The sequence below is a fragment of the Serratia sp. G204Y genome (assembly GCF_051172435.1).
GTDB classification, from domain to species: Bacteria; Pseudomonadota; Gammaproteobacteria; order Enterobacterales; family Enterobacteriaceae; genus Serratia; species Serratia sarumanii.
This window is the reverse complement of record NZ_JBPIZA010000005.1, coordinates 110650-165778: the sequence shown is the minus strand read 5'-3', so window position 1 is coordinate 165778 and position 55129 is coordinate 110650. Positions and strand designations below refer to the sequence as shown.

The following is a 55129-nucleotide window of genomic DNA, read 5'->3' as shown; positions in this document are numbered from 1 at the left end:
GATACCGCTACCGTGGCGAATGGTCAGCGCCATCTGCTCAACGGTCATGGTTTCCGCGGCGAAGATCATGTCACCTTCGTTTTCACGGTTTTCATCATCGAGCACCATTACGCCGCGCCCGTTGCGCAGTGCGTCGATCGCGCGTTCAACGCGTTCTGTCGGCGTGCCGAAGTCTGAAAGTAGCGTCTGATTCATGGTAAAAAACCTCATTAAAAATTATGGATTACCAGAACCAGGGCGATCTTGAGGAGTAGCTAGCAATAGCTAAAAAAATAACGCAAGCGGGCGCAAGCCCGGCAGATACCGTTACTCTCTCCCATCCGGACTATAACCGTCGGCCCCGGAATTGCACCGGATCTGCTGACCTCTAACCGGCCCTGACAGGCTGGCTGAGCGCTCGCGGGCTTTCACCGTAGAAGGTGATTTACCGCCGGTGGGGACTTTCACCCCGCCCTGAGAATAAGCAGGATGACTATAACGCTAATGGGTAGACAGGGCAATTGGCAAAAGCACAATTCGGCCACGCGCGGCGAATGCGCTTAATGGTGTTTATCCGGCGGGCAACTCGCATTACACTAAGCGGCAGCAATTAAACTCTGAAAGGGATACGCCATGATTGACCCGAAAAAAATCGAACAAATCGCACGCCAGGTTCATGAGTCCATGCCTAAAGGCGTTCGTGAATTCGGGGAAGACGTTGAGAAAAAAATCCGTCAGGTCCTGCAGTCGCAGCTGACCCGCCTGGATTTGGTTAACCGCGAAGAGTTCGACGTGCAGACTCAGGTGCTGTTGCGCACCCGCGAGAAGCTGGCGCTGTTGGAACAGCGCCTGGCCGAGCTGGAAAGCAAGCTGAGCGCGGCGCCGGCAGCCAAGCAGGAAGACGAATAAATTCCCGCCAAGGGCGCGCACCTGAACCGCGCGCCCCTGTTCTTTCGGTCGCCCGGCGTTAGCCGCGCCCGTCTTTGATCGCTTTGATGATGTTGGTGGTCGACAGCCCGTCTTCAAAGTTCAACACTTTGACATCGCCGCCGTTGGCCCACACTTCCGCACTGCCGGCAATCTCTTCCGGTTTGTAATCGCCGCCTTTCACCAGCAGATCCGGCAGAATGTCGGCGATCAAGCGCTGCGGCGTGTCCTCTTCGAACGGCACCACCCAATCCACCGCTTCCAGCGCGCCCAGCACGATCATGCGATTCTCCAGCGCGTTGACCGGGCGTTTTTCCCCTTTCAGGCGTTTGGTCGAGGCGTCGCTGTTCACCGCCACGATCAGGCGGTCGCCCAGCTTGCGGGCGTTGGCCAGATAGGAGACGTGGCCGGCGTGCAAAATGTCGAAAATGCCGTTGGTCATCACCACTTTCTCGCCGCGCTGACGCGCCTGAGCAACAGCGGTTTTCAACTGCGCTTCGGTCATCACGCCAAAGCCGGTTTCGGCCCGGCCGCGCACCGCGTTTTCCAGCTCGATTGGCGACACGGTAGAGGTACCGAGCTTGCCCACCACCACGCCGGCGGCGGCGTTGGCCAGGAAGCAGGACTCTTCCAGCGAATTGCCGGCGGCCAGCGAAGCGGCCAATACGCCGATCACGGTGTCGCCCGCGCCGGTCACATCGAACACTTCCTGCGCCTGGGTCGGCAGGTGCAGCGGCTCAACGCCTGGCTGCAGCAGCGTCATGCCGTGTTCGGAACGGGTGACCAACAGCGCCGACAGCTCAAAATCCGCCACCAGCTTCATGCCGCGTTCCACCAGTTCCGCCTCATCCTTGCAGTGGCCCACCACCGCTTCGAACTCGGACAGGTTCGGCGTCAGCAGCGTCGCGCCGCGATAGCGTTCGAAGTCAGAGCCTTTTGGGTCGATCAGCACCGGCACCTTGGCGGCGCGCGCCAGTTGGATCATGCCCTGCACCTGGCTGAGCGCGCCCTTGGCGTAATCGGACAGCACCAGCGCGCCGATCTGCGGCAGCGCCTGCTGAATGCGCTCCAGCATCGGCTGCGGATCGACGTTGGAGAAGCCTTCTTCGAAGTCGAGACGGATCAGTTGCTGGTTGCGCGACAGCACGCGCAGCTTGGTGATGGTCGGATGGGTCGGCACCGAGACGAAGTCGCAGCGCACGTTGACTTCATTCAGCTTGGCGCTCAGCGCCCGCGCCGCATCGTCGATGCCGGTCAGGCCCACCAGGCGGGAATTGGCGCCCAGCGAAGCGATGTTCATCGCCACGTTAGCCGCGCCGCCGGGACGCTCTTCGATGGTGTCGACCTTGACCACCGGCACCGGGGCTTCCGGTGAAATGCGGCTGGTCGGCCCATACCAATAGCGATCCAACATGACGTCACCGACCACCAGCACACCGGCGCGGCGAAAATCAGGCAGCGTAACTTTCATCCGATAACTCCAAAAAAGAACAAAATTTTAGTGGCGCAGATATTACCACAGACCGCCGGAATACCCGCAAAAAGGTATTAATCCAGCCATTTGGCCCAGCTGGCGCGCACCTGCTCGCGCTCGGCGGTGAACAGCTCGCTGCCGACCTTGCCGGAATGCTCCTGCAGCGCCAGATGGTGGATCTCGTCGCGCATGGTGACATAGGCCTGGATCAGCGCGCGCGCCTCCTCTTCCGGCATGATGTCGTAATTGGCCATCAGCTCGAAGATGCGCACGTTGTCTGACCAACGCGTCAGCCGCGGTTCATCCGGCGCATAGCGTAAGACCAGATATTGGGCGATAAATTCGATGTCGGTAATGCCGCCCTCATCGGTTTTGATATCAAACAGATCGCGCTGCTTGTTGCCGAGATGGTTGCGCATCTTTTCGCGCATCTCGCGCACTTCGCGCTTCAGGGTCTCCGCATCACGCGTTTTGCACAGGATTTCGCGCCGAATCGCGTCGAACTGCTGGTGCAGCGCCGGGTCGCCGTGCACGATGCGCGCGCGCACCAGAGCCTGATGCTCCCAGGTCCAGGCTTCGTTTTGCTGGTAATCGGCGAACGCCTCGACGGTGCTGACCAGCATCCCCGCGGCGCCGGAAGGCCGCAGACGCGCGTCCACCTCATACAGAATGCCGGAGGAAGTGCGGGTGCTGAACAGATGCATCACCCGCTGCGCCAGCCGCAGGTAGAACTGGCGGCCGTCGATGCAGCGATCGCCGTCGGTCATCACCTCCGGCGGGCAATCCAGCAGGAACACCAGATCGAGATCGGAACTGTAACCCAGCTCCCAGCCGCCCAGCTTGCCGTAGCCGATCACCGCAAAGCCGCGCCCTTCGCGCTCCTGCAGATGGGTCGGCTGGCCGTAGCGCGCCACCATGTCGCTCCAGGCCTGTTGCACCACCGCGTCGATGATCGCCTCCGCCAGATAAGTCAGGTGGTCGCTCACTTTCATCACCGGCAGCGCGCCAGCGATATCCGCTGCGGCGATGCGCAGCTGCTGCGCCTGTTTGAACTGGCGCAGCGCCTCCAGCTTTTGCTCTTCGTCGTCTTCCGGCACCCGCAGCAGGTACTGGCGCAGCTCGCTGCGGTAGGCGTCCAGCGCCACCGGCTGATACAGCGTGGCCGGATCCAGCAGTTCGTCCAGCAACAGCGGGTAGCGCGACAGCTGGTTGGCAACCATCGGCGAAGCGGCGCACAGACGGATCAGATGGCTGAGCGCCGCGTGGTACTCCACCAGCAGCTCGAGGTAAGTGGTGCGGGTGACGATGCTGAGCAGCAGCTGCGCCAGCCGCACCAGCGCGGTCGGCGCGTCCTGGCGCGGGCACACCTCCGCCAGCAGGCGCGGCATCAGCTGATCGAGCACGTCGCGGCCGCGCGGGCCGATGGTGCGCTTGTCGACATCATGGCGGAAATCGGCGATGGTGCGCAGCATCTGTCGGCGCCCCTCTTCGTCCAGGTGCGGCGTCAGCGGCGCCAGCTCGTTTTCCTCCAGCGCGTCCTGCCACAGGCTGTGATAGTGCTGGTAGTCGGGATCTTCGCCGATATCCGGGCTATCGTCGCCGATCAGATCGTCGAACACCGCCCGCACCGCCTGCATGTGCACCTCCAGCGTCGCCATCAGCGCCGGCCAATCCGCCAGCCCCATGCCGTAGGCCAGCCGCGCCTGGTCGAGCGCATCCTGCGGCAGCGTCTGGGTTTGCTGATCGCCGATCGCCTGCAGCAGATTCTCCAGCCGCCGCAGGAACAGGTAGGCGGCGCTCAGCGCCCGCACCTGCTCGGCCTCCAGCAGCCCCAGCTCACCCACCGCCTGCAGCGTCGGCAGCAGCGAACGCCCCTGCAGCGCCGGCTCACGGCCGCCGCGGATCAGCTGAAATACCTGGGTGATGAATTCGATTTCGCGAATGCCGCCGGCGCCCAGCTTGATGTTGTCCTTCAGGCCGCGCCGCCGCACTTCACGGGCGATCATGCCCTTCATGTTGCGCAAAGACTGGATGACGCTGAAATCGATATAGCGGCGGAACACGAACGGCCGCAGCGTTTTGCGCAGCTCCTGGCTGTAGGCGTCTTCCGCGCCGCCCATCAGGCGCGCCTTCACCATCGCATAGCGCTCCCAGTCGCGCCCCTGCTCCTGATAGTAGTCTTCCAGCGCCGCGAAGCTCATCACCAATGGGCCGCTGTCGCCGAACGGCCGCAGCCGCATGTCGACGCGATAGACGAAGCCGTCGATGGTCTGCTGATCCAGCGCCTTGATCAGCCGCTGGCCCAGGCGGGTGAAGAACTGGGCATTGTCCAGCTCGCGCCGCCCGCCCTGGGTCTGGCCGTTTTCCGGGTAGGCGAAGATCAGATCGATATCCGACGAGAAATTCAGCTCGCCGCCGCCCAGCTTGCCCATGCCGAGGATCAGCAGCGGCTGCGGTTCACCGGCGGCGTTGCACGGCGTGCCCCACTCGCGGCAACAGGTTTGGTACAGCCAGTCGCGCGCGCTGACGATCAGCGTCTCCGCCAGCCCGCTCAGCTGCAGTAGCGTTTCTTCGGTCGAACACAGCCCCTGCGCCTGCGCCCAGGCAATGCGCACCAGCGTTTCACGGCGAAACAGACGCAGCGTGCGCATCAGTTGCGCCTCATCGCGCACCTCTTCCAGCTCGTCCTGCAGCCAGGCGGCATAGTGTTGCCACTCACCGGGCGCCGGCGGCTGTTCGCGCAGCGTCGCCAGCCAGGCCGGCTGGGCGAGCAGTGCGTCGCTGACGAAGTCGCTCGACGCCAGCACCCACTGCTCCTGCTCGCTAAAGGCGCTGTCCGCGCCGTGAACTTCCTGAAAACGCTGCACAACCTGCTGTGCCTGAGCCTGTAACGCGGCTGAAAGTGGCGACATAGTGTATGACCCGTTCTGCGGCCCACGGCTGGCGGGCCGGCTTGATTAACGAAGCGCGCCGTTTAACCAGAATGGCGCATGCGATAAGGCCTGTTTGCGGCTGGCTTCATACCAGCCCTGACGGCGCTCGCTCAGCGCCGCCTGCAGTTCGCGCCAGGCCTCGATATAAGGGCCGGTCTGCTCGTCGGGGTAGGCGCCCGACAGCAGGACCAGCGCCGAAATCTGACGCGTCAGGCGCGGCAATTGTTCCTGATATTCATCTTCGTTCAGCGTACGGCTGAAGGCCTCTTTCAGCTCCGCGCCGCTGCGCCCCAGCATGATGTCGCTGAAGCGTTTGAAAGAACCGTCCAGCTTGGCCTGCCCTTTGGCGTCAATAAACGGCCGCCAGGCGCCGCTCACCAGCCATGATGTGAGCGCCAACTTACATTGCAGGTAGGCCGCGCTGTAGCACAGGCTCTCTGGTTGCGCGGCTTTGTCCGCCAACAGCGGCTCGAGCTCGGTCAGGCGGGCGCGCAGATCGGCGCTGGCCTTGCGCGGCACCAGGCCGCCGAAGATCACCAGCGCCTGGCGGATCGTGCCGACCGCCTCAATCACCGAAGCGCGCGCCTGCGCGTCGCCGCGCAGCCACAGCTCTTCATGGTACTGCCAGTGGCTCAGCGCCAGCTCGAAGGCGGCGATCATCCCCTGTTCGACGGTCGCCTTCGCCGCCGGCTTCAGCACCCGCAGCGGGCGCACCTCACGCGGCGGATTGCCCTGCGCCAGGTGGTAACCGCGCGCCGCCTTGCTCAGGCTGCCCTGACGCAGCCCGTCGTGCGCCGCCAGCTCACCGGCCAACGCCAGCAGATCGGCGGTATTGCCTTTCAGCAGCTCCAGCTCGATCTCGCTCAAGGCTTCGCTGAGATCACCGGCGCGCACCTCGCCCTGATCCAGGCCAATCTCTATCTCGCTTTGGCCGTAAGTAACCACCCACTTCTCACGCACGAAATCGGTACGGAACAGCGGTTGCAACGCCTGCTGCAACGCTGCGATATCGCAATCCTGCGGCCAAATGTCGGCAGGAAACTGCGCCAACGCCAGCTGCGGCTCGGCGATAGCGACATTGTATTCCGGGCGCTGGTGCAGGCCGCCCACCACTTTACCGGCGGTTTTGATGGTCATCTCATAGCGATCGTCGAAACCGCGAATGCGCAGCCCCATGTCGTGACGGCGCAGGAAGTTGTCGGCCGTTTCGAAGTAGATGTTGGTCAGTTTTTGCGGCGCGGAATGCTGATGCGGCCAGGCGGCGAGCCAGTGTGGCAGAGCGGCCACCGCTTGCGGCGCGGCGATGAATTTCAGTTCAATTTCAACGGTCATAATTCTTTAACACCAATAAGTTATGCATTCACGTCGGTTTCAGCGCGGCGCATTCGGCCCGCCGTATGCTGCCCACTGACGCACAGTTGCCGTTATCTTACCGCGATTCCCGGCGCCTTAACCCTGCTAACTGTAGAAAAAACCTGTTACGTTATAAAACACTGCGCAACTCACAGAATCAGCCACAGTAAGATAGTTCTCATTCCGGTTTTGGCGTTGCGTCGTCAGACTGAACCCTCTACTATCGTTCCATAAATTCACCCAGAAACGATGAACTAATGCAGAAATTACGCCTGATTTGCCTTGCCGCGCTGAGCTTCAGCATCACTTGGGCCGCACATGCCGAAGATAAACGCTATATCTCCGATGAGTTAAGCACTTACGTCCATAGCGGCCCAGGTAATCAGTACCGTATTGTCGGCACTCTCAACGCCGGTGAAGAAGTGACCCTGCTGAGCGTCAACGACAGCACCAACTACGGCCAGATCCGCGATCCGAAAGGCCGTACCACCTGGATCCCGCTCGACCAGCTCAGCCAGACGCCAAGCCTGCGCACCCGCGTGCCCGAGCTGGAACAGCAGGTGAAAACCCTGACCGACAAGCTGGCCAACATCGACAACACCTGGAACCAGCGTACCTCGGAAATGCAGGAAAAAGTCGCGGGCAGCGACAGCACCATCAGCAGCCTGCAGAAGGAAAACCAGGATCTGAAAAACCAGCTGGTGGTCGCGCAGAAGAAGGTCAACGCCGTTAACCTGCAGCTCGACGACAAGCAGCGCACCATTATCCTGCAGTGGTTCATGTACGGCGGCGGCGTCGCCGGCGTCGGTTTGCTGCTGGGCCTGCTGTTGCCGCACCTGATCCCGCGCCGCAAGAACAACAACCGCTGGATGAACTGATCTCAGTATCGTTCAGTTTGAGTATGGGCGCCTGCGGGCGCCCTTGTCATTGGCGCCGACATCCCGCGGCCAATTCATGTAATCTGATAGACAGAGCCTTACACGATATTCAGGAGTCAACAGTGCAGATTTATCTGGTCGGCGGCGCCGTTCGCGACAGCCTGCTCAATATTCCGGTGGTCGATCATGATTGGGTGGTGGTGGGCGCCACGCCGGCAGAGCTGCTGGCGTTGGGCTACCAGCAGGTCGGTAAAGATTTTCCGGTGTTCCTCAACCCCGACTCCCACGAGGAGTACGCGCTGGCGCGCACCGAGCGCAAATCCGGCCAGGGGTACACCGGTTTTACCTGCTATGCCGCGCCGGACGTGACGCTGGAAGAAGATCTGCTGCGGCGCGATCTGACCATCAACGCCATCGCCCGCTCCGCCGAAGGAGAGCTGATTGATCCTTACGGCGGCGTGGCCGATCTGCAGGCGCGCGTGCTGCGCCACGTTTCCGACGCGTTCGGCGAAGATCCGCTGCGCGTACTGCGCGTGGCGCGATTCAATGCTCGCTTCGCCCATCTGGGTTTTCGCATCGCCGACGAAACGCTCGCCCTGATGCGCCAGATGGCGCACAGCGGTGAACTGGCCGCGCTGACCGCCGAACGCGTCTGGAAGGAAACCGAAAAGGCGCTGCAAAGCCAGAGCCCGCAGGTCTATTTTCAGGTGCTGCGCGATTGCGGTGCGCTGGCGGTGCTGTTCCCGGAAATTGACGCGCTGTTCGGCGTGCCGGCTCCCGCCAAGTGGCACCCGGAGATCGACACCGGCGTACACACGCTGATGGCGTTGGCGATTGCCGCCCGCCTCACGCCGGAGGTGGACGTGCGCTTCGCCACCCTGTGCCACGATCTCGGCAAAGGGTTGACGCCGAAAGAGTTCTGGCCGCATCACCACGGCCACGGCCCGGCGGGCGTGCGGCTAGTCGAAGCGCTGTGCCAGCGGCTGCGGGTGCCCAACCCGGTACGGGATTTGAGCAAGCTGGTGGCCGAGTACCATGATTTGATCCACACCGTGAACAAGCTGCGTCCGGAGACCCTGTTGAAGCTGTTCGACGCCATCGACGTCTGGCGCAAACCGCAACGGCTGGAGCAGATGATCCTGACCAGCGAAGCGGATGCGCGCGGCCGCACCGGCTTTGAGGAGAATCCTTATCCGCAGGGCGACTATCTGCGCCAGGCGTATCAGGTGGCGAACGCGGTATCTATTAAAGAAGTGGTAGCCAGCGGGCTGCAGGGCACCGCGATCCGCGACGAGCTCAAACGCCGTCGCCAGCAGGCGCTGGCCGACTGGAAGCTCAATCAAACCATCCTCAACGATCAGGCATAAAAAAACCCCGCGGAGCGGGGTTTTTTCCTGGCATCGGACTTACAGGAACACCATGTAAACCACGGCCGCCACGATAAAGCGGTAGATGGCGAACGGCACGAACGAGATGCGTTTAATCAGCGACAGGAAGGTCTTGATCGCAATCAGCGCCACCACGAAGGCAGTAACGAAACCGACGGCGAACATCGGCAGGTCGCCCCAGGTCAGGAAGTGCAGGCTCTTGTATAGATCCAGGCCGCTGGCGCCTATCATCATCGGCACCGCCAGGATGAATGAAAATTCGGACGCCGCATAGCGGTTTACGCCCACCAGCATGCCACCGGCGATGGTCGCTCCCGAACGGGAGAAGCCCGGCCACAGCGCCAGGCACTGGAAGCAACCGATCAAAAACGCCTGCCGGTAGGTGATGTCATCCAGCCCTTCCGCACGCGGCTTCTTCGGCTTCAGCCATTCCGCCGTCAACAGCAGCAGGCCGCCGACCACCAACGCGTACATCACGTTTTTCGGCGCGAACAGCGATTTAATGACATCGTGGAATATCAACCCCAGCACCACCGCCGGGATCATCCCCAACAGGATGTGCCCCAGCTTCAGCCGGCCGTGGGTTTTGCCCTCGTGCTCCACCGGCTTGCCGCCGAAATGGATGCCGATCAGGCCGAACAACCGGCGCCAGAACATCACTACCACCGCCAGGATCGACCCCAGTTGGATGATGACTTCAAAGGTCTTGGCTTTGTCGCCGGTAAAGCCCAGCCACTCGCCAACAATGATCATATGCCCGGTGGAAGACACCGGCAGAAATTCGGTTAATCCCTCGACAACCCCAAGAACAAACGCAATAAACAGTGAATGCATGTCCGTCATGTGCTTCGCTCACCCCATAAATTTGCGACTAACATAAACATAAAAAAGCGGCAGTGCTTAAAAACAATGCCGCTAAAACAATTCTCAGGATTAAGACCAGCTTAACGGTCTTTCGTTGCAAGCAGATGACATAAAATCATGCGGGACGAGTGCCGCGCTCAATGATCACGCCGACCCGATTGGCATGTGCTACAGCGCCCGGTTTGCTGACCTTAATACGGACCCACGGGGAATTGAAGCGCTGAAGCAAAATTTCGGATATTTCCTCCGCCACGCGTTCCACCAGCGCGAACCGGTTCGATTCAACGTGCCGGATCACGGCGTCGCTGACGTCGGCATAGCTCAGACAGTCAGTTACGTCGTCGCTGGCGGCGGCCGGCCGGTTATCCCAGCCCATTTCGATATCGAACACCAGCTTCTGACGAATGCCCTGTTCCCACTCATAAACGCCAATGGTGGTAATTACGGTAAGCTCTTCAATAAATACGATATCCATCACGTCATTCTCTGTTTTTGGCCTTGCCGGATACCACTTCCAGCGGAATGTGCGTATTATCCATGGATGTTGCGAGTAAAACGACCATTATTAAACGGAACCGCGTTATGAGTGCTACCGCGCTTGGCATGATTATCTTCGCGTATCTGTGCGGCTCGATTTCCAGTGCGATCCTGGTTTGCCGGATCGCCAGGCTGCCGGATCCGCGTGAACATGGCTCAGGAAACCCCGGGGCGACCAACGTCCTGCGCATCGGCGGCCGGCTGGCGGCGGCGGCGGTGCTGGTGTTCGATATTCTGAAAGGGATGCTGCCGGTCTGGCTGGCCTACAAACTCGATGTGCCGCCGCTGTACCTCGGCCTGACGGCGATCGCCGCCTGTCTGGGGCACATCTATCCGGTGTTCTTCCACTTCCGCGGCGGTAAAGGCGTGGCGACGGCATTTGGCGCCATCGCGCCTATCGGCTGGGATCTGACCGGCCTGATGACCGGTACCTGGCTGTTGACGGTGCTGCTCAGCGGTTACTCTTCGCTCGGCGCCATCGTCAGCGCGCTGATCGCCCCGTTCTACGTCTGGTGGTTCAAACCGCAGTTCACCTTCCCGGTAGCGATGCTCTCCTGCCTGATCCTGATGCGGCATCACGACAATATTCAGCGCCTGTGGCGCGGCCAGGAAGGCAAGATCTGGGGCAAGCTGCGCAAGAAGAAAAACGACGCGGATAACGGCGACCAGCCGAAAGACGAATAGCAGAAGGGCCGGATAATCCGGCCCTTTGTTTTATACCGCAGGCAATTCCGCCAGCGGCCAGCGCGGCCGCACCGAAACGCTCAGCTCCGGGTTGGCGCCGCTCTTCAGGCGCACCATGCCGGCATAGGCGATCATCGCACCGTTGTCGGTGCAAAATTCCGGGCGGGCATAGAACACTTCCCCACCGCGTTTATGCATCATCTCCGCCAGTTTGGTGCGCAGCGTGCGGTTGGCGCTTACGCCGCCGGCCATCACCAGGCGCTTGAAGCCGGTCTGCTCCAGCGCGCGTTTGCATTTGATCGCCAGCGTATCCACCACCGCATCCTCGAAGGCGCGGGCGATGTCGGCACGCGTCTGATCATCGTTGCCGTTGGAGCGGATGGTGTTGGCGGCGAAGGTTTTCAGCCCGGAGAAACTGAAGTCCAGCCCCGGACGATCGGTCATCGGCCGCGGGAAGGTGAAGCGCCCCGCCGTGCCCTGCTGCGCCATCTTCGACAGCATCGGCCCGCCGGGATAATCCAGGCCGAGCAGCTTGGCGGTCTTGTCGAACGCTTCGCCGGCCGCGTCGTCGATCGACTCGCCCAGCAGCTCATACTCACCGATGCCGGTGACGCTGATCAGCTGGGTGTGGCCGCCGGAGACCAGCAGCGCGACGAACGGGAATGCCGGCGGATTGTCTTCCAGCATCGGTGCCAGCAGGTGGCCTTCCATATGGTGCACCGGCACCGCCGGCACGTTCCAGGCGAACGCCAGCGCGCGCCCGACGGTCGCGCCGACCAGCAGCGCCCCCACCAGACCCGGCCCGGCGGTGTAGGCCACGCCGTCGATGTCGGCCGGGGTCAGGTTGGCCTCTTTCAGCGCCGCCTGAATCAGCGGCACGGTTTTGCGCACGTGATCGCGGGAGGCCAGTTCCGGCACCACGCCGCCGTAGTCGGCGTGCAGCTTCACCTGGCTGTATAATTGGTTGGCCAACAAACCGGTTTGATCGTCATACACTGCAATTCCGGTTTCATCGCAGGACGTTTCTATACCCAGTACTCGCATTACATTTCCCATCATTCACGTGCGGCCGCCAGTCTACCACATTCCGCCGTATTTACCGCCAGCGCGGCGCATCTTGTCACCGGCTCGCACCTATGTCGATGATTCATCCAGAAAATGCCCAGGCGATTAAACACGAGCATTTTTTTCTGATTAGTCTATAATCAGCGCCCGGTGCAAAATTGCGCACGTTGCGGCAGAGCGACGCGGGTTTCAATTTGCTGTGGTGCTTTACAAAGCAGCATCCATTGGAGTAAAATTCCGCACCATTTTGAAAAGGCTGGCGCTTGGCCAGCAGCAAACCGAATTTTATTGAGGTGAGAGGCACATGCCGGTAATTAAAGTACGTGAAAACGAGCCATTTGACGTTGCTCTGCGTCGTTTCAAACGCTCTTGCGAAAAAGCGGGTGTTTTAGCTGAAGTTCGTCGTCGTGAGTTTTATGAAAAACCAACTACCGAACGTAAACGCGCTAAAGCTTCTGCTGTGAAACGTCACGCGAAGAAACTGGCTCGCGAAAACGCACGCCGCACTCGTCTGTATTAATTCTTCGGGGGCAACCCCACCGCGTGAATTTCTGATTTTCAAAATCGCGCAGACCGAGTAGTTGCATACGAAGGCCGTGCTTTCCGAAAGGAATGCGCGGCTTGTTCTCGTTTATAGGCTAATGAAGTAAGGGCTTATGGCTGGACGAATTCCGCGCGTATTTATCAATGACTTGCTGGCTCGCACCGACATCGTCGATCTGATCGACGCCCGCGTGAAGCTCAAGAAGCAAGGCAAGAACTACCACGCGTGCTGTCCGTTCCACCACGAAAAGACGCCTTCATTTACCGTTAATGGCGAAAAGCAGTTTTATCACTGTTTTGGGTGTGGTGCGCACGGCAACGCCGTCGACTTTTTGATGAATTACGACCGGCTTGAGTTTGTCGAAACCATCGAAGAGCTGGCGACCATGCACGGGCTGGAAGTGCCTTACGAAGCGGGCACCGGGCCAACCCAGATCGAACGCCATCAGCGCCAGAGCCTGTACCAACTGATGGAGCAGCTCAGCGCGTTCTATCAACAGTCACTGCAGCAGTCCTCCGGGGCACCGGCGCGCAGCTATTTGCAGCAGCGCGGATTAAGTGACGACGTTATTCGCCATTTCGCCATCGGCTTCGCGCCGGCGGGATGGGACAACGCCCTGAAGCGTTTCGGCCGCGACGCCGACTCGCGCCGCGCATTGAACGATGCCGGCATGCTGGTGACTAACGATCAGGGGCGTTCGTACGACCGTTTCCGCGAACGGGTGATGTTCCCCATCCGCGACAAGCGCGGGCGCGTGATCGCCTTCGGCGGCCGCGTATTGGGTGACGGTATGCCGAAGTACCTGAACTCGCCGGAAACCGAAGTTTTCCATAAGGGCCGCCAGCTGTATGGCCTGTATGAAGCACAGCAGAACCACCCTACCCTCCAGCGGCTGCTGGTGGTGGAAGGGTATATGGACGTGGTGGCGTTGGCGCAATTCGGCATCGATTATGCCGTCGCCTCGCTCGGAACCTCGACGACGGCTGAACACATTCAGCTGCTGTTCCGCGCCACCGACAACGTCGTCTGCTGTTACGACGGCGACCGCGCCGGCCGCGAGGCGGCATGGCGGGCGCTGGAAACCGCGCTGCCGTACCTGAACGACGGGCGCCAGCTGCGGTTCATGTTTTTGCCCGACGGCGAAGATCCGGACACCCTGGTGCGCAAGGAAGGCAAAGAAGCCTTCGAACAGCGAATGGAGCAGGCGCAGCCGCTGTCCACTTTCCTGTTCGAAAGCCTGCTGCCGCAGGTGGATCTGAGCAGCCCGGACGGGCGCGCCAAGCTGAGCACGCTGGCGCTGCCGCTGATTACTCAGGTGCCGGGCGAAACGTTGCGCTTGTACCTGCGCCAAGAGCTCGGCAACAAGCTGGGGCTGCTGGACGATAGCCAGCTCGACAAGCTGATGCCCAAGCAGGCGGAAAATGCGAATCCTTATCAGGCGCCCCAGCTAAAACGCACAACCATGCGTATACTGATAGGGCTACTGGTGCAAAATCCGCAGTTGGCTACACTTATCCCTTCGCTTGAAGGGCTGGAGCAGACCAAACAGGCGGGATTGCCGCTGTTCGTCGAACTGGTGCAGACCTGTTTGGCGCAGCCGGGCCTGACGACCGGGCAATTGCTGGAGCTGTATCGCGACAACAAATTCAGCCAGCAGCTTGAAACCTTGGCGACCTGGAACCATATGATCGTTGAGGATATGGTCGAGCAGACCTTTTTGGATACGTTGGCCAGCCTGTACGACTCGGTGCTCGAGCAACGGCTGGAAACGCTGATCGCCCAGGCCAGAACGCGCGGCCTGAGCCCGGAGGAACGTGAAGAAGTCCGTTCCCTCAACCAGGTTTTAGCGAAGAAAAACTGAATACCAAACGGCTTAAGTGCCGATAATTGCGAGGGCAGAGCCCTGCACAGTGCCGCCATAGTGGGCCGCGGCGATAACGAAAACGCCCCAAATGCTATTGTTGGCGGTTTCGCCGACCGACACCAACCTAAATACTCTGAAGTGTGGATACCGTCTTATGGAGCAAAACCCGCAGTCACAGCTGAAGCTACTTGTCACCCGTGGTAAGGAGCAAGGCTATCTGACCTATGCTGAGGTCAATGACCATCTGCCGGAAGATATCGTCGACTCCGATCAGATCGAAGACATCATCCAGATGATTAACGACATGGGCATCCAGGTGATGGAAGAAGCACCGGACGCCGATGACCTGCTGCTCGCCGAAAACTCGAACAGCACGGACGAAGATGCGGAAGAAGCCGCCGCACAGGTTCTGTCCAGCGTGGAATCCGAAATCGGCCGCACCACCGACCCGGTGCGCATGTACATGCGCGAAATGGGTACCGTCGAACTGCTGACGCGCGAAGGCGAAATCGACATCGCCAAGCGCATCGAAGACGGCATCAACCAGGTGCAGTGCTCGGTTGCCGAATACCCGGAAGCCATTACCTACCTGCTTGAACAGTACGATCGCGTCGAAGCGGGCGAAGCGCGCCTGTCCGACCTGATCACCGGCTTCGTCGATCCTAACGCGGAAGAGGACATCGCCCCAACCGCCACCCACATCGGTTCCGAACTGTCGAGCGAAGAGCAAGACGACGACGAAGAAGATGAGGATGCCGAAGAGGACGACACCGAAGACGACAACAGCATCGATCCTGAGCTGGCGCGTCAGAAGTTCGCCGAGCTGCGCGATCAGTATGAAGCGACGCGCTTGGTGATCAAAAAGAACGGCCGCAGCCACGCCAGCGCCGCGGACGAGATCCTGAAGCTGTCCGAAGTGTTCAAGCAGTTCCGCCTGGTGCCGAAACAGTTCGACTTCCTGGTCAACAGCATGCGCACCATGATGGACCGCGTTCGCACCCAGGAACGCATCATCATGAAGCTGTGCGTTGAACAGTGCAAAATGCCGAAGAAAAACTTCGTCACCCTGTTCGCCGGCAACGAAACCAGCGATTCCTGGTTCGAAGCCGCGCTGGCGATGGCCAAGCCATGGTCGGAAAAGCTGAAAGACGTGACCGAAGACGTGCAGCGCAGCTTGCAGAAACTGCGTCAGATCGAAGAAGAAACCGGCCTGACCATTGAGCAGGTCAAAGACATCAACCGTCGCATGTCGATCGGTGAAGCGAAAGCCCGCCGCGCGAAGAAAGAGATGGTTGAGGCCAACCTGCGTCTGGTTATTTCTATCGCCAAGAAATACACCAACCGCGGCCTGCAGTTCCTGGATCTGATTCAGGAAGGCAACATCGGCCTGATGAAAGCGGTAGACAAGTTCGAATACCGCCGCGGCTACAAGTTCTCGACGTACGCCACCTGGTGGATCCGTCAGGCTATCACCCGCTCCATCGCCGACCAGGCGCGCACCATCCGTATTCCGGTGCATATGATTGAGACCATCAACAAGCTCAACCGTATTTCGCGCCAGATGCTGCAAGAGATGGGCCGCGAGCCGACGCCGGAAGAGCTGGCCGAGCGCATGCTGATGCCGGAAGACAAGATCCGCAAGGTGCTGAAGATCGCCAAAGAGCCAATCTCGATGGAGACGCCGATCGGCGACGACGAAGATTCGCATCTGGGCGACTTCATCGAGGATACCACCCTCGAGCTGCCGCTGGACTCCGCGACCTCGGAAAGCCTGCGTTCCGCCACCCACGACGTGCTGGCCGGCCTGACCGCGCGCGAAGCGAAAGTGCTGCGCATGCGTTTCGGTATCGACATGAACACCGACCACACGCTGGAAGAGGTAGGCAAGCAGTTTGACGTTACCCGTGAGCGTATCCGTCAGATCGAAGCCAAGGCGCTGCGCAAGCTGCGTCACCCAAGCCGCTCCGAAGTGCTGCGCAGCTTCCTGGACGACTAAGTCCGGCTGCCGCACCAAAAACAAAAACCCCGGCCTGCCGGGGTTTTTTTATGCCCTGAATACGCCTCGCCGCATCATTGCAGCGCCAGGAACAGCTCGCGATAGCTGGCGGTGAGCTGCTCCAGGGTGGCGCGGTTCAATCCGCTGGGGTTGGGCAATACCCACACCTCGGTTTCCCCCAACGTCAGCGTCTGCTTGCCCCAGGGCGCATTTTTCACCCCGAAGGCGGTGGTGAACGCCTGCTTGCCCAAAATCGCCAGCGCGCGCGGCTGATAGCACAGGATCTTCTCTTGCAGCGCCTCACCGCCGCTGCGCAGCTCGTCGCGCGACAGCTCGCTGGCCGCCACCGTCGGGCGCGCCACCAGCGCGGTAATGCCGCAGCCGTTGTCCTTCAACTGCTGCCACTGCTCCGGCGCCAGCTGGCTCTCGGTAAAGCCGGCCTGATGGATCACCTTCCAGAAGCGATTGCTGCCGTTGGCGAAAGGATAGCCCTGATGGGCGGAAGAAAGACCGGGGTTGATGCCGCAAAACACCACCCGCAGATTGGGCGCCAGAAGTTCCATGAGTGTCGTGAGTCCATTGCAGGGATTTACTGCGGTTATCGCAAAATCCGCCAGCAATTACAACAGGCTAGAACTGTGCAGAAAAGCAACATACGGGCGAGTAACAGTAGACCGCCGCTTAAGGATTCCCTATAATCTCGCGGCTTGGCCCCTTAGCTCAGTGGTTAGAGCAGGCGACTCATAATCGCTTGGTCGTTGGTTCAAACCCAACAGGGGCCACCAAATTTTTGCTGTTTTCACAGCCTTACAAGCCATCCTGTCCGGGGTGGCTTTTTTGTTTCCCGCCTGCGTGCCACACTTCTCTCTCGGCATTCTCGTTTATTCCGACCCATAAGGATCCCGCATGATCGTCATCTGCGACCACGACAACCTCGACGCCTGGCTGGCGCTGCGCACCGCGCTGTGGCCCTCCGGCTCGCCTGAAGATCACCGCGCGGAAATGCGCGAGATATTGGCTTCGCCGCACCACACCGCGTTTATGGCGCGGGGGCTGGACGGCGCTTTCGTTGCCTTTGCCGAGGTCGCGCTGCGCTACGATTACGTCAACGGCTGCGAATCGTCGCCGGTGGCGTTTTTGGAAGGAATTTATACCGCCGAACGCGCCCGCCGCCAGGGCTGGGCCGCGCGCCTGATCGCGCAGGTGCAGGAGTGGGCGAAGCAACAGGGGTGCAGCGAGCTGGCGTCGGATACCGATATCGCCAATCTGGACTCCCAGCGCCTGCATGCGGCGCTGGGCTTTGCCGAAACGGAGCGAGTAGTGTTTTACCGCAAAACGCTGGGCTGATCAGGCGGTCTTGCTTTGCCGCTGATGCGCCAGCTGCTCGGCGCGCAGCAGGATCTCCTGCAAATCGTCCTCGTCGATATCGAACAGATCCCCCTCCATCAGCGCCTCGTGCAGATCGCCGCGGGTGATGGACACGGCATCGATCGGCAGATTGGCCGGCTTGGCCTCCGCCGGCGCCAGCGCGTGCGGGTAGCGTCGCCCGGCCAGGTTATTGAACAGAATGGCCAGCGCCGCCAGCAGCACCGAGTTCAGCAGCACCGGGTACAGCACGAAGTGGTAGCCCATCTGATGAATGCCGGGGCCGCCGAGGATAGCGGTGAGCGCCACCGCGCCACCCGGCGGATGCAGGCAGCGCAGCTTGAACATCAGGCCGATGGCCACCGCCGCCGCTATGCCGCAGGCCAGCCCCGGATCGGGGATCAGCAGGCCGGCGCTGACGCCCACCGTCGCCGCCAGCGCATTGCCGCCGACGATCGACCAGGGCTGCGCCAGCGGGCTGTTGGGCACGCCGAACAGCAACACCGCCGAGGCGCCCATCGGCGCGATAAACCACAGGTTCACCTCGCCCAAAATAAAGTGGCTGATCCAGCCGGCGAGCATCAGCCCCAAACCGGCGCCGACGCTGGAAATCAGCATCTCTCGTTTGCCCACCGCCAGCGGGTGCGGCCACAGGCGCGCGCATCCCACTTTTACTCGTTCTATCCACTGCGTCTTCATGTTACCCAATACGGCTCAATTCACGTGTTGGCAACAAATATATCACATCATCCTGAAGGAGCTCACGGCGCTGCAGGCCGCGGCATCAAACAACTTTTGACCTAACAGATTGATTTTTAGCCATCCCTCAACAATGATGAATGTTCTCCCCTTAACCCCGAGGAACCGCCGATGTCTCAACCGATCACCGAGCTTTACACCGACAGTGAATTTTTCAGCCCGTACGCCATGTCCGCCTTTGTCGTGCTGACGGAAAAAGGCATTCCGTTCACCGTGAAGACGGTGGATCTGGCGAAGGAAGAGAATAAAGAGGCGGCCTACGCGGCGCTGTCGCTCACCCGCCGGGTGCCGACGCTGGCCATCGGCGAGTTTCAGCTCTCAGAGTCTTCGGCGATCGCCGAATACCTGGAGGACATCCATCCGGCCCACGCCGTGTACCCGCGCGACGTGAAGCTGCGCGCCAAGGCGCGCGAGATTCAAGCCTGGCTGCGCAGCGATCTGCTGCCGATCCGCGCCGAGCGCTCGACCGAAGTGGTGTTCAACAACGGCAAGTTCCCGCCGCTGTCCGAAGCCGCACAGGGGGCCGCACGCAAGCTGATCGACGCCGTCGAAAAGCTGTTGAGCCATGGGCAGGATAATCTGTTCAGGGAGTGGTGCATCGCCGACACCGATCTGGCGCTGATGCTCAACCGGCTGGTGATGCACGGCGATCCGGTGCCGGAGCGCCTGCGCCACTATGCGCACAAGCAGTGGCAGCGCCCGTCGGTGCAGGCCTGGCTGGCGCTGTCGGCAAAGCGGCGCGCCTGAGAAAAAAATCGGCGGCCACGACGCCGCCGTTCTCAATGCCGAGAAACAACATCACTGCTTGAGGGAAGGCAAATCACCATCCAGAGGGCAGATAGCCTAACAATGAAGCGATGGCGTACACCGCGCTGGCCAGGTACAGCAACACAATGCTGACCTGCAGCAGCGGGTGCGTGATCCAGTTGCACTGCCAGCGCGGCGTCTGGTCGCCATGTTTGCGTGCGCCGCGCAGGATCAGCATCGGCATGATCGACAGGATCACCCCGCTGAACACCCCGGCGAAGTAGAGCGCGTTGACGAACGACACCAGCCCGCTGTAGGCCAGCGCGAACGGCGGCACCACCACCAGCAGCAGCACGCCGAAGCGGCGCAGCGGCAGCTCGTCGTTGCCCAGCCGGAACTTGTCGAAAATATTGGTCAGGAAACTGCCGCCCAATCCCCAGTAGGAAGTCAGCATCGCGCACAGCGCGAAGATGTTGGCGGAGAAGAACGCCCACTGCCCCAGCGCCTCGCCCCAGGAGATGGTGGCCACGTCGGAGATGCCATCCAGCCCGCTGAGCGCGATCACCGACATCGGCACCGCCGCCAGCAAAATGAAGGTCACCGCCATGCCGACGATGATTGCCTTCGGCAACTGCTCCGGCTTGTCGGCAAAGCCGCGCGCCATTTCCGGCACGATGTACTGCGCCGAGAAGCAGAACACCACCACGTTGAACACCGGCACCATAAAGCGCCAGTCGCCGTCCAGCAGGTTGCGCATCTGGGTGGTGTCTTTCAGCAGCGTCGCCGCCACCAGCGCGGTCAGCATCACCACCATGCCGATGCTGATGAACTTCTCGCCGCGGCCGATCGCTTTCAAACCGAGATACAGCACGCCGGCGGCAGGCACGAAGAACAGCAGGCTGCCCAGCGCCGGCGAGATGCCGAACAGCGATTGCAGCAGCTTGCCGCTGCCGGTCATGTAGGCGGTAAGCGCCCCGACGCTGTTGACGCACACCGAAGCGAACATCAGCCAGGCGCCCAGGCCGCCGACGTAGCGCTTCGCCAGCCCGCTCAGCTGCAGATGCGCGCGGGTGCGCAGCGTGGATTCGGCGACGTACAGCATGGTGATGGTGGTCAGGCTCCCCACCAGCACCAGCCAGAACAGCAGCGGCAGGAAACCGGCCTTGCTGGAGGCGTAGGCGATGGAGAGCACCCCGGCGCCGATATTGGTGCCGACGATCATCGCCACCCCTTCAAGGAAACTTAACGATTTGGCGGGTGCAGGTGCTCGCACCCCGGCGGCAAGCGCCGGAGAAACAGAGGTATTATCAGACATGCATCATCCTTTATCGCCCGGCGACGCTGGCCGCCGGGATGGGTTAACGTCCTGACGCTCAACGGCTCACATCGATACACAGGTATTTCAGCTCCAGATATTCTTCTATCCCGTAGCGCGATCCTTCACGCCCGAGCCCTGACTGTTTCACGCCGCCGAACGGCGCCACTTCGTTGGAAATCAGCCCGGTGTTGATGCCGACCATGCCGTACTCCAGCGCTTCCGGCACGCGCCATTGGCGCGCGGCGTTCTGCGTGAACAGGTAGGCGGCCAGGCCGAATTCGGTGTCGTTGGCCATGGCGATGGCTTCCGCCTCGTCATGGAAGCGGAACAGCGGCGCCACCGGCCCGAAGGTCTCTTCTTTGGCGAAGCGCATTTTCTGCGTCACGCCGGTCACCACCGTCGGCTGGAAGAAGGTGCCGCCCAGCGCGTGCGGCTGGCCGCCGGTGGCGATCTGCGCCCCTTTGATCAGCGCGTCGTCGATATGGCTCTGCACCTTCGCTACCGCATCGCTGTCGATCAGCGGCCCCTGGGTGGTGCCTTCCTGGCTGCCGTCGCCGACTTTCAACTGCTCGACCGCCGCCACCAGTTTCTCTGCCAGCCGCTCGTAGATGCCGTCCTGCACGTAGATGCGGTTGGCGCAAACGCAGGTCTGGCCGCTGTTGCGGAACTTGGAGGCCATGATGCCCGCCACTGCCGCGTCCAGATTGGCGTCGTCGAACACGATGACCGGCGCGTTGCCGCCCAGCTCCAGCGACAGCTTCTTGATGCTCGGCGCGCACTGCGCCATCAGGATGCGGCCGACCTCGGTCGAACCGGTAAAGCTCAGCTTGCGCACCATCGGGCTGTCGCACAGCACCTTGCCCACCTGCGCCGCTTCCCCAGTCACCATCTGCAACACGCCGGCGGGAATGCCGGCGTCCTGCGCCAGCTTGGCCAGCGCCAGCGCGGTCAACGGCGTTTGCTCGGCAGGTTTGACGATGATGGTGCAGCCCGCCGCCAGCGCCGGCGCCACCTTGCGGGTGATCATCGCCGCCGGGAAGTTCCACGGGGTGATGGCCGCGCACACGCCGATCGGCTGCTTCACCACCACCAGGCGCTGCGAAGCCTGCGGCGCCTGCAATACCGCGCCGTCCACCCGCTTGGCTTCTTCGGCGAACCAGGTGATGAACGACGCGGCGTAGGCCACTTCGCCGCGCGCTTCCGCCAGCGATTTGCCCTGCTCGGCGGTCATCAGCTGCGCCAGATCTTCCTGTGCGGCCAGCACCTTGTCGGCCCAGGCCAACAGCAGCACAGAACGCTGCTTGGCGGTCAGCTGTTTCCAGTCGTTTTGCGCCCGCTGCGCCGCCGCGATCGCCTGCTGGGTTTCCTCTTCGCTGACCAGCGGAATGCTGGCCAGTTCGGCGCCGGTGGCCGGGTTGATCACCGCTTCGCGCTTGCCGCTCAGGGCATCGCACCATTCACCGTTGATCAGACACTGGCTGCGCAGCAGCTCGGGATTGTTCAATTTCATGCCGTTCGCTCCTTAGTGAGCCAGCGCGCGAGACAGAATGCCCATCGCCTTGGTGAACTGATCGTCCGGGATGGTCAGCGGATACAGGAAGCGGATCACGTTGCCGTTCACGCCGCAACTCAGCAGCAGCAGCCCTTCTTCCATCGCCTTCTGCTGCACCTGACGGGTGATCTCCGCCGAAGGCTTGCCGGTAGCCGGATCGTTGAACTCCACCGCCACCATCGAACCTTGCGCCCGCACATCCGCGATCGCCGGGCTGGTTTTGCGCGCCTGCTGCAGCACTTCCACCAGGTGCTGCCCCAAACGCTGGGCGCGCTGGCACAGCTGCTCTTCGTCGATCACGTCCAGCACCGCGTGCGCCGCGGCCACCGCCAGCGGGTTGCCGGCATAGGTGCCGCCCAGCCCGCCCGGCGCCGGCGCGTCCATCACCTCGGCGCGGCCCGCCACCGCCGACAGTGGCATGCCGCCCGCCAGGCTTTTCGCCATGGTGATCAGATCCGGTTTAACGCTGTAGTGCTCCATGGCGAACAGCTTGCCGGTACGGGCGAAGCCGGTCTGTACTTCGTCGGCAATGAGAAGAATGCCGTGCTGGTCGCACAGCGCGCGCAACGCCTGCATAAAGTCGGCCGGCGCCACGTTGAAACCGCCTTCGCCCTGCACCGGCTCCAGCACGATCGCCGCCACCTGCTTGGGATCGATATCCGCTTTAAACAAGCGATCCAGGCTGTTCATCGCGTCTTCGGTAGTCACGCCGTACAGCGCATTCGGGTACTGGCCGTGGAACACCGAGCCGGGGAACGGCCCGAAGCCCAGTTTGTAAGGCGCCACTTTGCCGGTCAGCGCCATGGTCATATAGGTGCGGCCGTGGAAACCGCCGCCGAAGGTGATCAAGCCCGGACGGCCGGTGTAAGCGCGGGCGATCTTCACCGCGTTTTCCACCGCCTCCGCGCCGGTGGTGAAGAAGGCGGTTTTACACGGGCCGGCGATCGGCGCGCGCTGGTTGATGCGCTCCGCCAGCGAGACATAGCTTTCGTAAGGAACGATCTGATAGGCGGTGTGGGTGAAGGCCTGCAGCTGCTTTTCAATCGCGGCGATCACCTTCGGGTGGCGGTGGCCGGTGTTCAGCACGGCGATCCCCGAGGCGAAATCGATCACTTCTTTGCCTTCCACATCCCACAGCGTGGCGTTCTCTGCGCGCTCGGCGTAAAAACCACACATCACGCCCACTCCGCGCGGGGTGGCGTCCTGACGGCGTTGGTTCAATTCTGCGTTTTTCATGCTGTTCTCTCCGGTCGGTGCCAGTTACACGTTTCGTTCACATTCGTGAAACAATGCCGTTTATTTACACAGGATGTGGCCCTATAATCGAGTGCCAGTTACGAATAATTGAGGGATCCAATTGCGCTCATTGAGTGGTGATCTGTTGCTGCAGCGCCTCGGCGAGCAGCCCGATGACAAGCTGCACAAGCGGCTTTACAACGCGATCCGCACCAGTATTCTCGACGGCAGCCTGCCGCCCTCCAGCCGCTTGCCCGCCTCGCGCGATCTGGCGCAGGAGCTCAGCCTGTCCCGAAACACCGTATTAACCGTTTATGAACAACTGTTGGCGGAAGGCTACGTATCGGCGCGCGCCGGCAGCGGCACCTTCGTCGCCGACACGGTGCCGGACAGCTGCCTCTCCACCGGCGGCGCGCCGGCCGACGGCAGCGGGCAACCGCGGCGCGTCGAGCTGTCCGAGCGCGGCACCACGCTGCTGCACCACGCCAGCGCCAGCCCCAAACAGTGGGGGGCGTTCATTCCCGGCGTGCCCGACGTCAACGCCTTTCCCCATCAGCTGTTCAGCAAGATCCAGGCGCGCCTCAGCCGCCGCCCGGCGCCGCAGCGGCTGACCTACAGCAATCAAGGCGGCAGCCCGGAGCTGCAGCATGCGTTGGTGGAGTATTTACGGGTGGCGCGCTCGGTGCGTTGTTCGCCGGAACAGATCCTGATCACCGAAGGCATCCATCAGGCGATCGATCTGGTGACGCGCATGCTATGCAATCCGGGGGATGACGCCTGGATCGAAGAGCCGGGCTATTGGGGGATCCGCAATATCCTGCGCATCAATGCGCTGAACATCTGCCCGCTGGCGGTGGACGAAGCCGGGCTGGTGCCGCCGGAGCAGCCGACCACCTCGCCCCGCCTGATTTTCGTCACTCCGTCGCACCAGTATCCGCTCGGCTCGGTGATGAGCCTGGCGCGCCGCCAACGGCTGCTGGCGCTGGCGCGCAACGCCGGCGGCTGGATCGTCGAGGACGATTACGACAGTGAATTCCGCTTTTCCGGCCAACCGATCCCGGCGCTGCAAGGGCTGGATGCCGACGCGCCGGTGATTTATATCGGCACCTTCAGCAAAACGCTCTATCCGGCGCTGCGCCTCGGCTATGTGGTGTTGCCGCCGCCGCTGGTGCAGGCGCTGAAAACCGCCCACGCCGAGCTGTACCGCGGCGGGCACCTGCTGATCCAGAGCGCGCTGGCGGAGTTTATTCAGGCAGGACACTACACCGCACATATCCGCCGCATGCGGCTACTGTATGCCCGGCGGCGTGCCTTCCTGACCGGATTGATCGAACAGCACCTCGGCAAACAGGCGCTCAGCGAATTCAACAGCAACGCCGGATTGCACCTGATCCTCAACCTGCCGGACGAGGCCGACGACGTGGCGATCGCCGCCGCCGCCGGCGCGCGCGGGGTGCTGGTGCGGCCGCTGTCGCGCTACTACATGCTGCCCAACCGCCGGCGCGGCCTGCTGATGGGGTTTGCCTGCGTGCCGGAAGAGCAGATGGCCGCGGCCTTCACCCAGCTGCTGGCGTGCATCAACGCGCCCGAAATGAAAAAGGCGGCTCCTTAGGGCCGCCTTCGCGCGTTACCAGGCCTGAAGCCGCCAACCGTCCGCCTGCCGATGCAGACGGTGCGTCGGCCGCAGCGCCTGCAGGAAGTCTTCGTCGTGCGACACCACCAGCATCGCGCCGGGGAAATCCGCCAGGGCGGTTTCGATCGCCAGCGACGACGCCAGATCCAGGTGGTTGGTCGGTTCGTCCAGCAACAGCAGCTGCGCCGGTTGCCGCCGCCACAGTGCGCAGGCCAGCGCCGCCTTCAGCCGTTCGCCACCGCTCAGCGAACCCAGCGGCAGCGCGATGCGATCGGCGCCAAGCTGCAACTGCGCCAGCCGGGTGCGCAACGCGCCTTCCACCAGCGGCGAATCCTGCAGCCCGAGATGCTCCATCACCGACAGGCTCGGGTCGAGCTGCGACAGGGTTTGATCGAGATAGGCCGTCGACAACGGACAATGACAATGGCCGGCAAGCGGCGCCAGCTGTCCGAGAACGGTCTTCAGCAAGGTGGACTTGCCGCAGCCGTTAGGGCCGGTCAACGCCACGCGCATCGGGCCGTCGATCCGCAGATCCAGCGGCGGCGCGCTGACGAACGGCAGCTGCAGCTGTTCGAGCACCAGCACCTGCTTGTTCGCGCTCACTTCGCTGCCCGGCAGCGCCAGCAACACCGGCTGTTCCTCTTCCACCCGCTGATAGGCCTCGCGCACCGCCGCATCGAGGCTGTCGCGCTGGTCCTGATGTTGTTTGCGCAGCGTGCCGAGGCTCTCCTTCGCCGCCGATTTGTAGGCCACCCGCTCGAAAGAGGCGATATTGAGCGTATCGACGACGCGCAGCGTTTGCGCCGAGCGCCGCTGGCTCATGTCGTGCTCTTTCTGCTGACGCGCGCGGGTGCGGCGGCGCTCCTCGCGCGCATGCTCCAGATCGGCGCGCGCCGCCTGCTGCTCCGTGTCGCGCTGGCGGCGGTAGTCGTCGTAGTTGCCGCCGTAGCTGCGCAGCGCGCCGGGCGTCAGTTCGACGATGCGCTCCATACGCCCCAGTAGTTGCCGGTCATGGCTGGCGATCAGCAGCCCGCCCTGCCACCGCTCCAGCTGCTGATACAGCCAGGCGCGCCCGGCGCTGTCGAGGTGGTTGGTCGGTTCGTCCAGCAGCAGATAATCCGCCTCCCCCAGAAAAGCGCCGCATAGCGCCGCGCGCATCCGTTCGCCGCCGCTCAAATCGCATGCGGATCGCAACGGATCGAAGGCCGGCAGCCCGGCGGCGGCGAAGGCGCTTTGCAGGCGATCGTTGAGATCCCAGCGCCCTTCCAGACGATCGATGTCGTCCGCCAACGGCCGCCCCTGCTCGATGCGCGCCAGCGCGGCGAACACCTCGCCGTAGCCCAGCAGCTGCGCCAGCGTGGTGTCGGCCGCGATCTCCGGCTGCTGCGCAACGTAAGCCAATGCGGCATGGGATTCGACGTGCCCGTTGCCCGGCCGATCCCGCCCGGCGATCAGGCGCAGCAGCTGGGTTTTGCCGACGCCGTTGCGCCCCACCAGGCCGCAGCGCTGCCGATCGAAAGCGAGATCCAGCGGGCCGAACAGCGTTTCGCCGTCAGCAAATTGGCAGGTCAGTTGATGTAAAACGAAATAAGGGGACTGCGCAAAATGAGCCATAAGCACTCCTGAATGAGATCAAAACATCCCCACAGGGCGCGAGAGCGCACGGCGTGGGACCAGATATCAACAGGTGTGGTTGTTCATTTTCGGTTATGGCTCCGCAGAGAGAAGGTATTTGCAACGCGCAAAGGTTAACCGATCTTTTGTTCGTTATGCAAACAGTGTCTGAGATTCATGACGTCTATCACATTCGGCGCAACGCAGATTCCCAAGCGGCGCGACAACGGCTAGATTTATCTCATCCGACCACTTTTGTTCACATAATTATAACAACGGGCCCCGATTTCACCTGATGGAGAGTGCAATGAGCAATTACCCTCACCTGCTGGCGCCGCTGGATCTCGGCTTCACCACCCTGAAAAACCGGGTGCTGATGGGATCGATGCATACCGGCCTGGAAGAGCTGCCCGACGGCCCGCAGCGCCTGGCCGCGTTCTATGCCGAGCGCGCCGCCGCCGGCGTGGCGCTGATCGTCACCGGCGGCATTGCCCCGAACGAACAGGGCGTGGTTTTTCGCGGCGGTTCGATCCTCAACAGCGAGGAGCAATTGCCTCACCACCGCCCGGTGACCGAAGCCGTCCACCGGGCGGGCGGCAAAATTGCGCTGCAGATCCTGCACACCGGCCGCTACAGCTATCAACCCAAGCTGGTCGCCCCTTCTGCCCTGCAGGCGCCAATCAACCCGTTTACGCCGAGCGCGCTCAGCGAAGCGGAGATCGAGCAGACCATCGCCGACTTCGCCCGCTGCGCGGCGCTGGCGCAGCAGGCCGGCTACGACGGCGTGGAAGTGATGGGATCCGAAGGCTATCTGATCAACCAATTCTTGACGACGCGCACCAATCAGCGCGACGACCAATGGGGCGGCAGCTTCACCAACCGCATGCGCTTCGCGGTCGAGACCGTCAGGGCGGTGCGCCAGGCGGTGGGCGCGGAGTTCATTCTGATCTACCGGCTGTCGATGCTCGATCTGGTGGAAGACGGCTCCAGCTGGCAGGAGATCGAACAGCTGGCGCTGGCGGTTGAACAGGCGGGCGCCACGCTCATCAATACCGGCATCGGCTGGCACGAAGCGCGTATTCCGACTATCGCCACCATGGTGCCGCGCGCCGGGTTCAGCTGGGTGACCCGCAAGCTGATGGGCAAGGTCGGCATCCCGCTGATCACCACCAACCGCATCAACGATCCGGCGGTGGCCGAGCAGGTGCTGGCGGAAGGCTGCGCCGACATGGTGTCGATGGCGCGTCCGTTCCTCGCCGACGCCGCCTTTGTGCAGAAAGCCGCCGAGGGGCGCGCCGACGAGATCAATACCTGCATCGGCTGCAACCAGGCCTGTCTCGACCAGATTTTTGAAGGCAAGCTGACTTCCTGCCTGGTCAACCCGCGCGCCTGCCGCGAAACCGAAATGCCGCTGACAATGGCGGAGAAACCGAAAAAACTGGCGGTGATCGGCGCCGGCCCCGCCGGGCTGGCCTTCGCCACCACCGCCGCCAGCCGAGGCCATCAGGTGACGCTGTTCGACGCCGCCGAGCAGATCGGCGGCCAGTTCAACATCGCCAAGCAGATCCCCGGCAAGGAAGAATTCCATGAAACCCTGCGTTACTTCCGTCGCCAGCTGGCGCTGCGCGAAGTGACGGTCAGGCTGGGCGTCAAGGTCGAGGCGGCGGATTTAAGCGAATTCGACGAAGTGATCCTCGCCTGCGGCATCGTGCCGCGCACCCCGGACATCCCCGGCATCGGCCACGCCAAGGTGCTGAGCTATCTGGACGTGCTGCGCGATAAAAAACCGGTCGGCCAGCGGGTGGCGATCGTCGGCGCCGGCGGCATCGGCTTCGACACCGCCGAGTACCTCAGCCAGCATGGCGTGTCCAGCAGCCTGGATCAGGCGGAATTCAACCGCGAATGGGGCATCGACGGCCGCCTTGAGCAGCGCGGCGGGCTGGTGGCGCAAGGGCCACAGGCACCGCGCGCCGCGCGGCAAATCTACCTGTTGCAGCGCAAAACTAGCAAAGTGGGTGAAGGCCTGGGGAAAACCACCGGTTGGATCCATCGCGCCAGCCTGGCGATGCGCGGCGTGAAGATGCTCAACAGCGTCAGCTATCGGCTGATCGACGACGAAGGGCTGCACATCACCCGCGCCGAGCAGGACAGCTGCCTGCCGGTGGACACGGTGGTCATCTGCGCCGGGCAGGAACCGCGCCGCGAGCTGCAGCAGCCGCTGCTGGCGATGGGGAAAACCGTGCATCTGATCGGCGGCGCCGACGTGGCCGCCGAGCTGGATGCCCGCCGCGCGATCGATCAGGGGACGCGGCTGGCGATGGCGCTGTAAAAAAGGGGCGCACAGCGCCCCTAACATTGATGACAAACCTCATCCCCATGCCGGGTGGCAGAGAGCAGCGAATAGAAAACAAGGAAAATCAATTTATTGATTTTCGGCTGATAACCACAAAGGGGGAAAAACCACGCTTTTTCCCCCCTTTGTCAACAGCATGAGGGGCGCACAGCGCCCTTGGTCATCACGCTCAGCGACGCGCGCCGGATTTCACCGCTCTCAAGATCACGAACTTCTTGTTCGAGGCCACCAGCGTGCAGTTGCCGAACAGACGCTTGAGCTTCTGGTGATAGTCGAGGTGGCGGTTGCCGACGATGCGCAATTCGCCGCCCACCTGCAGGCAGCGCTTGGCGTCGCAGAACATCTGCCAGGCGGTGTGATCGGTAATGGCGTGCTGCTGGTGGAACGGCGGGTTGCACAGCACCGCCTGCACGCTTTCGCGCTCGATGCCCGCCAGCGCGTTATTCACCTCAAACTGGCAACGATCCAGCTCTTGCGGCAGGTTGTGCTCCACGTTCAGTTCGCTGGAGGCTACCGCCATGTAAGATTCATCGACGAAGGTCACCTGCGCTTCCGGGTTTTGCGCCAGCGCCGTCAGGCCAATCACGCCGTTGCCGCAGCCCAGATCGACGATATGGCCGTTCAGGCCACGCGGCAGATGCTCCATAAACAGGCGCGCGCCGATATCCAGGCTGCCGCGCGAGAAAACGTTGGCGTGGTTGTGAATAAGCCAATCGGTGCCGTCCAGCGTCCAGTCGGTGGTTTCCGCTGCCGCCGGCGGCACGATGTCCGCCGCCTGGCAGAAGATCAGGCGCGCTTTCTTCCACGCCAGGCTGGTGCGCGTCGGGCCCAGCACCTTTTCAAACAGCTGCATCGTCGAGGTATGCACGTCGCGCGCCTTGGCGCCGGCGACGATCAGCGTGTCTTCGGTCACGACGTGGCGCAGCGCGCGCAGCTGCTGCTCCAGCAGCGCCAGCGCCTTCGGCACGCGAATCAACACTACCGCCGGCGCCGCCGGCAGCTCGGCCAGGCTGTCCAACAGCGTGACCTGCTCGGGATCCAGACCGTTGAGCTTCAGGTTGTGGCGCGTCGCCAGCTGGCTCATGTAGGAGTCGCTGACGCTGTAAGGGCGATGCGCGTGCAGCGCACAGGCCAGGGTGCCGAAGTTATCGTTGAAAATCAGCACCGGACGGCCGCCGGTATCTACGTTTTCAAGCTGTTGCAGCAGATATTCGTCCGCCGCTTCCCACGCCTGCAGCTGGGTGGATTCTTCCTGTTGGGGATAACGCTCCAGCTCAAGTTGCTGTGTTCCCAGATCGAGTTGGCTCATTGCCCCTCCTGACTGATAAAATTTGGGCTGTTTATCCCCTAAAAACGCCCGTCAGTAAAATGTTTTTTCGGATAAATTGCGTATTGCGCCGCGTATCTGAAAACCCGCGCCCCTTTTCCCCTTTAACAACATTAACCTTCCCTTCCCGAGTCTCTATTTCGACGTTTTTTTAATCTAACGAGGTGTAACTTTAAATGTTACACTGTCAGTCCCTATGGAAGGGGGAAAGCATGATTAAATCTTTCCGCGATCGCTATCTGGAAGGCAAGCGCAGCCGGCTGATTCCCGGGGCGCTCGAGCGGCAGTTGGCCAGAAAGCTCGATATGTTGACGGCCGCGCAGCAAGAGCGTGATTTGCATCACCCCACGGGCAACTATTACAAGCGGCTGTCCGGGCCGTTTCAGGGATGGTCAAGTCTGCGCGTCAATATGCACTGGCGGCTGATGTTCCAGTGGCGGCATGATGCCGCTGAAAAAATTTACCTCGATCCTCACCAAGATACCTGAACGAGGGGGAACCAATGTTGGAAACCACGACTCGCGAACCCACCACGGTGGGAGAAGTGCTGCAGGAAGAATATTTAACGCCGCTAGGCATCGGCCAGGAGGAACTGGCAAAGGTCTTGGGCGTCACCCGCGCCACCGTCAATCGCCTGTGCAACGGGCATCGACGCATGAGCGTTGCCGAGGCCAATCTGTTTGCCGATCTGTTCGAAACGACCGCTGACTTTTGGCTAAACCTGCAGGCGGCACACGATCGCTGGGAAGCCAGACAGTCCGATGCGCAGCGTGTGCGGCTGCGGCCAATCAAAGAAATACTGGGGCGCAATATCACTCATGCATGACACCGAACTCGCCTACCTGCAAGGCTACCCAACGCATCTGCAAAGCCAGGTGCAGCAACTGATCCATCAGAATCGGCTGGGAGACGTGCTGCTGCAGCGCTATCCGCAGGTGCACGGCTGCACCACCGACAAGTCGCTGTATCAGTTTACCGTCGATCTGAAAAACCAGTATCTGCGCAACGCCCAGCCGCTGAGCAAGGTGGCCTACGACAGCAAGATCCACGTCATGAAGCACGCGCTTGGCCTGCACACCGCCATCTCGCGCGTGCAGGGCGGCAAACTGAAGGCCAAGGCGGAAATCCGCGTGGCGACGGTGTTCAAGGTCGCGCCCGAACCCTTTTTGCGCATGATCGTGGTGCATGAGCTGGCGCACCTGAAAGAGAAAGATCACAACAAGGCGTTCTACAGCCTGTGCTGCCATATGGAGCCGGATTACCACCAGCTGGAGTTCGATACCCGGCTGTATCTGACGCACCTTTCGCTGTTTGGCGAGCTGTATGCATAGCGAGTGAGGGCGTGATAATCTGCGGTTTTAGGCCTGGACCGGAGCTCGCCATGATTCGCTTTGCCGTCGTCGGCACCAACTGGATTACGGAACGTTTTATCGATGCCGCCCATGAAAGCGGCAAACTCAAGCTGAGCGCCGTGTATTCACGCTCGCTGGAACAGGCGCAGGCGTTTGGCGCCAACTATCAGGTCACGCAGTTTTTCGACTCGCTCGAGGCGATGGCGCAGTCTGACGCCATAGACGCGGTGTATATCGCCAGCCCCAACTCCCTGCACTGCCCGCAATCGCTGCTGTTCCTGCGCCATAAAAAGCACGTGATCTGCGAAAAACCGCTGGCCTCCAACCAGCGCGAAGCGGAACAACTGGTCGCCTGCGCGCGGGAAAACCAGGTGGTGCTGTTCGAGGCGTTCAAAAGCGCCTATCTGCCGAATTTCCTGGCGCTGCAGCAGGCATTGCCTAAAGTCGGCCGGCTGCGCAAAGCCTTTATCAACTATTGCCAATACTCTTCGCGCTATCCGCGCTATCTCGCCGGCGAGAATCCCAACACCTTTAACCCGCAGTTCTCCAACGGCTCGATCATGGACATCGGCTACTACTGCCTGGCCAGCGCGGTAGCGCTGTTCGGTGCGCCGCAGTCGGTGCTGGCCAGCGCCACGCTGCTGGATACTGGCGTGGACGCCCACGGCACCGTCTGCCTGAACTACGGCGATTTCGACGTCACGCTTTCCCATTCCAAGGTCAGCGACTCGGCACTCCCCAGCGAGATTCAGGGGGAAGAAGGCACGCTGATTATCGACAAGATTTCCGAGTGCCAGGGCGTGGCACTGACGCCGCGCGGCGGCAACCGGCAGGACCTGAGCCAGACTCAGCACATCAACACCATGCTGTATGAAGCGCTGGCCTTCGCCGAGCTGGTTGAGCAGCGTCAGGTGGAACATCCGGGGCTGGAGAATTCGCTGATCGTCGCCCGCCTGCTGACCGACATCCGCCGCCAGACCGGCGTCGTCTTCCCCGCCGACGGAGAATGAGATGAAACCGCTGCTCGTGATGCAAACCGGCGACGCGCCGCAGGCCATTCGTCAGGAATTGGCCAACTTTGATGGCATGTTCCTGCAACAGGGGAATATCGACGCCGAACGCGCGCACATCGTGCATCTGCCCGCCGGCGAAAGGCCGTTGCCGCCGGCCGCCTATTGCGGCGTGGTCATCACCGGCTCGCCGGCGATGGTGACCGAACGGCTGCCGTGGAGCGAGGAGGCCGCCGAATGGCTGCGTCAGGCGATGGCGATCAAACTGCCGCTGTTCGGCGTCTGCTACGGCCACCAGCTGTTGGCCTACGCGCTCGGCGGCGAAGTGGGCTATCACCCGCAGGGCATGGAGGTCGGCACGCTGGAGATCGAACTGCTGCCCGCCGCGGCCGACGATCGGCGGCTCACCCTGCTGCCACCGCGATTCAAGGCCAATCTTATCCACTCGCAGAGCGTGCTGACGCCGCCCGCCGGCGCGCAGACGCTGGCGCGTTCGCAGCAGGACGCGCACCAGATCCTGCGCTATGGCGATCACGCTCTGACCACCCAGTTCCACCCGGAATTCAACGGCGCGGTGATGAGCCAGTATCTGCAGTGGCTCGGCGAACTGCATCCCGAGCAGCAAGCCCGCTATCAACAGCAACAACAACAGGTTAGCGACACGCCGTTCAGCCGCCTGCTGCTGCAGGGATTCGTCGTCAGCCTCGGCGCGCAAAAAGCGATGGCCGGCTAACGCGATTCACGTTGACCGCCGACACATTTTGCATTACTTTCTGCTCTGCAAAGGGGAGTAACTTCATTGCCGGTCAATCGTCATTACGATGCGCAAGCATCCGGTTACCGGGCAACCTGATGTCAAAGGTGTAACCACCTTCATCAACGTTGTAAGTGAGACCTTGCCGGAAGGCGAGGTTTGCTTGCAGCGTTCACAGAGCGGCTGGCGTCTTCCGACGTTGGCCGTTTTTGTTTTTGAAGGATACCTCTGATGATGAATTCCGTTGGCACACCGTGGTTATGGGGCAGCTTCGCCGCCGTCATAGTCGTGATGCTCGCAATCGATCTCCTGTTGCAGGGCCGTAAAGGCGCGCACACCATGTCTATGAAGCAGGCCGCCAGCTGGTCGCTGGTGTGGGTCAGCCTCTCCCTGCTGTTCAATTTCGGTTTCTGGTACTACCTGAATGAAACCGCCGGGCGCGCCGTCGCCGATACCCAGGCGCTGGCCTTCCTCACCGGCTACCTGATCGAAAAAGCGCTGGCGGTGGATAACGTGTTCGTCTGGCTGATGCTGTTCAGCTACTTCGCCGTGCCGGCCAACCTGCAGCGGCGGGTGCTGATCTACGGCGTGCTGGGGGCGATCGTGCTGCGTACCATCATGATCTTCGCCGGCAGCTGGCTGGTCAGCCAGTTCCAGTGGCTGCTGTACCTGTTCGGCGCCTTCCTGCTGTTCACCGGTATCAAAATGGCGCTGGCGAAGGAAGATGACTCGGCGATCGGCGACAAGCCGCTGGTGAAATGGCTGCGCAGCCACCTGCGCATGACCGACAACCTGGAAGGCGAGCGCTTCTTCGTGCGCCGCAACGGCATCCTGTTCGCCACCCCGCTGGTGCTGGTGCTGATCCTGGTAGAGCTGAGCGACGTGATCTTCGCGGTGGACAGCATTCCGGCGATCTTCGCCGTGACCACTGACCCGTTCATCGTCCTGACCTCCAACCTGTTCGCCATCATGGGCCTGCGCGCCATGTACTTCCTGCTGGCCAACGTGGCGGAGCGTTTCTCGATGCTGAAATACGGCCTCTCGGTGATCCTGGTGTTTATCGGCATCAAGATGCTGATTATCGACTTCTTCCACATCCCGATCGGCGTATCGCTGGGCGTGGTGGCGGGCATCCTGACGCTCACCTTGCTGATTAACGCCTGGGTCAACCGTCGCAACGATCGCCTGGCGAATAAACAACCATAATCTGTTATCCGGGGCGCTAGTCGCCCCGTGATTGTTTGGCAATTCCCCCAAAACGCCAAACGTTATTGCGATCACACAAATGTAACCAGTATGTTATCAAGTGTTGATCCGCGCTTAGAATTTCACCTTCGCCTCTTTCCAACATCATTCGATTGCTGAATACTGATTCGGCAAACACACTTAGTTACAGAATCATATAAAGCCACCCGGCGTCGTTCCCGCCGCGGCGGCCAGATAACATCAGGAAGAAAGCACTATGCAAAAACTACTACAAAAGATCACGCAGGGTAGCCTGGTCAAACAAATCATGGTCGGCCTGGTGGCCGGCATTCTGTTGGCGCTGGTTTCGCCGGCGGCGGCCTCCGCCGTTGGCCTGCTCGGTTCCCTGTTCGTCGGCGCGCTGAAGGCGGTGGCGCCGGTGCTGGTGCTGGTGTTGGTGATGGCCTCGATCGCCAACCATAAACAGGGGCAGAAGACCAACATTCGCCCGATCCTGTTCCTCTACCTGCTGGGTACCTTCGCCGCGGCGCTGGTGGCGGTCGTCGTCAGCTTTATCTTCCCTTCCACGCTGGCGCTGAGCACCGGCGCGACGGACATTACCCCGCCGGGCGGCATTGTGGAGGTGATGAAGGGCCTGTTGATGAGCGTGGTGGCCAACCCGTTCCATGCGCTGATTAACGCCAACTACATCGGTATTCTGGCGTGGGCCGTCGGGCTGGGGCTGGCGCTGCGCCACGCTTCCGAAACCACCAAGGGGCTGATCAACGACATGTCCCATGCGGTCACGCTGGTGGTGCGCGCGGTGATCCGCTGTGCGCCGCTCGGCATCTTCGGCCTGGTGGCTTCTACGCTGGCGGAAACCGGTTTCGGCGCGCTGTGGGGCTACGCCCAATTGCTGATGGTGTTAATCGGCTGCATGCTGCTGGTGGCGCTGGTGCTCAACCCGCTGATCGTTTACTGGAAGATCCGCCGCAATCCGTATCCGCTGGTGTTCGCCTGCCTGCGCGAGAGCGGCGTAACCGCCTTCTTCACCCGCAGCTCGGCCGCCAACATCCCGGTGAACATGGAGCTGTGCAAGAAGCTGAACCTGAATGAGGACACCTACTCGGTTTCCATCCCGTTGGGCGCAACCATCAATATGGCCGGCGCGGCGATCACCATCACCGTACTGACGCTGGCGGCGGTAAACACGCTGGGCATCGCGGTGGACGTTCCGACCGCCCTGCTGCTGAGCGTGGTGGCCGCCCTCTGCGCCTGCGGCGCCTCCGGCGTGGCCGGCGGCTCGCTGCTGCTGATCCCGCTGGCGTGCAACATGTTCGGCATTCCGAACGACGTGGCGATGCAGGTGGTAGCGGTCGGCTTTATCATCGGCGTGCTGCAGGATTCGGCGGAAACGGCCCTCAACTCCTCCACCGACGTGCTGTTCACCGCCGCGGCCTGCCAGGCGGAAGACCAGCGGCTGGCGAACGAAGACCCGCTGAAGGTGCGTTAATCCCACCCTGGCTGCATTGCAAAGGCGCTCTTTCGAGCGCCTTTTTTGTCAGCCTTACAGCGTCACTCCGCTTTTAAAGATCGCCAGCTCGCGGAAATCGTTGGCTTCATTGCGCGCCGGACGGCCGTTGGCGATCTCGACGATCAGATCGACGAAGCGGCTGAGCAAGGTCTCCATCGCCACGCCGTGAACCAGACCGCCGGCGTCGAAATCGATCCAGTGCGGTTTCTTCGCCGCCAGCTCGCTGTTGGTGGCCAGCTTCACCGTCGGCACAAAGCCGCCGTACGGCGTGCCGCGCCCGGTGCTGAACAGCACCATATGGCAGCCGGCGCCGGCCAGCGCGCTGGTCGCCACCGCGTCGTTGCCCGGCGCGCTGAGCAGATTCAACCCCGGCACGCGCAGCCGCTCGCCGTATTTCAGCACGTCCACCACCTGGCTCAGGCCCGCTTTTTGGGTGCAGCCGAGCGATTTCTCTTCCAGCGTGGTAATGCCGCCGGCCTTGTTGCCCGGAGACGGGTTCTCATAAATCGGCTGTTGATGGGCGATGAAATAGCGTTTGAAATCGTTGATCATGTCGACGGTTTTGTCGAAAGTCTCCCCATCGCGGCAGCGGCTCATCAGGATGCGCTCGGCGCCGAACATCTCCGGCACTTCGGTCAGCACCGTGGTGCCGCCATTGGCGATCACATAATCGGAAAACCGTCCCAGCAGCGGGTTGGCGGTAATGCCCGACAGTCCGTCCGAACCGCCGCACTCCAGGCCGAACTTCAGCTCGCTCAGGCGGCCCGGCTCGCGGCGATCGTGGCGCATCTCACGGTACAGCTCGTGCAGCAGCCCCAGCCCGGCCTCCACCTCGTCGTCCTGCTGTTGGCACACCATAAAGCGCAGCCGCCGCTCGTCCTCCATCCCCAGCGTGGCGCGAAAGGCCTCCACTTGATTGTTCTCGCACCCCAGCCCGATCACCAGCACCGCGCCGGCGTTGGGATGGCGCGCCATGTTTTGCAGCATGATGCGGGTGTTGGCATGATCCTGTCCCAGCTGCGAGCAACCGAACGGATGGCTGAACAGATGCACGCCGTCGATCCCCTCCGCCTGCGTTTGCTGCAAAAAGCGCTGCTGGATCTGGCGGGCGATGCCGTTGACGCAGCCTACGGTCGGCACGATCCACAGTTCGTTGCGGATCCCCACGTCGCCGCCGGCCCGGCGGTACAGCTGCACCTCGCGATCCGCCGCCTGCGGCGGCAACGCCGGGAACTGTGGCTGGTAACGGTAGCTGTCCAGATCGCTCAGGTTGGTTTTGGCGTTTTGCGAATGAATATGTTCCCCGGGCCCGATGGCCGCGAGCGCGTGGCCGATCGGCTGGCCATATTTGATGATGTCCTCGCCCTTTGCGATCGGGCCGAGCGCAAACTTGTGCCCGCGCGCCACCGGCTGCGCCAGTTGAACGCGCTCCCCGTCCAGCTCAACCGTTTCTCCGGCGGCCAGATCGCGCAGCGCCACCGCCACGTTATCCTGCTCGTGAATCTTTATCGTACTTTGCATAAACCGGTCCCGGATAACGGCTACGCCAGTTCAATGGCGAAATAGTTTTTGGCGTTGTCGAAACAGATGTTTTTCACCATCTCGCCCAGCAGCGCGAGATCCGCCGGCGCTTCGCCGTCCGTCACCCAGCGGCCGATCATCTGGCAAAGAATGCGGCGGAAGTATTCATGCCGCGTATATGACAGGAAGCTGCGACTGTCGGTCAGCATGCCGACGAAGCGGCTCAGCAACCCGAGCTGCGCCAGCTGCGTCATTTGGCGCTGCATGCCGTCCTTCTGATCGTTGAACCACCAGCCAGAGCCGAACTGCATCTTGCCCGGCGTGCCTTCCCCCTGGAAATTGCCGATCATGGTGCCGATCACTTCGTTATCGCGCGGGTTGAGGCAATAGAGAATGGTTTTCGGCAGGCCGCCCTGCCGCGCCTGGGCATCCAGCAGCCGCGACAGCGGCTCCGCCAGCGGCCGATCGTTGATCGAGTCGAAGCCGATATCCGGCCCGACGGAGGCCAGCATGCGGCTGTTGTTATTGCGCAGCGCGCCGATATGGTACTGCTGCACCCAGCCGCGGCGCCGGTATTCGCCGGCCAGGAACAGCAGCACTGCGCTTTTGAACTGGGCGTTCTGTTCCGGGGTCGGCAGCTCGCCGTTCAGGCGGCGCAGCAGGATCGCATCCAGCGCCGCTTCGTCGGCCTCGCCGAACACCACCACGTCCAGCGCATGATCGGCCACCTTGCAACCGTGGGCGGCGAAGTGATCCATGCGCTTGTACAGCGCGTCGCACAGCGCGCTGAAGCGGCCGATGGCGGTGTCCGCCGCCGCCTCCAGCTGCCGCAGATAGTCGTTGAAGCCAGGCGCATCGATGGCGAAGGCCTTGTCCGGCCGCCAGCTCGGCAACACCTTGATATCGAAGCTGTGATCGTCGGCGATCGCCCGATGGTGGCGCAGATCGTCGATCGGATCGTCGGTGGTGCCGACCATTTTCACGTTCATCTGCCGCATGATGCCGCGCGCGCGAAACTCATCCTGCGCCAGCAGCGCATTGCCGCGCTGCCAGATCTCATCCGCCGTGGCCGGCGACAGCAGCGTTCCGGTGATGCCGAACGGCCGGCGCAGCTCCAGATGCGTCCAGTGATAGAGCGGATTGCCGATGGTGTGCGGCACCGTGGCGGCCCAGGCGTCGAATTTCTCGCGATCGCCCGCATCGCCGGTGCACAGCCGCTCCGCCACGCCGTTGGTGCGCATCGCCCGCCATTTATAGTGATCGCCCCGCAGCCAGATATCGTACAGGTTGCTGAAGCGGGTATTCTCCGCGATCTGCTGCGGCGGCAAATGGCAGTGGTAATCGAAAATCGGCTGGTCCGCCGCGTAGTCATGATACAAACGCCGGGCAAATTCGCTGTCCAGCAGGAAATCTTCGCTCAAAAACGTCGCCATCTCGGGCTCCTTACCTTACTTGCCGTGCGGCATGGGGATCGAATTACAAAAGTTATCACACCAATTTTAATGAGCGTCCAGCAAATTTTTCTCGACGCCTGCCGTTTTGCTGTCCCTTAATCCCTTTTCTGCTCGTTTTTACGGCAAACTTGCGCCATAAATGCGCTATTTCATCGGCGACAGTATCGCTCAGGCGAATAATTCCTTTTGTGATATCACTCAACTTTTAAACCTGTATGACAGGTTATTGTCTCGCCAGCCGCATCGTCGGCCATACCTTCAAACGGGGAGACATTTCGGATGCGTAAAATTAAAGGGTTACGCTGGTACATGATCGGGCTGGTGACCGTCGGCACCGTGCTGGGTTACCTGACCCGCAACGCCATCGCCGTGGCGGCGCCGACGCTGGAAGATACGCTGCACATCACCACCCAACAGTATTCCTACATCGTCGCCGCCTACTCCGCCTGCTACACCGTGATGCAGCCGGTGGCGGGCTATGTGCTGGACGTGCTGGGCACCAAGGTCGGCTACGCCATGTTCGCCATTCTGTGGGCGCTGTTCTGCATGGGCACCGCGCTGGCCAACAGCTGGGGCGGCCTGGCGCTGGCGCGCGGCGCGGTCGGCATGGCCGAGGCGGCGATGATCCCCGCCGGGCTGAAGGCCAGCAGCGAGTGGTTTCCGGCCAAAGAGCGTTCGATCGCCGTCGGCTATTTCAACGTCGGTTCGTCGATCGGCGGCATGATCGCCCCGCCGCTGGTGGTGTGGGCCATCGTGGCGCACAGCTGGGAGATGGCGTTCATCATCACCGGCGTGCTGAGCCTGATCTGGGCCATCTGCTGGCTGCTGTTCTACAAACACCCGAAAGATCAGAAGAAACTGAGCCAGGAAGAACGCCGTTACATCCTCGAAGGCCAGGAAGCGCAGCACCAGACCTCTAACGCCAAAAAAATGTCCGCCTGGCAGATCGTGCGCAACCGCCAGTTCTGGGGCATCGCGCTGCCGCGCTTTCTGGCGGAGCCGGCCTGGGGCACCTTCAACGCCTGGATCCCGCTGTTCATGTTCAAGGCCTACGGTTTTAACCTGAAAGAGATCGCCATGTTCGCCTGGATGCCGATGCTGTTCGCCGATCTCGGCTGCATCGTCGGCGGCTACCTGCCGCCGCTGTTCCAGAAGTATTTCAAGGTCAATCTGATCGTCTCGCGCAAGCTGGTGGTGACGATGGGGGCGGTGTTGATGATCGGCCCCGGCATGATTGGCCTGTTCACCAGCCCTTACGCGGCTATCGCGCTGTTATGCGTCGGCGGCTTCGCCCATCAGGCGCTGTCCGGCGCGCTGATCACCCTCTCTTCCGACGTGTTCGGCCGCAATGAGGTGGCGACCGCCAACGGCCTGACCGGCATGGCAGCCTGGACCGCCAGCACGCTGTTCGCGCTGGTGGTCGGCGCCCTGGCGGACACTCTCGGCTTCAGCCCGCTGTTCGCCGCGCTGTCGGTCTTCGATATTCTCGGCGCCATCGTCATCTGGACGGTGCTGCAAAACCGCCCGGCCGCCGAAGCGCAACCGGCCGCGCTGCAGCCGTCTCCGGCGCGCAGCTGATCCCGCCGCCCGGCCCCCGCGCCGGGCCTTCTGCTCCTCTGGCAGCGGTGCCGAATAAGTGGTATAACAAATCTGATGGCCACGCGCCCCTTCCCACCGCACCGTATAGAGCATTCACTATGGAATTCACTGAAACCAGACGCCTGTATCAGCAACTGGCCGCCGAGCTTAAACAACGCATCGAAAGCGGCCGCTACCCGGTGGGCGACAAGCTGCCGGCCGAGCGATACATCGCCGAAGAGATGAATGTCAGCCGCACCGTGGTGCGCGAAGCGATCATCATGCTGGAAGTGGAAGGCTATGTGGACGTGCGCAAGGGATCCGGGATCCACGTGGTGTCCAACCAGCAAAAACACCTGGTGGTGCCGGGCGACAGCATCGAGTTCGCCACCGCCGGCCCGTTTGAGCTGCTGCAGGCGCGCCAGCTGATCGAAAGCAACATCGCTGAATTCGCCGCCACCCAGGTGACCAAACAAGATATCGTGCAGCTAATGGAGATTCAGGAGCACGCCCGCAAAGAGGATCGCTTTCGCGACTCGCAGTGGGATCTGAAGTTCCACGTGCAGGTGGCGCTGGCCACCCAGAACACCGCCATGGCCACCATCGTGGAAAAAATGTGGGTGCAGCGGGTCAACAACCCTTACTGGAAGAAACTGCACGAGCATATCGACGAACGTTCGATCGCCAGCTGGTGCGACGATCACGATCAAATCCTCAAGGCGCTGATGCGCAAAGATCCTTACGCCGCCAAACTGGCGATGTGGCAGCACCTGGAAAACACCAAGCAGATGCTGTTCAACGCCACCAGCGACGATTTCGAATACAATGCCGACCGCTATCTGTTCGCCGAGAATCCGGTGGTGCATCTGGATGGCGTGAGCCACGAACCGAAATAGCCACGGCGGTCAAAAACCGTCGGCTTATGTCAGGTAATGTAAAATCCGCTGAATCGATGCCGGAACCGCCGTTTGCCGTGTACTATTTCACCGTCGGCAACGTAGATTTCCCTGTTGCCAATCGTGCTATTTTGGTAGAGTTAGCCCACTTTTTTACCCATTGCTGCGGGGGCGGGACGCGAATAAATGCGCTGGTTGTTTGCCATGCTGATTGCTGTTTTTTGCTGGACCGGTTCGGTCTCCGGCCAACAGCTATGCGTGGCGTCACCCAAGCCAACCCCCAGCGCGCTGAGCAGCCTGCCGCTGCTGGCGGAGCCGGCGCTTTCCCCCTATGATCATGTGTATCGGGCACCGGCCGAAGCGCGCCGCAAAGCCCCCGGCAAGTTGCCGCTGCTGCTGCCCAGAGCGCACTCTTTCCCCGGTTCGCTGCTCGCATCCTCCCTGCCGGCGCCGGTCTATACCTTGGCCGCAGAGCCGGGCTACCGAATTCGCTTCCCTCGCCAGGACACTCCGGCTCCCAACCGGCTTGCCCAGGTCGACTGGATGCTGGACGCCTCCAGGCAACAGAGTCGGCAGGCCGGCTGGAAAGAAAGTAACATGCAGTACCGTGGCACGCTGACTTATCACCTATGACCGGTGTCGCACCGCTAAAAACCTTAAAGCAACGCCGTTTCATCGTTATCAGCATTCAGGATCGCCGCGCGCTTTCAGCCCACGCCCGTTCCGCCGCTGAGATAAAAATAAACAATGACGTTTTAGGAACACCGGATGGACATCATTAAAGAACTGATACATGCCCTGTGGCAGCAGGATTTTGAGACGCTGGCGAACCCTTCGTTGGTGTGGACCCTCTACATCCTGCTGTTCATGATTCTGTTTTTGGAAAACGGCCTGCTGCCGGCCGCTTTCCTGCCGGGTGACAGCCTGCTGATCCTGGTCGGCGTGCTGATCGCCAAAGGCACCATGGGCTTCCCGCTGACCATCGTCATACTGACCGTCGCCGCCAGCCTGGGATGCTGGGTCAGCTACATACAGGGCCGGTGGCTCGGCAATACGCGAACGGTGCAAGGCTGGCTTTCGCACCTGCCGGCCCACTACCATCAACGCGCTCACAACCTGTTCCACCGCCACGGGCTTTCCGCCCTGCTGGTCGGCCGCTTCCTGGCCTTCGTGCGCACCCTGCTGCCGACCATCGCCGGCCTGTCCGGCCTGAGCAACGCGCGCTTCCAGTTCTTCAACTGGATGAGCGGCCTGCTGTGGGTCTTGATCCTGACAACGCTGGGCTTCGCGCTGGGCAAAACCCCGGTGTTCCGCAAGTATGAAGATCAGCTGATGTTCTGCCTGATGATGTTGCCGCTGGTATTGCTGGTGGTCGGGTTGATCGGCTCGTTGATCGTGCTGTGGCGCAAGAAACGCGCCAGCGGCCAGAACCCGGGGAAAGGGGCGTGACAGCAAAGCGCCCGCGCTGGCAATACGTCCTGATGATCGCGCTCGCCCTGCTGGCGTTGGCGACGCTGTTGGTGCCCTGCATGGTGCGCACCGAGAGCGAGCTGCGCATTCGCGCCAGCCAGCAAGGGCTGTCGCTGCCCGACGGTTTTTACGTCTACCAGCGCCTGGATGAGCGCGGCATCCGCATCAAAAGCATCACGCCGGAAGGCGATGGCCTGGTCATCCGTCTGGATTCGCCGGAGCAGCAGTTGCTGGCGCGCGAAGCGCTGCAAACCATCCTGCCGCCCGGTTACCACATCGCGTTGAGCGAATCCCCCGTGCCGTCGCATTGGGTACGCGAATTTGCGCGTTCCCCACTCAATCTGGGATAATCCCCCTTCATATGAAGGGGTTTCCTTTCATTGCATTATTTTCATTTTCATTCGCACCGATTAGCTCAAGAATTAATCAGTCAGCACCGAGTCACGGCTGATTCTTTGGGGGCGCGCCGGTTTCATGACTATGCTGAAGGGTAACTTCAGCCGGCGATGAACGCCCTCCTCTCGCGCTGCCGCCTTCGGCAGTCAGGAAAGCGGGTGCCTGTTCAGGCATCCCATGAAAAGGAACTGAAAGATGAAATTACGCCATTCACTGTTACTGCTGTTGCCACTCTGCACGCTGCCGGCCCTCGCTTCGGCCGCTGAGGGCGGCTGCGCCGCCAAAGCGCAAGACATCCAGCAGCAAATCGACTATGCCACCCAGCACGGCAACACCCACCGCGTGGACGGGCTGAAAAAAGCACTGAGCGAAGTGCAGACTCACTGTACCGAAGCCGGCCTGCAGGCCGAACGCCAGGAAAATATCGCAGAGAAACAGCGCAAGGTCGACGAACGCCGGCAGGAGCTGAAAGAAGCGCAGCAAACCGGCAAGCTGGACAAGGTCGCCAAGAAGCAGCAGAAGCTGGCGGAAGCGCAGGCTGAGCTGAAACGCGCTCAGGCGGAATAATTTTTTTGTACCAGCGGATTTATCGATGAGAGCCCCATCACACGGGATTTATTAAGCATATGGGATTGATGCCTGGTGTTATCTGCTGGCCATCACCCCTTTGCTCCGGCGAAAAAATCCGCTATGTTAAAAGTCTGTCGAAATAAACGTTAAGGAATAATCACATGGCACATGATTCAAATGCAGAAAACTTACGCGCTGAACTGAAGTCCTTAGCCGATACGCTGGAGGAAGTGCTGAACTCCTCTACCGACAAGCCGAAAGCCGAGCTGGAGAAGCTGCGCTCGAAGGCGGAAGGCGCGCTGAAAGAGACCCGCGCTCGCCTGAGCGACGCCGGTGACAAGCTGGCTTCGCAAACCAAGCAGATCGCCGGCCAGGCCGACGACTATGTGCGCGACAACCCGTGGACCGGCATCGGCATCGGCGCGGCGGTCGGCGTGGTGTTGGGCGTGCTGCTCGCGCGTCGTTAATCATGGCTGAACAACCGCAAGTGCGCGCGCAGGGCCCCGCTAAAGGGGTCCTGGATATCGGTCAGCGCATCATCACGATCCTGGTCGGCATGGTGGAAACCCGTGTCCGGCTGGCGGTGGTCGAGCTGGAAGAGGAGAAAGCCAACCTCATTCAGCTGCTGATCATGGCCGGTATGACGCTGCTGTTTACCGCCTTCGGTTTGATGAGCCTGCTGATCCTGATCTTCTGGGCCATCGATCCGGTCTATCGGCTGATGGCGCTGGGTGCCACGACCGGCGTGCTGCTGTTCCTGGCCGTGGTCGGCACCATTTGGACGCTGGTCAAGGCCCGTCGCACCACGCTGCTCGGCGCCACGCGCAAGCAGCTGGAACTCGATCGTGCCGAACTGGAGCGCGAGCCATGAGCCGCCGCCGCTATCTGGAATGGAAAAAAGAGAGGCTGATTCGCCAGATCCAGCAACAGCGTCTGGATCTGGCCGAACACAAGTCTTTATGGCTGGAAAAGACCGAACGCATCGACCGCGGCTGGCAGACGGTGTTTGGCCTGCGCCGCTATCTGGTGCTCGGTTCCAGCGTCATGGCGCTGTACGGCATCCGCCACCCCAGCAAGATGATCCGCTGGTCGCGCCGCGCTTTCGGCGCCTGGAGCGCTATCCGCCTGTTTAAAAAGACCTTCTCCGCCAAGTAAGCCCCGCGCTTTTCCTTCAAACATCCTGTTGCTCCGCCCTCGTTTTCCCCCTAAAACAGCGCTGCTTATCCCGAGGGCCGGGCAACCTGCTGACAAGCGTCAGTTTATTAGCACGCTAAAGATTCAGATTTTTTGAAAAATTACGACAGTTTTACTTGCTAACAACCTGAGCACTTCCCGCTTAACATTCACTCCATCAATACGATATGGGCCGAACAGGGTGAGAGACCCAATATACCGCCCGTTGATATGACTACCGCCGAACAGGCACACAAAAACACTTTGGAGTAGATGATGAAAAAATTAGAAGATACAGGTTTGTTGGTTGCTCGTATTCTGATGCCAATCCTGTTTATCGTGGCAGGCTACGGCAAAATGGGTGACGCTTATGCCGGTACCCAGCAGTACATGCAATCGATGGGCGTGCCTGGCTTCTTGCTGCCACTGACCATCCTGCTGGAATTTGGCGGCGGTCTGGCGATCCTGTTCGGCTTCCTGACCCGCACCGTGGCGCTGTTCACTGCCGGTTTCACCATTCTGACCGCGCTGCTGTTCCACACTGACTTTGCGGAAGGCGTAAACCAGCTGATGTTCATGAAAAACCTGACCATCGCCGGCGGCTTCATCGTGTTGGCGGTCGCAGGCCCTGGCGGCTTTAGCATCGACCGTCTTCTGAACAAGAAATGGTAATCTAAACTGTCATTCAGGGCCCGGCATGCCGGGCCCTGTCGCTTTTCACTCGGACACCAAGGAGACTCCCATGGGACAACTCGTCGATGGCGTTTGGCAAGACATCTGGTATGACACGAAATCTACCGGCGGCCGTTTCAAACGTTCAACCGCTCAGTTTCGCAATTGGGTGACCGCCGACGGTCAGCCGGGCGAACACGGCGCGGGCGGCTTCCAGGCCGAAGCGGGCCGTTATCACCTGTACGTTTCCCTCGCCTGCCCCTGGGCGCACCGCACGCTGCTGATGCGCAAACTGAAAGGGCTGGAGCAGATCATTCCGGTCTCGGTGGTGCACCCGCTGATGCTGGAAAACGGCTGGACCTTCGGCCAGGATTTTCCTGAAACCACCGGCGATCCGCTGTATCACGCCGATTTCCTGTACCAAATCTACCTGCGGGCCGATCCGCACTACAGCGGGCGCGTAACCGTGCCGGTGCTGTGGGATAAACAGCAGCAAACCATCGTCAGCAACGAATCCGCCGATATCATCCGCATGTTCAACAGCGCGTTTGACGGCGTGGGCGCCCGCGCGGGCGATTACTACCCGGCCGATCTGCGCGGCAAAATCGATGAGCTGAACGGTTGGATTTACGATCAAGTGAACAACGGCGTGTACAAGGCCGGTTTCGCCACCAGCCAGGAAGCGTATGACGACGCGGTCAGCGGGGTCTTCAGCGCGCTCGAACGCCTGGAGCAGATCCTGGGGCAGCACCGCTACCTGACCGGCGATCGGCTGACCGAAGCCGACCTGCGCCTGTGGACCACGCTGGTGCGCTTCGATCCGGTGTACGTCACCCACTTCAAGTGCGACAAACACCGCATCAGCGACTACCTGAACCTGTACGGTTTCCTGCGCGACATCTACCAGATGCCGGGCATCGCCGAGACGGTCAGCCTGCCGCACATTCGCAACCACTACTACCGCAGCCACGCCACCATCAACCCGCACGGCATCATTTCCATCGGGCCGGCGCAGGATCTGGACGAGCCGCACGGCCGCGACCAGCGCTTCGGCTAAGGCAAAAAAATCCCCTTGCCGCCCGGCAAGGGGATGTCATCCAACCGGCGTTAACGCTGTGCGAACAGGCGCGGAATTTCGCGCAGGAACCAGGCCTTCGCCTCCCCCATGCTGTCGCGCCGCCAGGCCATGATGATATCGGCTTCGCGGCTGTATTCCGGCCCCACCACGCGCAGCCGCCCGGCTTCGATATCTTTCTCCACCATCGGGTAGGGCATGGTCGCCACCCCCAGCCCGGCCAGCAGCGCCAGGCGTTTGTCTTCGATGGTGCTCACCGTCAGGCGCTGTTGTTTATCCAGCAGCTGTACGGTCAACACCGGGCGCTCGCGGGCGGTATCCGCCACCGCGATGCCGCGGTACTTCACGCGGGTCACCTCGGACAACGGCTCCGGCTCCTGATGGATCGGGTGATCCGGCGCGGCGACATAAACGCTCATCACCTTGTACAGTTTGCGGGTGTTGATCTCCGACGACGCGCGGAAGTGCATGTCCGGCGCGATCACGATGTCGGCGCGCCCCTGCTCCAGCCGTTCCCAGGCGCCCGCCAGCACCTCGGTGAAAATCGACACCTGGGTGTTGGCCTTCAGCGCCAGCTTGTCCACCAGCGGGAACAGCAGGCTCGGCGGCGACAGCGCTTCGCTGACGATGGTCAGGTGAGTTTCCCAACCGCGCGCCAACGCTTCGGCGTCGGTGGTCAGCTTGTCGGCCGCTTCCAGCAGCACCCGCCCGCGTTCCAGCAACATGCGCCCCACATTGGTGAACTTGGTGCGGTGGCCCGAACGGTCGAACAGCACCACGTCCAATTCTTCTTCCAATTTTTGCATGGTGTAGCTGAGCGCCGACGGCACCCGGCCCAGTTCGTCGGCGGCCGCGGCGAAGCTGCCGCGCCGGTCGATCGCGTCCATCACTCTCAGCGCCTCAAGCGTGAGCGCCCGATCTCTGGCCATCACATCCCTCTGTCAGGAAATTTGAATATGCTGACCAGATTAACTGGCTAACAATCCGACGTCCAGATGCTTACCATTTGGATAATGAATTTAGAGAGCCGATTGCCATGATTACATGCAGAACAGCACAACAATGCGGGCAAGCTGACTTTGGTTGGCTGCAGGCTCGCTACACCTTTTCCTTTGGTCACTACTTCGATCCCAAACTGATGGGCTACGCGTCGCTGCGGGTGCTGAATCAGGAGGTGCTGGCGCCGGGCGCGTCGTTCCAGCCGCGCACCTATCCCAGCGTGGATATCCTGAACCTGATCCTGCAGGGCGAGGCGGAATACCGCGACAGCGACGGCAACGCCGCGCGCGCCAAAGCCGGCGAAGCGCTGCTGCTGGCCACCCAGCCGGGCCTGAGCTACAGCGAACAAAACGTCAGCAGCGATACGCCGCTAACCCGCCTGCAGCTGTGGCTGGACGCCTGCCCGGAACGTAACAACGAGCGGGTGCAGCGCCTGACGCTGCCGGCGGCAGGCAACCTGCTGCTGGCCTCGCCGGACGGCGCGCAGGGCAGCCTGCAGCTGCGCCAGCAGGTTTGGATCCACCATCTCGATCTGCAGCCGGGCGAAGAACAAACGCTGACGATTAACGGGCCACGCGCCTATTTGCAGTCGATTCACGGCACCATCGCCGCCACCGGCGAGCGCCACGAAGCGCAGCGCCTGACCTGCGGCGACGGCGCCTTCGTGCGCGAGGAGAATCGCCTGACGATCCGCGCCGAGACGCCGCTGCGCGCACTGCTGATTGATCTGCCGGTGTAAGCCGGCCGGAAAACGAAAAACCCCGCGCAACTGGCGTTGCGCGGGGTTTTCTTTTGTCGAGGGAGTTGACCGGTAAGCCGGGTTCTGTCGTGGACAGTCATTCCTCTAGGCCAGCAATCGCTCACTGGCTCAAGCAGCCTACCCGGGTTCAGTACGGGCCGTACCATGTGAACCCCTATTTGGCCTTGCTCCGGGTGGAGTTTACCGTGCCACGAACTGTTGCCAGCCGCGCGGTGCGCTCTTACCGCACCCTTTCACCCTTACCTGATCCCGCTTGCGCGGGCCATCGGCGGTTTGCTCTCTGTTGCACTAGTCGTAGGCTTGCGCCTCCCAGGCGTTACCTGGCACCCTGCCCTATGGAGCCCGGACTTTCCTCCCCTCCATCTGTCTCCCCGAAGAGGACGGCAATGAAGCGGCGACTGTCTGGTCAACTCCGGCGCGGATAGTAGCGTCGCGGCGGCGGCAGGTCAACCGCTTTACGGCTGTTGTTGCTCCAGCGCGTGCTTATACAGCGCATTTTTCTTCACGCCGTGGATTTCCGCCGCCAGCGCCGCCGCCTTTTTCAGCGGCAGCTCTTTTTGCAGCAGCGCCAGCGTGCGCAGCGCCTCGAGCGGCAGCGCATCCTCCTGCGCCTTGTGGCCTTCGACGATCAGCACCATCTCGCCGCGGCGGCGCACTTCATCTTCCTGAACCCATGCCAGCAGCTCGCCCACCGGCGCGCCGTGGATGGATTCCCAGGTTTTGGTCAGCTCGCGCGCCAGCACCACATAGCGCTGCGGCCCCCAGACGGTGACCATGTCCTGCAGGCTTTCCAGCAGGCGGTGAGTGGACTCGTAGAAAATCAGCGTGCGCGGTTCCTCCGCCAGCGCCATCAGCGTATCCTTGCGCCCCTTGGTTTTCGCCGGCAGGAAGCCCTCGTAGCAGAAACGGTCGGAAGCGACGCCCGCAGCGCACAGCGCGGTGGTGGCGGCGCAGGCACCCGGCAGCGGCACCACGCGAATGCCGGCCTCGCGGCAGCGGCGCACCAGGTGATAACCGGGATCGTTGATCAGCGGCGTGCCGGCGTCGGACACCAGCGCGATGCTCTGGCCCTCCTGCAGTTTCGCCAGCAGCTGATCGGCCTTTTGCTGTTCGTTGTGGTCATGCAGCGCGAACAGACGCGCGTTGATCGCGAAGTGTTGCAGCAGCAATCCGGTATGGCGCGTGTCTTCCGCCGCGATCAGATCAACGCTTTTCAGTACCTCTAACGCGCGGTGGGTGATATCGCCCAGATTGCCGATTGGGGTGGGCACCACATACAGCGTTGATGCAGAAATGACTGATTGTTGGTGTTGATTCATTGTTTCATCCGGGTTGCCGATTTAATATTGAGCATCTTGAAAAAAACATCACTGGATACAGTATGCTTTCCTCAACATTCGTTCGTACCAAAGCAGGGCGTTCCAAGCCTGTCCGACTTACCGCAGTCATCGCGGCAGCCCTTTTCCTGGCGGGCTGCCCAAGTCGGGCCCCGCAAACGCCGCCCGCCAATATACAGGACGAAGCGAGCGCCAGCTCCGATTACTACCTGCAGCAGTTGCAGCAAAGCAGCGATGATAACAAGGCTGACTGGCAATTACTTGCTATTCGCGCCTTGCTGCGTGAAGGAAAACTGCCGCAGGCCGGCGACCAGTTGAATCAGCTGCCGAAAAACCTCAGCGGCGCGCAGCAGACTGAACGCCAGTTGCTGACCGCCGAACTGCAGATCGCCAACAAGAGCTACGTCAGCGCCCGCAGCACGCTGGGCCACCTGGACAGCGGTTCGCTGTCGCCGAATCAGAAGGTGCGCTACTACCAGGCGCAGATCGCCGCCAATCAGGGCAAAGCGTCGCTGCCGTTGATCCGCGCCTATATCGCTCAGGAGCCGTTGCTGACCGGCAAACCGCATCAGGACAACCTGGATCAGACCTGGCAGGCGCTGCTGCAGCTGACGCCGCAGGAGATGAACAGCCTGGTGATCAACGCCGACGAGAACGTGCTGCAAGGCTGGCTGGATCTGCTGCGCGTCTATCAGGACAACAAGCAGGATCCCGATCTGCTGAAGGCCGGCATCAAAGACTGGCAGAACCGTTATCCGAAGAACCCGGCGGCCAAAACGCTGCCGGCTCGCCTGAACCAGGTGCTGAACTTCACCCAGGCCTCCACCTCGAAAATCGCCCTGCTGCTGCCGTTGAACGGCCAGGCGAAAGTGTTCGCCGACGCCATCCAGCAAGGCTTCGAAGCGGCGAAAAACGGCGGTTCCATGCCGGCGCCGCAGCCTCAAGCCGCGCCACCGGCCAGCGCACCGGCCCAAACGGCGCCGGCCGATCAGGCCGCCACGGGTGACATCAACGCCAACGGCGCGGTCAGCCCTTCGGCGCAAGAAAGCCAGCCTGCCGTGACCGCCGCGCAACCCGCGGCGCCGTCCAGCGCGCCGATAACGCCGCCGCAGGCCGCCAACGCGCAGGTCAAAGTGTACGACACCACCAGCCAGCCGCTGGCCGCCTTGCTGAGCCAGGCGCAGCAGGATGGTGCTACCCTGGTGGTCGGGCCGCTACTGAAAGAGAACGTCGATCAGCTGTCCGCCAGCACCACTACGCTGAACGTGCTGGCGCTCAACCAGCCGGAAACGCCGAAGGACAACCTGAACATCTGTTACTTCGCCCTGTCGCCGGAAGATGAAGCGCGCGACGCCGCTCGCCACATCTGGGAACAGCAGAAGCGTCAACCGCTGCTGCTGGTGCCGCGCGGCGCCTTCGGCGATCGCGTCGCCAAGGCCTTTAACCAGGAATGGCAGAAGCAAGGCGGGCAAACCGTGCTACGTCAGGACATCGGCTCCGCCGGCGAGCTGCGCCAGATGGTGAACAGCGGCGGCATCCGCATGACCGGCACGCCGATGTCGAGCGCCCCGGCGCCGCAGAGCGTGACCATCGCCGGGTTGACCATTCCGGCGCCGCCGAGCGACGTGCCCGCCGCAACCGGCGGCGTCGACGCGGTGTATATCGTCGCCACGCAGTCTCAGCTGACGCTGATCAAACCGATGATCGACATGGCCACCAGCTCGCGCGGCAAGCCGGCGATGTACGCCAGCTCGCGCAGCTACCAGGCAGGCGCCGGCCCGGACTTCCGTCTGGAAATGGAAGGCCTGCAGTTTAGCGATATCCCGCTGCTGGCCGGTTCAAACCCTCAGCTGTTGCAGCAGGCCAGCGCGCGCTTCCGCAACGACTACTCGCTGGTGCGCCTGTATGCGATGGGGATGGATGCCTGGACATTGGCCAACCACTTTGCTGAAATGCGCCAGCTGCCGGGCTTCCAGGTTTCCGGCACCACCGGTATGCTGAGCGCGTCGCCGAACTGCGTGATCAACCGTAAGCTGCCTTGGCTGCAATACCGTCAGGGCACGGTCGTTCCGGTCTCTTGAACCCACGCGCCTCAGGGGCGGGCTATGAGTTACTGGCCCGCCGTCACCTGGAACACGCCGGGCTCACCTTCTGCGCCGCCAACGTCGCGGTGCGCGGCGGTGAGCTCGACCTCATCATGCGCGACGGCGCTACCTGGGTATTCGTCGAAGTGCGCTACCGCCGCAACGACGCCTTCGGCGGCGCGGCCGCCAGCGTCACCTTTCGCAAACAACGGCGGTTGCTGCACGCCGCCGCCGTCTGGCTGGCGGGGCGCGGAGCCAGTTTTGACACATCATCTTGCCGTTTTGATGTTTTGGCCATTACCGGTAGCCAGTTAGAATGGATACCCAACGCCTTCAATGCGGATTAATCGGGGTTTTGCGGCGCAGACCGGCCCTTTGACTTAGTGGATTAATACAACGTGCTGGATAGAATTAAAGTCTGTTTTACCGAAAGCATCCAAACCCAGATTGCGGCGGCGGAAGCATTGCCGGACGCCATTTCCCGCGCTGCGATGACGCTGGTTCAATCCTTACTCAACGGCAACAAAATCCTGTGCTGCGGCAACGGCACCTCGGCGGCCAACGCGCAGCACTTCGCCGCCAGTATGATCAACCGTTTTGAAACCGAGCGCCCCAGCCTGCCGGCCATCGCCCTCAACGCCGACAACGTGGTGCTGACGGCGATCAGCAACGATCGGCTGCACGACGAAGTGTACGCCAAGCAGGTGCGCGCGCTCGGGCACACCGGCGACGTGCTGCTGGCGATTTCCACCCGCGGCAACAGCCGTGATATTGTGAAAGCGGTCGAGGCGGCCGTCACGCGCGATATGACCATCGTCGCGCTCACCGGCTACGACGGCGGCGAGCTGGCCGGGCTGCTCGGCCAGCAGGACGTCGAGATCCGCATCCCGTCGCACCGCAGCTCACGCATTCAGGAAATGCATATGCTGACCGTAAACTGCCTGTGCGACCTGATAGACAACACGTTATTCCCCCACCAGGACGATTAAGGAACTGAGATGAAGCTAAAAGCCACATTTGCAGTGCTGTCCAGCGCCCTGCTGTTGCAAGGCTGTATCGCCGGCGTCGTCGTCGGCAGTGCGGCCGTCGCCACCAAAACCGCCACCGACCCGCGCAGCGTAGGGACCCAGGTGGATGACGGCACGCTGGAAGCCAGGGTCGAAAACGCCCTGAGCAAAGACCAGCAGTTGAAGAAAGATGCCCGGGTGGTCGCCACCGCCTATCAGGGCAAGGTGCTGTTGACCGGCCAGTCGCCTAACGCCGATCTCACCGCGCGCGCCAAGCAGATCGCCATGGGCGTGGAAGGCACGAGCGAAGTGTATAACGAAATCCGTCAGGGCACGCCGGTCAGCCTCAGCACCGCGTCCTCCGACACCTGGATCACCACCAAGGTGCGTTCGCAGCTGTTGACCAGCGATACGGTGAAATCGTCCAACGTGAAGGTCACTACCGAAAACGGCGAAGTGTTCTTGCTGGGCCTGGTCACGCAGCAGGAAGGGCAGTCGGCGGCGCAGATAGCCAGCCAGGTCAGCGGCGTGAAGCACGTCACCACCGCCTTTACCTATGTGAAGTAATCCGCTTGGCGGGAACGGCGCCCTGCCGTTCCCGCCGGTTTAATCCAGCGAGTTCTCGCGTAAAAACGCTTCCCCGCCCAGTTGCCGCATCTGGCGCATGATCCACTGTTGACGCTGCACCACATAGCCGGACGGCGCATCGGCCCTGAAACGATGCGGATTCGGCAATACCGCCGCCAGCAGCGCCGCCTCGGCCGCGCTCAGCCGTTTAGCCGGCTTATGGAAAAAGCGCTGTGAAGCCTCCTCCACGCCGAATACCCCGTCGCCGAACTCGACGATGTTCAGATACACCGTCAGAATGCGCCGTTTGGTCCACACCAGCTCGATGCCCGACGTCAATCCGGCCTCCAGCCCTTTGCGCAGCCAGCTGCGGCCATCCCACAGAAACAGGTTCTTGGCGGTTTGCTGCGACAGCGTGGAGGCGCCGCGGATGCGCGTCGGGCGCTTCTCGTTGTGGCTGAGCGCCTTTTCAATGGCCGCCACGTCGAAGCCCCAATGGTCTGGAAACTTCTGATCCTCCGCCGCCATCACCGCCAGCGCCATTTGCGGCGAGATGTCGTCCATCGACACCCAGTCCGAATGGGCGACGTAGCCGAAGTCGCCGCTCAGCCAGGCGCTGACTTGCCTCTCCACCATCACGGCGGAAAACGGCACCGGCAGGAAGGCGAAGAGCACAATGCCCAACGCCCACAGGCCGAGGATCGCGATGACGCCGCGCTTCAGCCAATACCACGGGCGCAGCCGCCGCCATCCGCCGAGCGATTTTCTCATTCAGCCAGTTCCAGCACCCGCGCCACCAGCTTATCGATGCCGAGGGCCGCCTGCGCGATCGACGGCGCCAGCATATAGGCCGGCGTGGTCACGATCTTGTGATCGCTGTCCACCACGATGTCGTCCACCGGGCAAATCACCGGTTCGCCGCCCATGGCGTCAATCACTTCCCCCAGGTCCGGATCGTTGCCAATGGTCAGCCGCGCTTGTTGATCCAGCAGTTTCGGCAACAGCGCCGGCGCGATGCACATCAGGCCAATTGGTTTGTTGGCCTTATGCATCTCGCGCGTCAGGCGCGCCAAATCTTCATCGACCCAACATTCCGCGCCGGCTTCGGCGAAATTGCTGAGGTTCTTGGCGGCGCCAAAGCCGCCGGGCACGATCAGCGCATCCAGCTGCGCGGCCTCCGCCAGCGTCAGCGGCTGCACCGCGCCGCGGGCAATGCGCGCCGACTCAATCAGGACATTGCGCGTCTCCGCCATCTCATCACCCGATAAGTGATTAATAACATGGCGTTGTGGTTTATCAGGCGCAAAGCACACCGCCTGCGCGCCGGCACGATCCAACGCCAGCA

Annotated in this window: 55 protein-coding genes, 1 tRNA gene, 1 other RNA gene and 1 riboswitch (2 of these 58 running past the window's edge); of the genes, 35 read left to right on the top strand and 22 right to left on the bottom strand. The window is 61.7% G+C overall.

The window, feature by feature from the left end; translation table 11 throughout:
* Positions 1 to 195: the beginning of a 3,4-dihydroxy-2-butanone-4-phosphate synthase gene (ribB, locus tag ACSBQQ_RS20440; RefSeq protein WP_033636071.1), read on the bottom strand. The gene continues 459 nt to the left of window position 1, outside the view; 195 of the gene's 654 nt are visible here — the first part of the coding sequence; the start codon lies at positions 193 to 195; its stop codon lies off the left edge, out of view.
* Between the two features lie 109 nt (positions 196 to 304).
* A riboswitch (FMN riboswitch) is annotated at positions 305 to 465 on the bottom strand.
* A gap of 147 nt (positions 466 to 612) precedes the next feature.
* Between ribB and ubiK the strand changes: the two genes are divergently transcribed.
* Positions 613 to 888 (top strand): ubiquinone biosynthesis accessory factor UbiK, encoded by a 276-nt coding sequence (gene ubiK, locus ACSBQQ_RS20435; RefSeq protein WP_033654817.1) that lies wholly within the window; start codon positions 613 to 615, stop codon positions 886 to 888.
* A 58-nt stretch (positions 889 to 946) separates the two neighbouring features.
* Here ubiK and hldE read toward each other — a convergent pair whose 3' ends face one another.
* From hldE to ACSBQQ_RS20420, 3 genes are all read right to left on the bottom strand, one after another.
* The gene (gene hldE, locus ACSBQQ_RS20430) at positions 947 to 2377 is read right to left on the bottom strand and encodes a bifunctional D-glycero-beta-D-manno-heptose-7-phosphate kinase/D-glycero-beta-D-manno-heptose 1-phosphate adenylyltransferase HldE (RefSeq protein WP_033649059.1); all 1431 of its coding nucleotides are present in this window, start codon (positions 2375 to 2377) and stop codon (positions 947 to 949) included.
* Between the two features lie 77 nt (positions 2378 to 2454).
* Positions 2455 to 5292, bottom strand: a complete 2838-nt coding sequence (gene glnE, locus ACSBQQ_RS20425; RefSeq protein ID WP_060428864.1) for a bifunctional [glutamate--ammonia ligase]-adenylyl-L-tyrosine phosphorylase/[glutamate--ammonia-ligase] adenylyltransferase — start codon at positions 5290 to 5292, stop codon at positions 2455 to 2457.
* A gap of 45 nt (positions 5293 to 5337) precedes the next feature.
* Positions 5338 to 6645: an inorganic triphosphatase gene (locus tag ACSBQQ_RS20420; protein ID WP_039569348.1), complete on the bottom strand. Its 1308-nt coding sequence runs from the start codon at positions 6643 to 6645 to the stop codon at positions 5338 to 5340.
* 278 nt (positions 6646 to 6923) lie between these two features.
* Between ACSBQQ_RS20420 and ACSBQQ_RS20415 the strand changes: the two genes are divergently transcribed.
* Together ACSBQQ_RS20415 and ACSBQQ_RS20410 are read left to right on the top strand one after the other, a co-directional pair.
* A complete protein-coding gene (locus ACSBQQ_RS20415) occupies positions 6924 to 7544 on the top strand; it encodes a TIGR04211 family SH3 domain-containing protein (protein WP_019453078.1) in 621 nt (206 codons plus the stop codon).
* Between the two features lie 122 nt (positions 7545 to 7666).
* On the top strand, positions 7667 to 8911 hold the full coding sequence (locus ACSBQQ_RS20410; protein WP_033649056.1) for a multifunctional CCA addition/repair protein: 1245 nt from the start codon (positions 7667 to 7669) through the stop codon (positions 8909 to 8911).
* Positions 8912 to 8950: 39 nt separating this feature from the next.
* Here the strand turns inward: ACSBQQ_RS20410 and bacA are convergent, their stop codons facing one another.
* Positions 8951 to 9775 (bottom strand): undecaprenyl-diphosphate phosphatase, encoded by an 825-nt coding sequence (gene bacA / locus ACSBQQ_RS20405; RefSeq protein ID WP_033649055.1) that lies wholly within the window; start codon positions 9773 to 9775, stop codon positions 8951 to 8953.
* Between the two features lie 136 nt (positions 9776 to 9911).
* Entirely contained in the window at positions 9912 to 10271 is a 360-nt protein-coding gene (gene folB / locus ACSBQQ_RS20400) for a bifunctional dihydroneopterin aldolase/7,8-dihydroneopterin epimerase (RefSeq protein ID WP_033636077.1), read from the bottom strand.
* A 107-nt stretch (positions 10272 to 10378) separates the two neighbouring features.
* On the opposite strand from folB, the gene plsY reads away from it, so the two are divergent.
* Positions 10379 to 11017 carry a glycerol-3-phosphate 1-O-acyltransferase PlsY gene (gene plsY, locus ACSBQQ_RS20395; RefSeq protein WP_033636078.1) on the top strand — a complete coding sequence of 213 codons (639 nt, stop codon included), beginning with the start codon at positions 10379 to 10381 and terminating at the stop codon, positions 11015 to 11017.
* A gap of 30 nt (positions 11018 to 11047) precedes the next feature.
* On the opposite strand, the gene tsaD is transcribed toward plsY, so the two are convergent.
* The gene (gene tsaD, locus ACSBQQ_RS20390) at positions 11048 to 12061 is read right to left on the bottom strand and encodes a tRNA (adenosine(37)-N6)-threonylcarbamoyltransferase complex transferase subunit TsaD (RefSeq protein ID WP_033649054.1); all 1014 of its coding nucleotides are present in this window, start codon (positions 12059 to 12061) and stop codon (positions 11048 to 11050) included.
* Positions 12062 to 12386: 325 nt separating this feature from the next.
* On the opposite strand from tsaD, the gene rpsU reads away from it, so the two are divergent.
* From rpsU to rpoD, 3 genes are all read left to right on the top strand, one after another.
* Entirely contained in the window at positions 12387 to 12602 is a 216-nt protein-coding gene (rpsU, locus tag ACSBQQ_RS20385; protein ID WP_001144069.1) for a 30S ribosomal protein S21, read from the top strand.
* Between the two features lie 136 nt (positions 12603 to 12738).
* Positions 12739 to 14487 carry a DNA primase gene (gene dnaG, locus ACSBQQ_RS20380; RefSeq protein ID WP_025304325.1) on the top strand — a complete coding sequence of 583 codons (1749 nt, stop codon included), beginning with the start codon at positions 12739 to 12741 and terminating at the stop codon, positions 14485 to 14487.
* 157 nt (positions 14488 to 14644) lie between these two features.
* Positions 14645 to 16486 carry an RNA polymerase sigma factor RpoD gene (rpoD, locus tag ACSBQQ_RS20375; RefSeq protein WP_043148030.1) on the top strand — a complete coding sequence of 614 codons (1842 nt, stop codon included), beginning with the start codon at positions 14645 to 14647 and terminating at the stop codon, positions 16484 to 16486.
* Positions 16487 to 16560: 74 nt separating this feature from the next.
* Here the strand turns inward: rpoD and mug are convergent, their stop codons facing one another.
* Positions 16561 to 17049 carry a G/U mismatch-specific DNA glycosylase gene (gene mug, locus ACSBQQ_RS20370; RefSeq protein WP_060428862.1) on the bottom strand — a complete coding sequence of 163 codons (489 nt, stop codon included), beginning with the start codon at positions 17047 to 17049 and terminating at the stop codon, positions 16561 to 16563.
* 146 nt (positions 17050 to 17195) lie between these two features.
* Here mug and ACSBQQ_RS20365 point away from each other — a divergent pair.
* Both ACSBQQ_RS20365 and ACSBQQ_RS20360 read left to right on the top strand, forming a co-directional pair.
* Positions 17196 to 17271, top strand: a tRNA-Ile gene (locus ACSBQQ_RS20365).
* Positions 17272 to 17392: 121 nt separating this feature from the next.
* Positions 17393 to 17833, top strand: a complete 441-nt coding sequence (locus ACSBQQ_RS20360) for an aminoglycoside N-acetyltransferase AAC(6')-Ic (RefSeq protein WP_033649026.1) — start codon at positions 17393 to 17395, stop codon at positions 17831 to 17833.
* On the opposite strand, the gene ACSBQQ_RS20355 is transcribed toward ACSBQQ_RS20360, so the two are convergent.
* The gene (locus ACSBQQ_RS20355; RefSeq protein WP_033654786.1) at positions 17834 to 18550 is read right to left on the bottom strand and encodes an HPP family protein; all 717 of its coding nucleotides are present in this window, start codon (positions 18548 to 18550) and stop codon (positions 17834 to 17836) included.
* Between the two features lie 171 nt (positions 18551 to 18721).
* Between ACSBQQ_RS20355 and yfcF the strand changes: the two genes are divergently transcribed.
* Complete coding sequence (yfcF, locus tag ACSBQQ_RS20350; RefSeq protein ID WP_033636084.1) at positions 18722 to 19357, top strand: glutathione transferase; 636 nt, start codon at positions 18722 to 18724, stop codon at positions 19355 to 19357.
* Positions 19358 to 19430: 73 nt separating this feature from the next.
* On the opposite strand, the gene ACSBQQ_RS20345 is transcribed toward yfcF, so the two are convergent.
* The 3 genes from ACSBQQ_RS20345 to ACSBQQ_RS20335 are packed head-to-tail and all read right to left on the bottom strand — an operon-like array spanning position 19431 to position 23463.
* Complete coding sequence (locus ACSBQQ_RS20345) at positions 19431 to 20672, bottom strand: aromatic amino acid transport family protein (RefSeq protein ID WP_060388248.1); 1242 nt, start codon at positions 20670 to 20672, stop codon at positions 19431 to 19433.
* Positions 20673 to 20730: 58 nt separating this feature from the next.
* Positions 20731 to 22185 carry an NAD-dependent succinate-semialdehyde dehydrogenase gene (locus ACSBQQ_RS20340; protein WP_041036795.1) on the bottom strand — a complete coding sequence of 485 codons (1455 nt, stop codon included), beginning with the start codon at positions 22183 to 22185 and terminating at the stop codon, positions 20731 to 20733.
* 12 nt (positions 22186 to 22197) lie between these two features.
* Positions 22198 to 23463, bottom strand: coding sequence for a 4-aminobutyrate--2-oxoglutarate transaminase (locus ACSBQQ_RS20335; RefSeq protein ID WP_060428860.1), 1266 nt, complete (start codon positions 23461 to 23463; stop codon positions 22198 to 22200).
* Positions 23464 to 23584: 121 nt separating this feature from the next.
* Between ACSBQQ_RS20335 and ACSBQQ_RS20330 the strand changes: the two genes are divergently transcribed.
* Positions 23585 to 25075 (top strand): PLP-dependent aminotransferase family protein, encoded by a 1491-nt coding sequence (locus tag ACSBQQ_RS20330; RefSeq protein WP_060428858.1) that lies wholly within the window; start codon positions 23585 to 23587, stop codon positions 25073 to 25075.
* A gap of 15 nt (positions 25076 to 25090) precedes the next feature.
* Here ACSBQQ_RS20330 and ACSBQQ_RS20325 read toward each other — a convergent pair whose 3' ends face one another.
* The gene (locus ACSBQQ_RS20325) at positions 25091 to 26710 is read right to left on the bottom strand and encodes an ABC-F family ATP-binding cassette domain-containing protein (protein WP_033649019.1); all 1620 of its coding nucleotides are present in this window, start codon (positions 26708 to 26710) and stop codon (positions 25091 to 25093) included.
* A 307-nt stretch (positions 26711 to 27017) separates the two neighbouring features.
* On the opposite strand from ACSBQQ_RS20325, the gene ACSBQQ_RS20320 reads away from it, so the two are divergent.
* Entirely contained in the window at positions 27018 to 29039 is a 2022-nt protein-coding gene (locus ACSBQQ_RS20320; protein WP_060428857.1) for an FAD-dependent oxidoreductase, read from the top strand.
* A gap of 193 nt (positions 29040 to 29232) precedes the next feature.
* On the opposite strand, the gene rlmG is transcribed toward ACSBQQ_RS20320, so the two are convergent.
* A complete protein-coding gene (rlmG, locus tag ACSBQQ_RS20315) occupies positions 29233 to 30372 on the bottom strand; it encodes a 23S rRNA (guanine(1835)-N(2))-methyltransferase RlmG (protein ID WP_039569369.1) in 1140 nt (379 codons plus the stop codon).
* Positions 30373 to 30602: 230 nt separating this feature from the next.
* Between rlmG and ACSBQQ_RS20310 the strand changes: the two genes are divergently transcribed.
* From ACSBQQ_RS20310 to sstT, 7 genes are all read left to right on the top strand, one after another.
* Positions 30603 to 30878, top strand: a complete 276-nt coding sequence (locus tag ACSBQQ_RS20310; protein WP_039569370.1) for a type II toxin-antitoxin system RelE/ParE family toxin — start codon at positions 30603 to 30605, stop codon at positions 30876 to 30878.
* A gap of 14 nt (positions 30879 to 30892) precedes the next feature.
* Positions 30893 to 31216, top strand: coding sequence for a HigA family addiction module antitoxin (locus ACSBQQ_RS20305; RefSeq protein ID WP_033636093.1), 324 nt, complete (start codon positions 30893 to 30895; stop codon positions 31214 to 31216).
* Positions 31209 to 31721, top strand: coding sequence for a M48 metallopeptidase family protein (locus ACSBQQ_RS20300; protein WP_033636094.1), 513 nt, complete (start codon positions 31209 to 31211; stop codon positions 31719 to 31721). Before ACSBQQ_RS20305 ends, ACSBQQ_RS20300 begins: the two co-directional genes overlap by 8 nt.
* Positions 31722 to 31771: 50 nt before the next feature.
* On the top strand, positions 31772 to 32752 hold the full coding sequence (locus ACSBQQ_RS20295; protein WP_033636095.1) for a Gfo/Idh/MocA family protein: 981 nt from the start codon (positions 31772 to 31774) through the stop codon (positions 32750 to 32752).
* A gap of 1 nt (position 32753) precedes the next feature.
* Positions 32754 to 33485, top strand: a complete 732-nt coding sequence (locus tag ACSBQQ_RS20290) for a glutamine amidotransferase (protein ID WP_015379152.1) — start codon at positions 32754 to 32756, stop codon at positions 33483 to 33485.
* Between the two features lie 252 nt (positions 33486 to 33737).
* On the top strand, positions 33738 to 34712 hold the full coding sequence (locus ACSBQQ_RS20285; RefSeq protein WP_033649013.1) for a TerC family protein: 975 nt from the start codon (positions 33738 to 33740) through the stop codon (positions 34710 to 34712).
* Positions 34713 to 34968: 256 nt separating this feature from the next.
* Entirely contained in the window at positions 34969 to 36204 is a 1236-nt protein-coding gene (gene sstT, locus ACSBQQ_RS20280; RefSeq protein ID WP_033649012.1) for a serine/threonine transporter SstT, read from the top strand.
* 54 nt (positions 36205 to 36258) lie between these two features.
* On the opposite strand, the gene ACSBQQ_RS20275 is transcribed toward sstT, so the two are convergent.
* Genes ACSBQQ_RS20275 through ACSBQQ_RS20265 form a run of 3 tightly spaced genes read right to left on the bottom strand, consistent with a single transcriptional unit; the run spans position 36259 to position 39402 of the window.
* A complete protein-coding gene (locus tag ACSBQQ_RS20275) occupies positions 36259 to 37746 on the bottom strand; it encodes a UxaA family hydrolase (RefSeq protein WP_039569375.1) in 1488 nt (495 codons plus the stop codon).
* A gap of 20 nt (positions 37747 to 37766) precedes the next feature.
* Positions 37767 to 39179: a glucuronate isomerase gene (uxaC, locus tag ACSBQQ_RS20270; RefSeq protein ID WP_049196181.1), complete on the bottom strand. Its 1413-nt coding sequence runs from the start codon at positions 39177 to 39179 to the stop codon at positions 37767 to 37769.
* 55 nt (positions 39180 to 39234) lie between these two features.
* The gene (locus ACSBQQ_RS20265) at positions 39235 to 39402 is read right to left on the bottom strand and encodes a hypothetical protein (protein WP_154610867.1); all 168 of its coding nucleotides are present in this window, start codon (positions 39400 to 39402) and stop codon (positions 39235 to 39237) included.
* A gap of 77 nt (positions 39403 to 39479) precedes the next feature.
* Here ACSBQQ_RS20265 and ACSBQQ_RS20260 point away from each other — a divergent pair, with 77 nt between their 5' ends.
* From ACSBQQ_RS20260 to ACSBQQ_RS20210, 11 genes are all read left to right on the top strand, one after another.
* Positions 39480 to 40778 (top strand): MFS transporter, encoded by a 1299-nt coding sequence (locus ACSBQQ_RS20260; protein ID WP_033636101.1) that lies wholly within the window; start codon positions 39480 to 39482, stop codon positions 40776 to 40778.
* A gap of 119 nt (positions 40779 to 40897) precedes the next feature.
* The gene (gene exuR, locus ACSBQQ_RS20255; protein ID WP_033636102.1) at positions 40898 to 41674 is read left to right on the top strand and encodes a transcriptional regulator ExuR; all 777 of its coding nucleotides are present in this window, start codon (positions 40898 to 40900) and stop codon (positions 41672 to 41674) included.
* A gap of 186 nt (positions 41675 to 41860) precedes the next feature.
* Complete coding sequence (locus ACSBQQ_RS20250; protein ID WP_033636103.1) at positions 41861 to 42307, top strand: hypothetical protein; 447 nt, start codon at positions 41861 to 41863, stop codon at positions 42305 to 42307.
* A gap of 135 nt (positions 42308 to 42442) precedes the next feature.
* Positions 42443 to 43123, top strand: coding sequence for a DedA family protein (locus tag ACSBQQ_RS20245; protein ID WP_033636104.1), 681 nt, complete (start codon positions 42443 to 42445; stop codon positions 43121 to 43123).
* Positions 43120 to 43494, top strand: a complete 375-nt coding sequence (gene mzrA, locus ACSBQQ_RS20240) for an EnvZ/OmpR regulon moderator MzrA (protein WP_004937130.1) — start codon at positions 43120 to 43122, stop codon at positions 43492 to 43494. The genes ACSBQQ_RS20245 and mzrA overlap by 4 nt, the downstream gene beginning before the upstream one ends.
* A gap of 241 nt (positions 43495 to 43735) precedes the next feature.
* Positions 43736 to 44107 carry a DUF1090 domain-containing protein gene (locus ACSBQQ_RS20235; RefSeq protein ID WP_033649008.1) on the top strand — a complete coding sequence of 124 codons (372 nt, stop codon included), beginning with the start codon at positions 43736 to 43738 and terminating at the stop codon, positions 44105 to 44107.
* A gap of 164 nt (positions 44108 to 44271) precedes the next feature.
* Positions 44272 to 44577 carry a DUF883 family protein gene (locus tag ACSBQQ_RS20230; protein WP_004937125.1) on the top strand — a complete coding sequence of 102 codons (306 nt, stop codon included), beginning with the start codon at positions 44272 to 44274 and terminating at the stop codon, positions 44575 to 44577.
* Positions 44578 to 44579: 2 nt separating this feature from the next.
* Positions 44580 to 44981 (top strand): phage holin family protein, encoded by a 402-nt coding sequence (locus ACSBQQ_RS20225; protein WP_033636106.1) that lies wholly within the window; start codon positions 44580 to 44582, stop codon positions 44979 to 44981.
* Positions 44978 to 45265, top strand: coding sequence for a YqjK-like family protein (locus tag ACSBQQ_RS20220; RefSeq protein WP_004937121.1), 288 nt, complete (start codon positions 44978 to 44980; stop codon positions 45263 to 45265). The genes ACSBQQ_RS20225 and ACSBQQ_RS20220 overlap by 4 nt, the downstream gene beginning before the upstream one ends.
* A 294-nt stretch (positions 45266 to 45559) precedes the next feature.
* The gene (locus ACSBQQ_RS20215) at positions 45560 to 45955 is read left to right on the top strand and encodes a DoxX family protein (protein WP_004937119.1); all 396 of its coding nucleotides are present in this window, start codon (positions 45560 to 45562) and stop codon (positions 45953 to 45955) included.
* 70 nt (positions 45956 to 46025) lie between these two features.
* The gene (locus ACSBQQ_RS20210; RefSeq protein ID WP_033649007.1) at positions 46026 to 47012 is read left to right on the top strand and encodes a glutathione S-transferase family protein; all 987 of its coding nucleotides are present in this window, start codon (positions 46026 to 46028) and stop codon (positions 47010 to 47012) included.
* Between the two features lie 50 nt (positions 47013 to 47062).
* Here ACSBQQ_RS20210 and ACSBQQ_RS20205 read toward each other — a convergent pair whose 3' ends face one another.
* Positions 47063 to 47959, bottom strand: a complete 897-nt coding sequence (locus ACSBQQ_RS20205) for a LysR family transcriptional regulator (RefSeq protein ID WP_004937113.1) — start codon at positions 47957 to 47959, stop codon at positions 47063 to 47065.
* A 107-nt stretch (positions 47960 to 48066) separates the two neighbouring features.
* Between ACSBQQ_RS20205 and ACSBQQ_RS20200 the strand changes: the two genes are divergently transcribed.
* Positions 48067 to 48768: a pirin family protein gene (locus tag ACSBQQ_RS20200; protein ID WP_060424694.1), complete on the top strand. Its 702-nt coding sequence runs from the start codon at positions 48067 to 48069 to the stop codon at positions 48766 to 48768.
* 57 nt (positions 48769 to 48825) lie between these two features.
* Here the strand turns inward: ACSBQQ_RS20200 and rnpB are convergent.
* Together rnpB and rsmI are read right to left on the bottom strand one after the other, a co-directional pair.
* An RNA gene (rnpB, locus tag ACSBQQ_RS20195) (RNase P RNA component class A) lies at positions 48826 to 49203 on the bottom strand.
* A 41-nt stretch (positions 49204 to 49244) separates the two neighbouring features.
* On the bottom strand, positions 49245 to 50108 hold the full coding sequence (gene rsmI, locus ACSBQQ_RS20190) for a 16S rRNA (cytidine(1402)-2'-O)-methyltransferase (RefSeq protein ID WP_004937108.1): 864 nt from the start codon (positions 50106 to 50108) through the stop codon (positions 49245 to 49247).
* Between the two features lie 62 nt (positions 50109 to 50170).
* On the opposite strand from rsmI, the gene ACSBQQ_RS20185 reads away from it, so the two are divergent.
* The 4 genes from ACSBQQ_RS20185 to dolP are packed head-to-tail and all read left to right on the top strand — an operon-like array spanning position 50171 to position 53784.
* Entirely contained in the window at positions 50171 to 52207 is a 2037-nt protein-coding gene (locus ACSBQQ_RS20185) for a penicillin-binding protein activator (protein WP_041036809.1), read from the top strand.
* The gene (locus ACSBQQ_RS20180) at positions 52204 to 52557 is read left to right on the top strand and encodes a YraN family protein (protein WP_086556960.1); all 354 of its coding nucleotides are present in this window, start codon (positions 52204 to 52206) and stop codon (positions 52555 to 52557) included. The genes ACSBQQ_RS20185 and ACSBQQ_RS20180 overlap by 4 nt, the downstream gene beginning before the upstream one ends.
* 51 nt (positions 52558 to 52608) lie before the next feature.
* Positions 52609 to 53199: a DnaA initiator-associating protein DiaA gene (diaA, locus tag ACSBQQ_RS20175; protein WP_004937103.1), complete on the top strand. Its 591-nt coding sequence runs from the start codon at positions 52609 to 52611 to the stop codon at positions 53197 to 53199.
* Between the two features lie 9 nt (positions 53200 to 53208).
* Complete coding sequence (gene dolP, locus ACSBQQ_RS20170) at positions 53209 to 53784, top strand: division/outer membrane stress-associated lipid-binding lipoprotein (protein WP_033636114.1); 576 nt, start codon at positions 53209 to 53211, stop codon at positions 53782 to 53784.
* Between the two features lie 39 nt (positions 53785 to 53823).
* On the opposite strand, the gene mtgA is transcribed toward dolP, so the two are convergent.
* Both mtgA and elbB read right to left on the bottom strand, forming a co-directional pair.
* Positions 53824 to 54555 (bottom strand): monofunctional biosynthetic peptidoglycan transglycosylase, encoded by a 732-nt coding sequence (gene mtgA, locus ACSBQQ_RS20165; RefSeq protein WP_033636115.1) that lies wholly within the window; start codon positions 54553 to 54555, stop codon positions 53824 to 53826.
* On the bottom strand, positions 54552 to 55129 hold the 3' portion of the coding sequence (gene elbB / locus ACSBQQ_RS20160; RefSeq protein WP_049196178.1) for an isoprenoid biosynthesis glyoxalase ElbB. 76 nt of this gene lie beyond the right edge of the window; 578 of the gene's 654 nt are visible here — the last part of the coding sequence; its start codon lies beyond the right edge, outside the window; its stop codon occupies positions 54552 to 54554. The genes mtgA and elbB overlap by 4 nt, the downstream gene beginning before the upstream one ends.

What these genes read in the sequence shown, in the direction of transcription:
- rlmG (WP_039569369.1), bottom strand. Translation starts at nt 30,372, where the DNA reads ATGAGCCAACTCGATCTGGGAACACAGCAACTTGAGCTGGAGCGTTAT.
- exuR (WP_033636102.1), top strand. Translation starts at nt 40,898, where the DNA reads ATGGAATTCACTGAAACCAGACGCCTGTATCAGCAACTGGCCGCCGAG.
- ACSBQQ_RS20310 (WP_039569370.1), top strand. Translation starts at nt 30,603, where the DNA reads ATGATTAAATCTTTCCGCGATCGCTATCTGGAAGGCAAGCGCAGCCGG.
- ACSBQQ_RS20235 (WP_033649008.1), top strand. Translation starts at nt 43,736, where the DNA reads ATGAAATTACGCCATTCACTGTTACTGCTGTTGCCACTCTGCACGCTG.
- bacA (WP_033649055.1), bottom strand. Translation starts at nt 9,775, where the DNA reads ATGACGGACATGCATTCACTGTTTATTGCGTTTGTTCTTGGGGTTGTC.
- ACSBQQ_RS20345 (WP_060388248.1), bottom strand. Translation starts at nt 20,672, where the DNA reads ATGTCTGATAATACCTCTGTTTCTCCGGCGCTTGCCGCCGGGGTGCGA.
- mug (WP_060428862.1), bottom strand. Translation starts at nt 17,049, where the DNA reads ATGGAACTTCTGGCGCCCAATCTGCGGGTGGTGTTTTGCGGCATCAAC.
- yfcF (WP_033636084.1), top strand. Translation starts at nt 18,722, where the DNA reads ATGTCTCAACCGATCACCGAGCTTTACACCGACAGTGAATTTTTCAGC.
- dolP (WP_033636114.1), top strand. Translation starts at nt 53,209, where the DNA reads ATGAAGCTAAAAGCCACATTTGCAGTGCTGTCCAGCGCCCTGCTGTTG.
- rsmI (WP_004937108.1), bottom strand. Translation starts at nt 50,108, where the DNA reads ATGAATCAACACCAACAATCAGTCATTTCTGCATCAACGCTGTATGTG.
- ACSBQQ_RS20285 (WP_033649013.1), top strand. Translation starts at nt 33,738, where the DNA reads ATGATGAATTCCGTTGGCACACCGTGGTTATGGGGCAGCTTCGCCGCC.
- ACSBQQ_RS20230 (WP_004937125.1), top strand. Translation starts at nt 44,272, where the DNA reads ATGGCACATGATTCAAATGCAGAAAACTTACGCGCTGAACTGAAGTCC.
- ACSBQQ_RS20305 (WP_033636093.1), top strand. Translation starts at nt 30,893, where the DNA reads ATGTTGGAAACCACGACTCGCGAACCCACCACGGTGGGAGAAGTGCTG.
- ACSBQQ_RS20420 (WP_039569348.1), bottom strand. Translation starts at nt 6,645, where the DNA reads ATGACCGTTGAAATTGAACTGAAATTCATCGCCGCGCCGCAAGCGGTG.
- ACSBQQ_RS20355 (WP_033654786.1), bottom strand. Translation starts at nt 18,550, where the DNA reads ATGAAGACGCAGTGGATAGAACGAGTAAAAGTGGGATGCGCGCGCCTG.
- dnaG (WP_025304325.1), top strand. Translation starts at nt 12,739, where the DNA reads ATGGCTGGACGAATTCCGCGCGTATTTATCAATGACTTGCTGGCTCGC.
- ACSBQQ_RS20325 (WP_033649019.1), bottom strand. Translation starts at nt 26,710, where the DNA reads ATGGCTCATTTTGCGCAGTCCCCTTATTTCGTTTTACATCAACTGACC.
- ACSBQQ_RS20245 (WP_033636104.1), top strand. Translation starts at nt 42,443, where the DNA reads ATGGACATCATTAAAGAACTGATACATGCCCTGTGGCAGCAGGATTTT.
- ACSBQQ_RS20210 (WP_033649007.1), top strand. Translation starts at nt 46,026, where the DNA reads ATGGGACAACTCGTCGATGGCGTTTGGCAAGACATCTGGTATGACACG.
- ubiK (WP_033654817.1), top strand. Translation starts at nt 613, where the DNA reads ATGATTGACCCGAAAAAAATCGAACAAATCGCACGCCAGGTTCATGAG.
- uxaC (WP_049196181.1), bottom strand. Translation starts at nt 39,179, where the DNA reads ATGGCGACGTTTTTGAGCGAAGATTTCCTGCTGGACAGCGAATTTGCC.
- mtgA (WP_033636115.1), bottom strand. Translation starts at nt 54,555, where the DNA reads ATGAGAAAATCGCTCGGCGGATGGCGGCGGCTGCGCCCGTGGTATTGG.
- ACSBQQ_RS20290 (WP_015379152.1), top strand. Translation starts at nt 32,754, where the DNA reads ATGAAACCGCTGCTCGTGATGCAAACCGGCGACGCGCCGCAGGCCATT.
- ACSBQQ_RS20340 (WP_041036795.1), bottom strand. Translation starts at nt 22,185, where the DNA reads ATGAAATTGAACAATCCCGAGCTGCTGCGCAGCCAGTGTCTGATCAAC.
- ACSBQQ_RS20250 (WP_033636103.1), top strand. Translation starts at nt 41,861, where the DNA reads ATGCGCTGGTTGTTTGCCATGCTGATTGCTGTTTTTTGCTGGACCGGT.
- ACSBQQ_RS20220 (WP_004937121.1), top strand. Translation starts at nt 44,978, where the DNA reads ATGAGCCGCCGCCGCTATCTGGAATGGAAAAAAGAGAGGCTGATTCGC.
- ACSBQQ_RS20335 (WP_060428860.1), bottom strand. Translation starts at nt 23,463, where the DNA reads ATGAAAAACGCAGAATTGAACCAACGCCGTCAGGACGCCACCCCGCGC.
- ACSBQQ_RS20300 (WP_033636094.1), top strand. Translation starts at nt 31,209, where the DNA reads ATGCATGACACCGAACTCGCCTACCTGCAAGGCTACCCAACGCATCTG.
- ACSBQQ_RS20185 (WP_041036809.1), top strand. Translation starts at nt 50,171, where the DNA reads ATGCTTTCCTCAACATTCGTTCGTACCAAAGCAGGGCGTTCCAAGCCT.
- plsY (WP_033636078.1), top strand. Translation starts at nt 10,379, where the DNA reads ATGAGTGCTACCGCGCTTGGCATGATTATCTTCGCGTATCTGTGCGGC.
- ACSBQQ_RS20200 (WP_060424694.1), top strand. Translation starts at nt 48,067, where the DNA reads ATGATTACATGCAGAACAGCACAACAATGCGGGCAAGCTGACTTTGGT.
- ACSBQQ_RS20295 (WP_033636095.1), top strand. Translation starts at nt 31,772, where the DNA reads ATGATTCGCTTTGCCGTCGTCGGCACCAACTGGATTACGGAACGTTTT.
- ACSBQQ_RS20225 (WP_033636106.1), top strand. Translation starts at nt 44,580, where the DNA reads ATGGCTGAACAACCGCAAGTGCGCGCGCAGGGCCCCGCTAAAGGGGTC.
- ACSBQQ_RS20275 (WP_039569375.1), bottom strand. Translation starts at nt 37,746, where the DNA reads ATGCAAAGTACGATAAAGATTCACGAGCAGGATAACGTGGCGGTGGCG.
- sstT (WP_033649012.1), top strand. Translation starts at nt 34,969, where the DNA reads ATGCAAAAACTACTACAAAAGATCACGCAGGGTAGCCTGGTCAAACAA.
- ACSBQQ_RS20205 (WP_004937113.1), bottom strand. Translation starts at nt 47,959, where the DNA reads ATGGCCAGAGATCGGGCGCTCACGCTTGAGGCGCTGAGAGTGATGGAC.
- glnE (WP_060428864.1), bottom strand. Translation starts at nt 5,292, where the DNA reads ATGTCGCCACTTTCAGCCGCGTTACAGGCTCAGGCACAGCAGGTTGTG.
- hldE (WP_033649059.1), bottom strand. Translation starts at nt 2,377, where the DNA reads ATGAAAGTTACGCTGCCTGATTTTCGCCGCGCCGGTGTGCTGGTGGTC.
- rpsU (WP_001144069.1), top strand. Translation starts at nt 12,387, where the DNA reads ATGCCGGTAATTAAAGTACGTGAAAACGAGCCATTTGACGTTGCTCTG.
- ACSBQQ_RS20260 (WP_033636101.1), top strand. Translation starts at nt 39,480, where the DNA reads ATGCGTAAAATTAAAGGGTTACGCTGGTACATGATCGGGCTGGTGACC.
- tsaD (WP_033649054.1), bottom strand. Translation starts at nt 12,061, where the DNA reads ATGCGAGTACTGGGTATAGAAACGTCCTGCGATGAAACCGGAATTGCA.
- folB (WP_033636077.1), bottom strand. Translation starts at nt 10,271, where the DNA reads ATGGATATCGTATTTATTGAAGAGCTTACCGTAATTACCACCATTGGC.
- ACSBQQ_RS20415 (WP_019453078.1), top strand. Translation starts at nt 6,924, where the DNA reads ATGCAGAAATTACGCCTGATTTGCCTTGCCGCGCTGAGCTTCAGCATC.
- ACSBQQ_RS20215 (WP_004937119.1), top strand. Translation starts at nt 45,560, where the DNA reads ATGAAAAAATTAGAAGATACAGGTTTGTTGGTTGCTCGTATTCTGATG.
- rpoD (WP_043148030.1), top strand. Translation starts at nt 14,645, where the DNA reads ATGGAGCAAAACCCGCAGTCACAGCTGAAGCTACTTGTCACCCGTGGT.
- ACSBQQ_RS20320 (WP_060428857.1), top strand. Translation starts at nt 27,018, where the DNA reads ATGAGCAATTACCCTCACCTGCTGGCGCCGCTGGATCTCGGCTTCACC.
- ACSBQQ_RS20360 (WP_033649026.1), top strand. Translation starts at nt 17,393, where the DNA reads ATGATCGTCATCTGCGACCACGACAACCTCGACGCCTGGCTGGCGCTG.